This is a genomic window from Microvirga sp. GCM10011540, assembly GCF_042650665.1.
Lineage (GTDB): Bacteria > Pseudomonadota > Alphaproteobacteria > Rhizobiales > Beijerinckiaceae > Microvirga > Microvirga lenta.
In genome coordinates this window covers 1-41,761 of the sequence record NZ_JBHSBQ010000011.1, presented here as the reverse complement: position 1 = coordinate 41,761, position 41,761 = coordinate 1, and the positions used below count along the sequence as shown (strand labels likewise).

The 41,761-nt window shown below is 59.4% G+C and carries 38 protein-coding genes, 2 tRNA genes and 3 pseudogenes; 13 read left to right on the top strand and 30 right to left on the bottom strand.

Features of this window, described 5'->3' with window-relative positions:
• Positions 1-43 precede the first annotated feature (43 nt).
• Positions 44-120 (top strand) — tRNA-Met (locus tag ACFOYU_RS05040).
• On the opposite strand, the gene ACFOYU_RS05035 is transcribed toward ACFOYU_RS05040, so the two are convergent.
• Genes ACFOYU_RS05035 through ACFOYU_RS05020 form a run of 4 tightly spaced genes read right to left on the bottom strand, consistent with a single transcriptional unit; the run spans position 77 to position 3,795 of the window.
• A complete protein-coding gene (locus ACFOYU_RS05035) occupies positions 77-1,774 on the bottom strand; it encodes a recombinase family protein (protein ID WP_377032701.1) in 1,698 nt (565 codons plus the stop codon). The two genes, ACFOYU_RS05040 and ACFOYU_RS05035, sit on opposite strands and share 44 nt — an antisense overlap.
• The gene (locus tag ACFOYU_RS05030) at positions 1,771-2,832 is read right to left on the bottom strand and encodes a tyrosine-type recombinase/integrase (protein ID WP_377032695.1); all 1,062 of its coding nucleotides are present in this window, start codon (positions 2,830-2,832) and stop codon (positions 1,771-1,773) included. Before ACFOYU_RS05030 ends, ACFOYU_RS05035 begins: the two co-directional genes overlap by 4 nt.
• The gene (locus ACFOYU_RS05025; protein ID WP_377032700.1) at positions 2,832-3,329 is read right to left on the bottom strand and encodes a tyrosine-type recombinase/integrase; all 498 of its coding nucleotides are present in this window, start codon (positions 3,327-3,329) and stop codon (positions 2,832-2,834) included. Before ACFOYU_RS05025 ends, ACFOYU_RS05030 begins: the two co-directional genes overlap by 1 nt.
• Complete coding sequence (locus ACFOYU_RS05020) at positions 3,244-3,795, bottom strand: hypothetical protein (protein WP_377032702.1); 552 nt, start codon at positions 3,793-3,795, stop codon at positions 3,244-3,246. Before ACFOYU_RS05020 ends, ACFOYU_RS05025 begins: the two co-directional genes overlap by 86 nt.
• A 296-nt stretch (positions 3,796-4,091) precedes the next feature.
• Between ACFOYU_RS05020 and ACFOYU_RS05015 the strand changes: the two genes are divergently transcribed.
• The 7 genes from ACFOYU_RS05015 (at position 4,092) to ACFOYU_RS04985 (ending at position 10,339) form a co-directional block, all read left to right on the top strand.
• Positions 4,092-4,168, top strand: a tRNA-Trp gene (locus ACFOYU_RS05015).
• A 108-nt stretch (positions 4,169-4,276) separates the two neighbouring features.
• On the top strand, positions 4,277-4,495 hold the full coding sequence (locus ACFOYU_RS05010; protein WP_377032694.1) for a hypothetical protein: 219 nt from the start codon (positions 4,277-4,279) through the stop codon (positions 4,493-4,495).
• Between the two features lie 213 nt (positions 4,496-4,708).
• Positions 4,709-4,885: a hypothetical protein gene (locus ACFOYU_RS05005; protein WP_377032693.1), complete on the top strand. Its 177-nt coding sequence runs from the start codon at positions 4,709-4,711 to the stop codon at positions 4,883-4,885.
• Between the two features lie 231 nt (positions 4,886-5,116).
• Complete coding sequence (locus tag ACFOYU_RS05000) at positions 5,117-6,097, top strand: sugar-binding transcriptional regulator (protein WP_377032692.1); 981 nt, start codon at positions 5,117-5,119, stop codon at positions 6,095-6,097.
• 355 nt (positions 6,098-6,452) lie between these two features.
• The gene (locus tag ACFOYU_RS04995) at positions 6,453-7,457 is read left to right on the top strand and encodes a 2-hydroxyacid dehydrogenase (protein WP_377032699.1); all 1,005 of its coding nucleotides are present in this window, start codon (positions 6,453-6,455) and stop codon (positions 7,455-7,457) included.
• 27 nt (positions 7,458-7,484) lie between these two features.
• On the top strand, positions 7,485-9,065 hold the full coding sequence (gene lsrK, locus ACFOYU_RS04990) for an autoinducer-2 kinase (RefSeq protein WP_377032691.1): 1,581 nt from the start codon (positions 7,485-7,487) through the stop codon (positions 9,063-9,065).
• On the top strand, positions 9,062-10,339 hold the full coding sequence (locus tag ACFOYU_RS04985; RefSeq protein WP_377032690.1) for a class II aldolase/adducin family protein: 1,278 nt from the start codon (positions 9,062-9,064) through the stop codon (positions 10,337-10,339). The genes lsrK and ACFOYU_RS04985 overlap by 4 nt, the downstream gene beginning before the upstream one ends.
• 211 nt (positions 10,340-10,550) lie before the next feature.
• Here the strand turns inward: ACFOYU_RS04985 and ACFOYU_RS04980 are convergent, their stop codons facing one another.
• The 8 genes from ACFOYU_RS04980 to ACFOYU_RS04945 all read right to left on the bottom strand — a co-directional run bounded on the left by ACFOYU_RS04980 (position 10,551) and on the right by ACFOYU_RS04945 (position 19,802).
• A complete protein-coding gene (locus ACFOYU_RS04980) occupies positions 10,551-11,051 on the bottom strand; it encodes a VOC family protein (RefSeq protein WP_377032689.1) in 501 nt (166 codons plus the stop codon).
• A gap of 168 nt (positions 11,052-11,219) precedes the next feature.
• A complete protein-coding gene (locus ACFOYU_RS04975; RefSeq protein WP_377032688.1) occupies positions 11,220-12,224 on the bottom strand; it encodes an ABC transporter permease in 1,005 nt (334 codons plus the stop codon).
• Between the two features lie 41 nt (positions 12,225-12,265).
• Positions 12,266-13,759, bottom strand: coding sequence for a sugar ABC transporter ATP-binding protein (locus ACFOYU_RS04970; RefSeq protein WP_377032687.1), 1,494 nt, complete (start codon positions 13,757-13,759; stop codon positions 12,266-12,268).
• A gap of 121 nt (positions 13,760-13,880) precedes the next feature.
• Positions 13,881-14,855: a substrate-binding domain-containing protein gene (locus ACFOYU_RS04965; protein WP_377032686.1), complete on the bottom strand. Its 975-nt coding sequence runs from the start codon at positions 14,853-14,855 to the stop codon at positions 13,881-13,883.
• 708 nt (positions 14,856-15,563) lie between these two features.
• Positions 15,564-16,622, bottom strand: a complete 1,059-nt coding sequence (locus ACFOYU_RS04960) for an ABC transporter ATP-binding protein (protein WP_377032685.1) — start codon at positions 16,620-16,622, stop codon at positions 15,564-15,566.
• A 10-nt stretch (positions 16,623-16,632) separates the two neighbouring features.
• Positions 16,633-17,469 (bottom strand): carbohydrate ABC transporter permease, encoded by an 837-nt coding sequence (locus ACFOYU_RS04955; protein WP_377032684.1) that lies wholly within the window; start codon positions 17,467-17,469, stop codon positions 16,633-16,635.
• Positions 17,466-18,362 (bottom strand): carbohydrate ABC transporter permease, encoded by an 897-nt coding sequence (locus ACFOYU_RS04950; protein ID WP_377032683.1) that lies wholly within the window; start codon positions 18,360-18,362, stop codon positions 17,466-17,468. The genes ACFOYU_RS04955 and ACFOYU_RS04950 overlap by 4 nt, the downstream gene beginning before the upstream one ends.
• Positions 18,363-18,479: 117 nt before the next feature.
• A complete protein-coding gene (locus tag ACFOYU_RS04945; RefSeq protein WP_377032682.1) occupies positions 18,480-19,802 on the bottom strand; it encodes an ABC transporter substrate-binding protein in 1,323 nt (440 codons plus the stop codon).
• Between the two features lie 281 nt (positions 19,803-20,083).
• On the opposite strand from ACFOYU_RS04945, the gene ACFOYU_RS04940 reads away from it, so the two are divergent.
• A complete protein-coding gene (locus tag ACFOYU_RS04940; RefSeq protein WP_377032698.1) occupies positions 20,084-20,419 on the top strand; it encodes an iron-containing alcohol dehydrogenase in 336 nt (111 codons plus the stop codon).
• Positions 20,420-21,035: 616 nt separating this feature from the next.
• Here ACFOYU_RS04940 and ACFOYU_RS04935 read toward each other — a convergent pair.
• From ACFOYU_RS04935 to ACFOYU_RS04880, 12 genes are all read right to left on the bottom strand, one after another.
• Positions 21,036-22,481, bottom strand: a complete 1,446-nt coding sequence (locus ACFOYU_RS04935) for an aldehyde dehydrogenase family protein (protein WP_377032681.1) — start codon at positions 22,479-22,481, stop codon at positions 21,036-21,038.
• On the bottom strand, positions 22,478-24,088 hold the full coding sequence (locus tag ACFOYU_RS04930) for a GMC family oxidoreductase (RefSeq protein ID WP_377032680.1): 1,611 nt from the start codon (positions 24,086-24,088) through the stop codon (positions 22,478-22,480). Before ACFOYU_RS04930 ends, ACFOYU_RS04935 begins: the two co-directional genes overlap by 4 nt.
• 36 nt (positions 24,089-24,124) lie before the next feature.
• Positions 24,125-25,231, bottom strand: a complete 1,107-nt coding sequence (locus tag ACFOYU_RS04925) for a polyamine ABC transporter substrate-binding protein (protein WP_377032679.1) — start codon at positions 25,229-25,231, stop codon at positions 24,125-24,127.
• 78 nt (positions 25,232-25,309) lie between these two features.
• On the bottom strand, positions 25,310-25,693 hold the full coding sequence (locus ACFOYU_RS04920) for a Rid family hydrolase (RefSeq protein WP_377032678.1): 384 nt from the start codon (positions 25,691-25,693) through the stop codon (positions 25,310-25,312).
• Between the two features lie 21 nt (positions 25,694-25,714).
• The gene (locus ACFOYU_RS04915) at positions 25,715-26,776 is read right to left on the bottom strand and encodes an ABC transporter ATP-binding protein (protein ID WP_377032677.1); all 1,062 of its coding nucleotides are present in this window, start codon (positions 26,774-26,776) and stop codon (positions 25,715-25,717) included.
• A 38-nt stretch (positions 26,777-26,814) separates the two neighbouring features.
• Positions 26,815-27,600 carry an ABC transporter permease gene (locus tag ACFOYU_RS04910; protein ID WP_377032676.1) on the bottom strand — a complete coding sequence of 262 codons (786 nt, stop codon included), beginning with the start codon at positions 27,598-27,600 and terminating at the stop codon, positions 26,815-26,817.
• Position 27,601: 1 nt separating this feature from the next.
• Positions 27,602-28,450, bottom strand: coding sequence for an ABC transporter permease (locus tag ACFOYU_RS04905; protein WP_377032675.1), 849 nt, complete (start codon positions 28,448-28,450; stop codon positions 27,602-27,604).
• Positions 28,451-28,553: 103 nt separating this feature from the next.
• Positions 28,554-29,612 carry an ABC transporter substrate-binding protein gene (locus tag ACFOYU_RS04900; protein WP_377032674.1) on the bottom strand — a complete coding sequence of 353 codons (1,059 nt, stop codon included), beginning with the start codon at positions 29,610-29,612 and terminating at the stop codon, positions 28,554-28,556.
• Positions 29,609-30,598 (bottom strand): dipeptidase, encoded by a 990-nt coding sequence (locus tag ACFOYU_RS04895; RefSeq protein ID WP_377032673.1) that lies wholly within the window; start codon positions 30,596-30,598, stop codon positions 29,609-29,611. The genes ACFOYU_RS04900 and ACFOYU_RS04895 overlap by 4 nt, the downstream gene beginning before the upstream one ends.
• Positions 30,595-31,329 carry a hypothetical protein gene (locus tag ACFOYU_RS04890; RefSeq protein ID WP_377032672.1) on the bottom strand — a complete coding sequence of 245 codons (735 nt, stop codon included), beginning with the start codon at positions 31,327-31,329 and terminating at the stop codon, positions 30,595-30,597. Before ACFOYU_RS04890 ends, ACFOYU_RS04895 begins: the two co-directional genes overlap by 4 nt.
• A complete protein-coding gene (locus ACFOYU_RS04885) occupies positions 31,329-32,978 on the bottom strand; it encodes a hypothetical protein (protein ID WP_377032671.1) in 1,650 nt (549 codons plus the stop codon). Before ACFOYU_RS04885 ends, ACFOYU_RS04890 begins: the two co-directional genes overlap by 1 nt.
• 71 nt (positions 32,979-33,049) lie before the next feature.
• Complete coding sequence (locus ACFOYU_RS04880) at positions 33,050-33,745, bottom strand: IclR family transcriptional regulator (protein ID WP_377032670.1); 696 nt, start codon at positions 33,743-33,745, stop codon at positions 33,050-33,052.
• Positions 33,746-34,025: 280 nt separating this feature from the next.
• Between ACFOYU_RS04880 and ACFOYU_RS04875 the strand changes: the two genes are divergently transcribed.
• Together ACFOYU_RS04875 and ACFOYU_RS04870 are read left to right on the top strand one after the other, a co-directional pair.
• Positions 34,026-34,484, top strand: a complete 459-nt coding sequence (locus ACFOYU_RS04875; RefSeq protein WP_377032669.1) for a helix-turn-helix domain-containing protein — start codon at positions 34,026-34,028, stop codon at positions 34,482-34,484.
• Positions 34,378-34,881, top strand: coding sequence for an Ldh family oxidoreductase (locus ACFOYU_RS04870; protein WP_377032668.1), 504 nt, complete (start codon positions 34,378-34,380; stop codon positions 34,879-34,881). The genes ACFOYU_RS04875 and ACFOYU_RS04870 overlap by 107 nt, the downstream gene beginning before the upstream one ends.
• Positions 34,882-35,290: 409 nt before the next feature.
• On the opposite strand, the pseudogene ACFOYU_RS04865 reads toward ACFOYU_RS04870, so the two are convergent.
• Positions 35,291-35,778 (bottom strand): annotated as a pseudogene (locus ACFOYU_RS04865) (transposase); the annotation flags it as partial.
• Between ACFOYU_RS04865 and ACFOYU_RS04860 the strand changes: the two are divergent.
• Positions 35,755-36,048, top strand: a pseudogene (locus tag ACFOYU_RS04860) (ATP-binding protein); the annotation flags it as partial. The pseudogenes ACFOYU_RS04865 and ACFOYU_RS04860 sit on opposite strands and share 24 nt — an antisense overlap.
• A 57-nt stretch (positions 36,049-36,105) precedes the next feature.
• On the opposite strand, the pseudogene ACFOYU_RS04855 reads toward ACFOYU_RS04860, so the two are convergent.
• A pseudogene (locus ACFOYU_RS04855) lies at positions 36,106-36,421 on the bottom strand (transposase); the annotation flags it as partial.
• Positions 36,422-37,559: 1,138 nt separating this feature from the next.
• On the opposite strand from ACFOYU_RS04855, the gene ACFOYU_RS04850 reads away from it, so the two are divergent.
• Positions 37,560-37,769, top strand: a complete 210-nt coding sequence (locus ACFOYU_RS04850) for a hypothetical protein (RefSeq protein ID WP_377032667.1) — start codon at positions 37,560-37,562, stop codon at positions 37,767-37,769.
• Between the two features lie 459 nt (positions 37,770-38,228).
• Here the strand turns inward: ACFOYU_RS04850 and ACFOYU_RS04845 are convergent, their stop codons facing one another.
• The 4 genes from ACFOYU_RS04845 to ACFOYU_RS04830 form a co-directional block, all read right to left on the bottom strand.
• Positions 38,229-38,675 (bottom strand): hypothetical protein, encoded by a 447-nt coding sequence (locus ACFOYU_RS04845; RefSeq protein ID WP_377032666.1) that lies wholly within the window; start codon positions 38,673-38,675, stop codon positions 38,229-38,231.
• The gene (locus tag ACFOYU_RS04840) at positions 38,668-39,435 is read right to left on the bottom strand and encodes a LuxR C-terminal-related transcriptional regulator (RefSeq protein ID WP_377032665.1); all 768 of its coding nucleotides are present in this window, start codon (positions 39,433-39,435) and stop codon (positions 38,668-38,670) included. The genes ACFOYU_RS04845 and ACFOYU_RS04840 overlap by 8 nt, the downstream gene beginning before the upstream one ends.
• A gap of 574 nt (positions 39,436-40,009) precedes the next feature.
• A complete protein-coding gene (locus tag ACFOYU_RS04835) occupies positions 40,010-40,213 on the bottom strand; it encodes a ParB N-terminal domain-containing protein (protein WP_377032697.1) in 204 nt (67 codons plus the stop codon).
• A 1,451-nt stretch (positions 40,214-41,664) separates the two neighbouring features.
• Positions 41,665-41,761 (bottom strand): IS3 family transposase (locus tag ACFOYU_RS04830; RefSeq protein WP_377032696.1); only part of this gene is annotated, 97 nt, incomplete at its 5' end.

The following is a 41,761-nucleotide window of genomic DNA, read 5'->3' as shown; positions in this document are numbered from 1 at the left end:
GCGCGCCTTCGCCTTCGAAGCCTGCTTCGAAGGCCCTCCCTGGCGCGGGGTGGAGCAGCCCGGTAGCTCGTCAGGCTCATAACCTGAAGGTCACAGGTTCAAATCCTGTCCCCGCAACCACCGACACTGAAAACCCTCGAATGGCTTGTCCTTCGAGGGTTTTTGCTTGTCCGGAGCCCGCCACAGCGACTGCATGGACAGGCGTCGTCTCCTTAGCCACATCTGCGCCGGTTGAGCAAAGCGTGAGGATCCGCGCGAGATCGCCGTGGAGGACCGCATCGAGACCTCCCTCCTCGCGCGGGCTGAGTTCGATCTTCTCGATCAGCGAGCGAATGAGCTCCATCGCTTTGTCCTTGTGTGCGGCATCCTCAAGCAAGCTCTCCAGCTCGTCGACCTTCCTACGGTACACGGCTGCGAGGTTCGGGTGCACCAAGATGTTGGGTATCGTCGGACCAGTGTCACGAGAGGAAATGAGGGCTGCCTTCTCTGTCTCGAGTTCCTCAAGACGAGCCTTCATCGAAGGCTGATACAAGCCATCTTCGATCGCCCGCATGATGCCGTCGATCTTGCGCTGAACGGCTGCGAGCTTCGTCTCGACCTCAGCCGCCCTGCCGCTCACCTCCTTCGTGAGGCGGTTCACCTCCTCCTGATAGGCGCGGGTGAACTCGGCGACCAGCTCTGGCGTGAGCAGGTTTTGCTTCAGGGCTTTGAGGATGCGCGCCTCGATCTCCTTCCGGCTGATCGTGCGCTCGTTGCTGCAGGTGCCCTTCGAGCGCCGACCGGCGCAACCGTAGCGGTCTTTGGCCATGATCGTGTAACCGGCCCCGCAGCAGCCGCAGGTCAGAAGACCGGACAAGAGAAAGCGGCGGCGGCGAGCGCGGTTGAGCGCATTGCCCTGCTCATCCCTCGCCATCTCAAAGGCCGTCCTCTCCTGGCGTCTCTTGACCTCGTGCCAGAGCGCATCGTCGATGATGCGCAGGTGCGGCACCGCCGTGCGCTCCCAGCGCTCAGGCGGGTTTGGCCGCGCCACGCGCTTGCCGGTGCGCGGATCCTTCACATACGAGCAGCGGTTCCAGACCAGCTGGCCGATATAGAGCTCGTTGTTGAGAATGCCGGTGCCGCGCTCCTTCTGTCCACGGATGGTCGTGTCCTGCCAGAGGCGGTTGTCAGGCCGCGGTACATGCTCCTCATTCAACCGCCGTGCGATTGCGCGCGGACTGACCCCATGCGCGAACAACGTGAAGATGCGCTCGACCACAGCCGCCTCGGCCGGGTTGATGACGCGCCCTCCTCGCTCACTATCCGCGACCACGTCGTAGCCGAAGGCCTTGCCGGCAGCGGCTTTCCCCTGGAGGACGCGCCCCAGCTGCCCGCGCTTGGTCTTCTCTCTTAGGTCGGAGAGGAACATCTGTGCCATGGTGCCGAGCATGCCGACATGCATGGTGGTGACTGCGCCGACATTGACCGCATGCAGGCTCATGCCGTGGAACTGCAACTCGTCGTGCAGGCTCGCCACATCCGAGAGCTTGCGGGCGAGACGATCGAGGGCTTCCACGATCACGACGTCAAAGGAGCCCCGGCGCGATTGTGCCAACAGGTCTCGGTAGCCCGGCCGGTTGCTGCTGGCGCCCGAGAGCGCGCGGTCCTGGAACGTGGCGATAACCTCGAACCCGTGTTGCACCGCGTAGCGGCGGCAGACCTCGATCTGGTCCTCAATCGAGGCGTCGCGCTGGTTCTCGCTCGAGTAGCGGGCGTAGATCGCGGCGCGCTTCATGCCTGGCTCTCCGCGGCGGCTTTGAGTTGGTCAAGAATCATGCCGAGGCGCCGGCTCGCCGCCAGGTTATCGGCCTGGATGTAGTAGCGCTCGGTGGTGGAAAAGTGCCGGTGGCCCAGCAGCGGCGCGGCGGCGCGGGCCATGTCGGCTGAGACGGCCGCGAGGCTCAAAGCAGCGCAATCGCGTAGCAAGTGGGGATTGATGGCCACCCCGAACAGGCGCCGGGTCAGCTTGATGATCCGGTGATAGATCGAATGGGGGTCGCGCATGACACCCTCCTTGCCGAGCCATACCCTCGCCGATTCGCCAGCCTGCGGAAACGGCGGCCGCACCTCAGCAAGGTAGCGCGCGAACCAGGGCCGCAGCGCCTCGGGCAGTTCGAAGCTGACCGGCTGGTGCGTCTTGGTCTCGGCGGCCGGAATGATGATGAGCCAGGTGCCTTCGGTTGGGACCAGGTGTCGCCCGAGTTCGAGGCTCGCAAAGTTCTTCAACCGCAGCGGTCGGAGCGCCAGAAGGGCGAGCATCAGGGCATCGCGGTAGGCCAAGGCCTGCCTGAGGGTCAGGCCGCTGGGAGGCAGCTGCTCCATCTCGGTGAGCGCCGCTGCGAAGATCTCCGCGGTCGGTCGCATCCGGGCCCGCTTGTCGCGGCTGGGCTTGGCGTTGATCTGGACCCGGTTGCAGGCATCCTGTAGCCAGCGCCAGCAACGGTCAGGTGCCATCGCTTGCATCATCACCTTGAGGCCGACTAGCATCGACAGGCGGGTGCGCGGGGCGACGATCGTCTCAAGATGACGGTTATAGGCACGCACCGTCTCGCGCGTGACGCGGTCCGCCGGTGCAGCGGCCTCATCGAGGATGCCGACCCAGCGCAGATAACCGAGCCAGCGGCCATAATGCTGTTCGTTGGTCTGTCGCGTTCGCGCGGCCCAGTGAGCCGCGCGTCCCTCCTCGTCGAAGACATCGCCTGTCATCTGGGCCGTCATCCAGGCCTGCCGGTCGCCCAGCGGCCATTCGGCAACCGGCAAGGCCCAGCGCATCGGATCAACCGGTCTGGCCATCAGCGGCCTCCCTTCGAGGCTTGGGCCATTGTCTCCGATAGCAGGCCGTCCAGATAGCGTCCCGACGCCTTGGTTCCGGCGCCGAGATAGTGAGCCATGTTGGTATCGAGCGTGGTGTGGCCGAGAACGCGGGAGACCGGGAGATAGGCACCGGGATCCGCATCAGTCACAATCTTGGCGATCACATGCCGAAACAGGTGCGGGTTCATCTCGAGCCCGGCCCGGCGCATGCCGCGGCGGATCGCATCGGACAGTGCCGTCTTCGAGCGTGCTCCACCCTGGGGGCCCGGAAACAGATACGGGCCGCTGGCCCCCGGCAGGCGCGAGCGGAAGTCCGCGATGTGGCGCTTCAGGCGTGCGGTGACCTCGGCATTGAGCTCGAACTCCAATGGCTGGCCTGTCTTGGTGCGTTCACCGGGGACGACCAGAGTGGCGCGTCCAGAGCTCAGCCAAGTGAAGTCGGCAAGCTCCAGCGTCCGCAGGGAGCTGATGCGCAACCCGCAGCGGATGAGCAAGTGAGAGTGCGCGTGGCAACGCTGTTTGTGATGAAATCAGATCCGGCAGGATTCTCTTGTAGGGCCTGAGGAACTCGCCGTTTTCAACGTCCCGTGTTTTTCGAAAGTGTTCTTCGACACCGAAAAGCAGCGGGTGACGTGCCGGACGATGGGGTTTCGCGACGGGCCTTGTCTTGCGCGCGGAGCCTTCTTCCGGCGTTCGCTTTTTTCGCGGCTTTGCGACTGACGGCATGACCTCGATGGTTTCATCGGGCGCATCTGGCAATATTGGCAGCTCTGCCGAAAGCCCGAGGGATTTGCGGGTCCAGTACCCCGATCCTGGGTAGGGAATCTGATATCGTTTGCAGAGGGCTGCAAGCTGCGTGCCTGAAATTCCAAGCCCCGGCGCGACTTTGCTGAGCGGTCTGTCGCAGACCCGTTCATAAAGCTCGAAGCGCGTTATCTGCATAGAGAGAGCTCACAGACTCAATCACAACCGATATCACACTACCAGTGCGTTTCCATTTTGGGCAGGCATTGCGACCATCATAGATGGGCTGCTATGGGTCAAAAAGCGACCAAGATTAAGCGAAACGAACGTCCACTTACCCCGGCAGTGCCGACCCTCGGCCAGTGTGCAGGACGTAGATCTCGGCAGTCACTGTGTTCGCTCAGCGAAGCCGGGTGAGTAGCTGCACTAGCTTGACAGTGAAGCTTCATACAGGGGATAGGGCCCGCCCTTGCTAGCCTCCGAGCGGGACCTGAAAGAGTGTAGCTCAATCGGCTAGAGCACCGGTCTCCAAAACCGGGGGCTGGGGATTCGAGTCCCTCCACTCCTGCCACCAATGAGCAATCTTACCTTTCCCGAGTCGCTGCCATTGCAGTACCTATGGTAGTCGAGGCTTCATCCAAGCAAGCACTGAGTCATACAAGGCTCGCAGTTGAGGTGAATGTCCTCGCCTGAACGCCTGAAGATTGATAAGGCGTCGCCGGAACAGGCGGAAGCGATCAGATCGATGCTGACGCGGCAGATGGCCGAAGACCTTGCGGCGGAATGCTTCGACCTGATCGACAATGCCGCGGTGATCCGCATCCTTGCCGACGCTTTCGGATTGGCAACGGCGGCCGAACTATTCGAGCCCACGCGGGAATTGGCCAAAACGCAATAGCGGTCCTATGCGTTCAACTGACGGACAACAAAAACCCCGGCATACTGCCAAGGCAACCTGCTGATCAATTGATCGACATAGTCACACAGATCAACTGGGGGCCAGACGCTCAACCCGTCACGCTCCGGCTCAGGTTCACGCAGGATGCGGGCTTTCAGTGCCGCCTGCTAACCAAGTGTGAGCTGCTCCAGGCGACGTGAATCGGGGGCGGCCATGCGGACCATTAGGTCCCTCGGTATTGAAGCGCTGGATGGCACCGCTCAAAGCCTACCGCCTCATGCCGGCGAGCCGGGCGGTTTCGATCCGAGTCATGCCCTCCAGGGCATTGGCAATCGCCAGGAGCTGCAGGACAGCCCTGAGCCTCCTCTCGCGGTCGGCTCGCTGGCGTAAGGCGCAGGGGGTATAGTCCTGGCGGATTGGGAGCCCGGCCGCAGACTTCCATCAACAGCGCCCCCGCTCCGCAACGAATCACGCAAAGTGTGCCGACGCAAATGCTAGTCATCAATTCACTAGGAGAGTATCAGACCAGCCCAACCGGTCGAACAGCCCTACAACTCTTTGTTGTTGATGATGCTGAGCCTCTCCTTTAAACATGGGCAACTTCACAGCAATAAGCTACGCATGAGCAGTTCGGACGACATTGAGGTAGAGGCCGCTTGGTTGCATTTCGTCGTCGGATTGACGCAAGCGGAGATCGCTGACCGCCGCGGCCTATCGCGGATGCGTGTACATCGTCTCATTCAGGCCGCGCAGGACAAAGGCTATGTACGGGTCTTCGTGGATCATGTGCCGAGCCATTGTATCGATATAGAGGACAAGCTCATCGAGCGCTTCGCTCTGAAGAGTTGTAAGATTGTGCCGGTCGAAAGGGACGGCTCGATGCACGAGAGCCTCGGGCTAGTCGGGTCCGCAGCTGCGCTTTTCCTGCACGGCATGCTGGAGCCAACCGATGAACGCATCATTGGCATCGGGTCTGGCCGGACCATTGCCGCTATGGCACGCTGCCTCCCGACAATTCGCCGCCCGAAAACATCATTTGTTTCAGTAACGGGTGACTTTGCGGCGCTGAATGAAGCAAATCCCTTCGAGGTGCTAAACAGTCTGGTTCAAAAGACGGGTGGAACGGGCTTTGCCTTGACTGCTCCACTGGTTGTTGAAGCGCGTGAAGATCGTGATTTATTTCTCAAGCAAGCAGCTGTTCGCCGCACCTTACAGAAGGCAGAGGACGCAAGCTTCTTCATCATCGGCATCGGCCATGTCGGTCCGAACTCTTTTTTAGAGAGCTATGATCTGGTGGTCGGCGCCGAAGTGGCAGCCCTCAAGAAACAGGGAGTGGTAGGTGACCTTGCAGGTCATCTGTTCGATGAGGAGGGCCGTCCGGTTGAGGGTGGATTGGCTGACAGGATGCTCTCCGTAAGACGAGAGGTCCTGCTCGCGAAGCCCGTATATGCGGTCTGCTCAGGTGTCGAGAAATCCGCGGCCCTGTTGGCTGCTCTGAGGTCTGGTTTCCTCAATGGCCTGGTGGCTACAGCTGATGTGGCAAATGCTGCACTGAAGCTTGATGGCCGGGGGTCCAGGCGCGCAAGATCTTCCAAGCCATAGGCGTTCCGCGACCAACGTTAAGTGGCCTGCTCTGGTGGGTGGCAAATGTTTTGCCAGCATTTCGACGGCGCTCCCCCATTAAAGAACCTTTCCTCGCATCGGTGACGTACGGGGGGACCTGCCCAAATCAGTTGGAGGGGTAGTATTCCCTGTGAAGGCGCATCAGCTCGACGGATCACGTGGAGCCTGGGGCCTGTACCTCGCAATGCAGATTACATCTGTGTGCGTTGTGGAGCCTCAAGTACGCCCTTTATAACGAGCCTTGCGCTTGATAAAAAAATCCTCATAGTTATTTATAACGATAACGACAGGGGAGGATCAGGTGCTCAGGATTGCAATCGTCGCCGATCAATTCATGAAGGTGGCCTTTTTTGAAAAAGCCATAAGGGAGCAAATCGAGGACGAGCTTTCTTTCCGGCACATAGAAACGAAATGGCCGGACGAGCCCTTTGCCGGGCGCGACGGCGTGGCAGGTCCCTCGATCAGTGAGTATTCCGGTGACCTGGACACCGTTAAGGCTTTAGTGGCGGATGCGGATATCGCAATCACACATTTGGGCCCGTTTCCTCGGGATGTGATCGAAGCAGCGCCGAACCTGCGCTTTATCGGTGTGTCGCGCGGTGGACCGGTGAACATTGACATGGAGGCGGCGCGAGAGCGCGGCATAGCGGTAGCCAATGTGCCTGGCCGTAATGCTTCTGCGGTTGCCGAGTTTACCATTGGTGCAATCCTCTCTCAAACGCGCCTGATCACACCCGGTCATGTGGCGCTGGCACGTGGCGAATGGAGGGGCGATCTCTATCGTGCTGATAGGACTGGCGAGGAGCTCTCCCAAATGACCGTTGGAATCCTGGGCTATAGCCATGTGGGCCAGCGCGTCATTCGCCTTCTGAAGCCATTCGGATGCCGCCTACTGGTGTGTGATCCTTACGTCAAACTGACGGTTCAGGATCAGATCGACGGCGTCGAGCAGGTTGATCTCGATACGCTGCTCGCGCGAAGTGATGTCGTGTCCCTGCATGTTCGAGTGACGAAGGAAACGATCGGCATGATCTCGGAGGCGCGCATCGCACGCATGAAGGACGGGGCCTATCTAATCAATACCGCTCGTGGCTCGCTCATCGATCAGAAGGCCATGGTTGCTGCCCTCAGATCGGGTAAGCTCCGTGGAGCTGCGGTTGACACGTTCGATCTCGAGCCGCCACCCGAGGGGGACGAAATCCTGTCGCTGCCGAACATCACCCTTACCCCGCATATCGCCGGTGCCTCCCGGTACGTCTGTACCTTCGCGGCCAATACCCTTGCCGATGACTTGGCCCGTTTCCTGACTGGCCAGCCGCTCGTCAATCCCTGCAACTGACAAAAAAAGCTCAAGCGGGAGGAGTCTATGACCAACGCACTCGTCATGGCGATCGATGCCGGAACGGGTAGCTGCCGAGCTATCATTTTTGACACCAAGGGAGATGAGATAGGGGCTGCACAGCGTGAATGGACGCATCACAGCGACCCAGCGGTTCCCAGTTCATTCGACTTCGACACTGAAGCCAACGGCAAGCTGATCGACGCCGTTATCAGCGAGGCGCTATCAAGGGCTGCTGTGCGGCCTGACCAGATCAGGGCCGTCTCCACCACGTCCATGCGCGAAGGCATCGTCATCTACGATAGACAGGGAAAAGAGATCTGGGCCTGTCCAAACATCGACTCGCGAGCCTCCGCTGAAGCAGAGGCTCTCGTCGAGAGCGGAGTCGCCGCGAAGGTCTTCCAGATCGCCGGTGACTGGGTCTCGATCACCACGCCCGCGCGACTGAAGTGGATCGCAGCGCATCGTCCGGACATTCTATCCCGCGCACGTCACATTGGCCTGATCAGCGATTGGGCGGCTACCCGCCTGACGGGCGAGTTCTGGACTGAGCCGAGCGCAGGGTCCTCAACCGCACTCTTCGATATCGGGCAGCGCACCTGGTCGGGAGAGCTCTTTGACGTGCTTGATATAGATCTGTCCATCTGTCCTCCGGTTGTGGAGTCAGGCTCTCAAATCGGCAAAGTCACCGCGGAGGCGGCAGCACGGACGGGCCTTGCGCAAGGCACTCCGGTCATCGCAGGAGGCGGCGACACCCAGCTTGGTCTTCTTGGACTTGGGCGCAGAGTGGGAGATGGCACGCTGATCGGCGGCAGCTTCTGGCAAATGACGGTGCTGCTCGATCATCCTTTCATCGATCCGGCGCGGGGACCGCGCACTTTGTGCCATGCGCGGCCCGGTCAATGGATGGTGGAAGGCATAGGATTCCTCACCGGTCTTTCCCTGCGTTGGTTTCGGGATGCGTTCTGCGATCTGGAGAAGCGCATCGCGGATGAGAAGGGCGTGCCTGTTTTCGATCTGCTGATGGATACTGCAGCGTCCGTGCCTCCGGGTGCAAACGGCGTCACGGCCGTCATGGCCAATGTGATGCAGTCCGACAGCTGGGTGCAGGCATCCCCGACGCTTCTGGGCTTCGATTTTAACGATCCGGAGGGGCACGGCAAGGCGGCTGCGTTGCGCGCGATCATGGAGAGCGCGGCTTACGTATCATACAGTCACCGGCTAGAACTGGAGCGGGTGACAGGCACGCGCTTCGACGCAATCCAGTTCACCGGGGGCGGAGCGCGGGGATCATTGTGGCCGCAAATCATCGCTGACGTGATGGGACTGCCGGTCAGCATTCCGCAAAACCGCGAGACGACGGCCCTAGGTTGCGCCATGCTCGCGGCTGTAGGCGGCGGTCTATTCGCCAATCTCGACGAAGCCCGCGCAATGCTTTCTCCCATCGAGCGTGTTGTCGAGCCGGATGCGGCGCGTCACGAGGCCTATAAAAACTTCCATGCTCGCTGGCATGCGATCAACGACGCCATGGTCATGCTAGCCGACGCTGGCGTCACGCAGCCCATGTGGAAACCGGCGGGCGCAATCAGGCGAGGAGGTGCGAAGTGAAGAGTCTATGGAGTGACCAAGAGGCGCAAAGGCTGACGCATAACCTGGAGGGAGCGGAGCGGGATCTGGCACTCCGTGTCTATACATCCAGGCTGATCGGCTCAGATCCAGATCTGGTTTTGCACGGTGGAGGCAACACCTCAGCAAAATCCGCCCTGCAGGATGGGGACCAGGACATCCCGGTCATGTTCATCAAGGGGAGCGGCTGGGATCTTGGAACGATCCAGGCGCCTGGCTTACCTGCCGTGCGACTCGAGCCACTGCTCGAGAAGCGCCATGTTGACCGCATGGACGATCGGGAGATGGTGCGTTTCCTGCGCGCCAACCTTCTTGATCAGAGCGCACCGACCCCGTCCGTCGAGGCCCTTCTTCACGCCTTCCTGCCGGCGAAATTCGTTGACCATACCCATGCCACCGCTTCGCTTGTGCTCGCAAACCAGCCCAACGCCGCAGAAATTGCGCGATCCATATTCGAGGGCCGGCTGGCCATTGTGCCTTATGTAATGCCGGGATTCGATCTCTCGATCGCCGGAGACAAGGTGTTTGCCGCCGCGCCGCCGCAAACCGAGGGTCTGTTCCTGGTCAACCATGGAATATTCACCGTAGGGGAGGATGCCCGCACCGCCTATGAGCGAATGATCGAGTTCACAACACTGTGTGAGCGGCATCTGGCAGATCATAGGATCGTTGTTCCAGGCCCGGAAACATCGAGGCCGCCGGAGAGCGCGGCCATCAGGTTCAAAGATGCTCTGCGGGGAGCACTTGCCGATATAGGCGGGCTGTTCGCAGAAAAGGTTGCTCTAGATTACCGCTCGACACCTTCGATCCTGACTTATTCCATGTTGGAGAACCTTGAGGAAATAACCAGCCGCGGTACGGTGACTCCGGACCACGTCATCCGCATCAAGCCGTTCCCGCTGATTGCTCCGGCAGATGCAAGCCGAACGGAGCTGGTGCGTGCCTTGGAAGAGTATGCGCAGCGTTATACGGGTTATTTCGAGCGGAACGCGAAGAATGCCACCGAGCCCAAGGTTATACTCGATCCTCTTCCGCGTGTTGTGATCGTTCCCGGTGTCGGCCTGTTCGGATTGGGAAGCAACAGTAAGGCGGCTGCGATTGCGGGTGATCTTGCCGAGCAGACGGCGCGGATCGTTCTAGCGGCTGAAGCCTACGGACGTTTCACACCAATCAGTGAGCAGGATCTATTTGATATGGAGTACTGGTCGCTGGAGCAGGCCAAGCTGCAAAAGGACAAGAGTGTGAAAGCCGCATAGCCCCCACGGAGGCCAGGGCGTTAATGGCTCTGGCGCCGATTGGTACATAACAGTGGTGCATGAGAACGATGGGAGCGCTGCCGATCAAGGGTAGCGCTCTCATCCTTTTTGGTTCCGCTCCCTGTCCCTCGAAGCGGATTCTATGACTTCGGAGCCGAGCGATCGGCTCCGAAGTCATTAGTATCCATTGGATGCTGCCGTGAGGTTGAAGTCATCCTGCCGCGGGTTCAGGATATACCCGAGTCGGCTTCAGATCGATTGCATGCCCAGTGCCGGATTCGATGATGATCTTCAGCATCGGCTGGGTGTCGATGTAGTAGAATTCGATCGTTTCCCCGATACGCCCGCCCATGATGATGTCGGCCTTATTGTCGACCATCATTTTCTTGAAGGCGTCAGATTCCTCCACAGAATGCTTCATGACTGCAAGATGGTGAAAGCCCTCGCCGTGCTCTTCCAGCCATTCGCTGTAAATGTTCGGACCATCCAGAGGCTGGATCAATTCGAAGCAAACTCCGTCGACCATCGTCTCGGCGCACAGCATCGAGTACTTTGCAGGCTCTCCGCGCAGGTGAGTGTCATGCAGTCTCGGTGAGACATGCTCGTACACGTTCCACGGTCCCCATCCGAGGAGTTCGTGGTACATCTTCATCGTCTTCTCGAGGTCTCTCACGACGAGACCGACTTGCGATATCTTGGCTGGACCGGACATCCGTTTCTCCCTTTTTTCCGATGTTGGTGAGTTGGTTGGCTTTTCTTACGCGCGGGGTTGACTGACAGAGCGCGGGCTATACCAGTGACCACTGTCTGCCATCCGTTGCCTCTTTGGCAGGAGCCTGAGATCCCGTGATGCGCGGGTCCCAATCTCCGGCTTTGTCCCTCATCTTTGTCCTAAACGGCGCATTGCTGCGTCCATGGCGACCGCTGCCACGACGATCAGGCCTGTAACGATCTGCTGCAAATAGACGTTGACGCCACCTAGAACGATGATGTTGCCAATGACCACCATGATGGCGGATCCGACGAGCGCGCCCCAGATGCTGCCGATGCCTCCGGTGGTCGCAATTCCACCAATTACAGGGGCGGCGATTGACGGCAGGAGCCATGACTGGCCAATTGCGGTCTGGGCTGACAGAAGCCTGAAGCACATCAGCATCCCAGCCAATCCTGCCAGGGTGCCGGCCGCCGCGTAGGCGGTCACGCGGATCTTCTGCTCCTTAATGCCGATGATCTTCGCCGCCTCGCGGCTGTTGCCGACGGCATAAAGCTGCCGGCCGTAAACTGTTTTCGTCGTCAGGAATAGGATGACGGCGAAAATCCCGAGCATAATGTATACGGGAATGGGGACCTCAAACAGCGTTCCGGTGCCAAGGAAAGTGACGCTCTCGGGCAGTCCGACGATGGTTCGGCCCTTGGTGATCAGCAGGTTTAGGCCAGAGAATACGCTGAGTGTTCCGATGGTCACCACCAGTGAATTCAAGTTAAAAGACGTGATGATCAGGCCGTTGAGAGCGCCGGCGGCCGCACCGGCTGCTAGGCCCGCCCATATGGCGACAGCCGGATTGAACCCAAAGTCCACAATGAGCTTGGCGCATATGATGCCGGCAAGTCCTGCTATCGCTCCGATGGAGACATCGATGTCTCCCAGCAGCAGAAGAAGCCCCTGCGCGGTCGCGACAATGCCGATAAAGGCGAGCTCTCGCGACATGATGGTGAGGTTGTATGCGGTGAGGAAGTTCGGGGAGATGAGCGCAGCTGCACCGACGATCAGAAGCAGGGCGCCGACGACGCCCGAGAGCTGGCTCCGTCCCCTGATCCTTAGCCCTCCGAATTTTGCCCCTGCCTTCGGGCCTACGAAGCTCTTGCGAATCGAGGTGTCGGTCACGGTGGCTATTCCTCCTCTGGGTAGAAACTTCTAGTTGCTCTTCAAGCTGCCGATGTCTGTGTGGCGCCAATCACCGAACTCAGGATAGCTTCCATTGAAAGCTCGCCCTCATTGAGCTCGCTTCGAACCCTACCGTTGTAGATCGTGATGACCCGGTTGCTGCACTTCAGCAGCTCTTCCAGCTCGGATGAGATGAGCACGATTCCCATGCGCTTCTCTTCGGCAATTGCGCGCATCAGGGCATAGATCTCATCCTTTGCGTTGACATCGATGCCTCGGGTCGGCTCATCGAGAAACAGCACACGAGGGGCGGCTTCCAAGCTTCGCCCGATGAGAACCTTTTGCTGATTTCCTCCGCTGAGGTTAACGATCTTGGTCTCGCTCGAAGGCGCTTTCACATTGTAGCTTCTGATGACACGCTGCGTCGTCTCTCGCTCGCTCGATTCATCGAGCATTCCCGCTTTAGACAGCTTCTTCAGGAGGCCGACACCGACATTCTGACGGATACTCAGGTTAGGGAAAATCCCATGGGTCTTGCGCTCCTCGGAAAGGTAGATCACGCCTTTTCCAATCGAATAGCTGGGATCTCCGAACCTCCAGGGCTGCCCCTGGTAGAGCACTTGACCGCCTCGCCTTGGGAGATAGCCGAAAATGGTCTGCATGATTTCAGACCGCCCTGCGCCCACTAGACCCGCAACGCCCAGGATCTCGCCCTCCCTTAGCGAGAAGGAGACCTTCTCGAATCGCTCGCCGGTGAGATCCTGGACGCTGAGGATCTCGTTTCCAGCCGGCCTCCTCGGCCTGTACACGGTGCTGAGATCGATGTCCTTGCCGGACATCTGCTTGACGATCCAATCCTCACTGACGTCTGCGTTCTCCGAATTGCCGACTACCATGCCGTTGCGTAGCACCGTGACGGCATCCTGGAGGTGCATCACCTCGTCGAGACGGTGTGTGATGAAGATGATGGACTTCCCTTGAGCTTTCAGGGCCGCGATCACCCCGAACAGCCGGTCAATCTCCCGTTTGGTGAGCGAAGCTGTTGGCTCGTCGAGGATGAGTACCTTGAATGACTTGTTGGCTAGCGCCCTCGCGACTTGGAGAAGCTGGCGCTCGGCAACCGATATGTTCTTGACGAGATCTCCCGGTGAGACCTCCATCTGGAGTTCATCTATATGTGCGCGGGCGTTCTTCTCGCACTCCTTGCGGTTGAACAGCAGCGATTTGGAATCCGCATGATCGAAGGGGAGAAATATGTTCTCCGCAACGGTCAGGTTGTCAAACAGGTTTAGTTCCTGGGGCACGAGAGCAATGGCCTTGCTAGCGTGACCGTTCGTTTCCTTGCCTTCAATGAGAAGCCTGCCCTCGTCGGCGCGGTAGATGCCCGTTAAAACCTTGACTAGGGTGCTTTTTCCCGCACCGTTCTCTCCGACGATGCAGTGAACCTCTCCGCTCCGAACGGTGAGACTGACCTTGTCTAGAGCAACAACGCCAGGGAAGCGCTTGGTGATCCCTTCTGCTTGCAACAGATTCATGCAGGGAGGTCCTTGTTCTGATCGGGCATAAGCGTAAGGGCATTGCCCGTGGAGGCCATGCAACCACACGAGCACGGAGCGAAGGAGGGAGGCGATGGTCGCGCCTCCCTCAATGGCGACATCAGAAGCCGTCGATGTTTCCGTTCTTCACCATGTCCGGAGTCAGGTACCCGATGCCGGTGTTGAGCCAAGAAGGCGTTTGGATGCCCATGTTCTGCATCATGAGAGCAACGGTGGACCATTGGCCGATCATGCGCGGACGGGTGGCAATCGAGAGATCGAGCACGCCGGCGCGCATCAATTCCTGCAGCTGGGGAACGTCGTCAATGCCGACGAACTTCACCTTTCCAACCCTGTTCGCCTCCCTGAGAGCAAGTCCCACGCCCACCGGACCAGCAGCATCCACGACCGCGAAGCCATCGAGGTCAGGATGCGCGGCGAGGATCCGGGATGCTTCCGTCTGTGCCTTCTGGACGTCGTCATAGTCGAAGGCGGTCTCGACGACCTTCACATCCGGATAGTTCTTGAGCAGATCATTGAGCGCCCTGTAACGGTCAGCGTGTGCGGAGTTAGTGGGAACGCCATGCAAAATAGCGATCTTGCCCTTGTTGTTGATCCTCTTCAGCAGCTCCTCGCCGACGATGCGGCCCTGGTCATAGAAATCGTTGGAGATGTAGGTGATCTGTGAACCCTCAGGAGCCGTCGAAACGAAAAGAACGAGAGGAATGCCACGCTTTTGAGCCTCCTTCAGGATCGGCATGCTGGCTTGCACATCGATGGCGTCGATAGCGATGCCGTCCGGGTTCGTGGCGATTGCCCTCTCGAGAAGGCTATTCTGCTCAACAAGATCCGCCTGAGCCGGGGCCTGATAGTCGATGGTAATTTTCGTTCCAATCTGTGCACCAAGATCCTCGGCCGTCTTGGCGGCAGCGTTATGAACGATGTCGAACCAGGCCTGCGCCAAGATCGGGATCATAACAAAACGATATTCTTTTTTGAGTTCCTTTGACTTTGCCTGCGCGGAAGCAGGCGAGGTCATTGTAGTGGCCGTGATGCAGAGCATCAGCATTGCTGCCAGATTGACTAGCTTCTTCATAATTTTCCTCCCAAAATTCTTTTGTACTGGTCTGTGATGGCCAAGTTCTATGGTGCCATCACACCGCGAGATTTGATCTGTACGCTTTGGATCAGTTCTCCTTTTCTCAGAGTTGGCCGTAAGGCTGCACTGCAGGCATTTACTGCCGCATTCTTGCTGGAGCCGCTTAAGCCTTGGAGAACTCTTGTGCGACTTCCTGATAGTTATCTCAACTGTGATATTAATAACGAGACTTCCATAAGGTCAACCGTAAATTCTGCGCCCAGGTTGATCGGCATGCAGCGTCGCTCGCTGAAATGCTGCCGTGGACAACCAGTATGGAAAAAGCGCAGCCGTCTCGTCGCAAATCGGGATGGTCGCGTCTCGGTATTGCGCAACTCGGGTCCGTCATATCACCGACTGAGACACGAAGATTACTCACGATTGCAGAGGGGTACGGATCGCGCCAATATTGCGATCAATCTATTAATCAGCACCAATGGATTTGAACCGGACTCATCCAGGCGACTTCAAGTTCGTGCTCGCATGTGCGTCAGTCCCTGCCTGCTTGGCAGAGGCGCGGTTCGTCGAAGGGATTTGAGGACCGCCAACAGCATACCCACAGAGGCTGTGGCCGCAGGCGAAGGCGACCTGACACTCCGCCTCCTCATTGCTTTTGATCCGCGCTTCAGATGTGGCGTAGTCTTTTCGACCTGAGCGGGTCTTTACTCATCTGCCGACCCGACACCCCTCACGGTCGAATACATGAAGATGCTGGTGCGACAGAGCGACTGGCATTCTTGACTCACCGCGTCCATAGTTTCCGTTGCGCAGAACCTGGATGGGTGTCCCTGCCAACTCCGAGAATATTTCCGTCTGAGCTCCCAACTCAAAGCGCCGTATAATCGGCACCTCGAAAACCGCAGCGCCTTCTCCCGCTTCCTCTATCGTCTGCAGATGCTCAGGTCTGATGCCTAGGGTCACAGGTCCCTCCACAGGCGTAGGAAGCGTTACGACTGTTCCGTCAGCAAGTCTCGCCTTGGAGCCTCTTGCGTCAGCGTTAAGGAAGTTCATCGACGGTGAGCCAATGAAACTTGCGACAAAGCGGTTGGCTGGTCTCTCGTAGAGCTCTGCAGGGGTACCGACCTGCTCGATCCTACCCTTGTTCATGACGACGATGCGATCACCCATGGTCATGGCCTCAATTTGATCATGCGTCACGTAGATTGCGGTCGCAGCAAGCGCCTGCTGCAGGCGCCTGATCTCAACGCGCATCTGAACACGAAGCTGCGCATCAAGGTTCGACAGGGGCTCGTCGAATAGGAAGGCATTGGCCTTACGGACCATCGCCCGCCCCATAGCAACACGCTGGCGCTGCCCGCCGGAAAGCTCGCGCGGGCGCCGGGACAGATAAGGCTCCAATGAGAGCATCCTCGCGGCCTCTTGGATACGCGTCGCGATTTCCGCTTTCGGCAGCTTCTTGAGCTTGAGGCCGAAGGCCAGATTGTCATAAACGGTAAGATGGGGGTAGAGCGCGTAATTCTGGAATACCATGGCGATGTTCCGCTCCTGCGGGGGCAGGCGGTTGACCGGCTTTCCATTGAAGGAGATCGTTCCCGATGTGATCGTTTCCAGTCCCGCGATCGTGCGCAGCAACGTGGACTTTCCGCATCCGGATGGGCCAACGAGAACCACGAACTCACCGTCGCTGATCGACAAGGAGATGTCGTGTACAATTGGAACGTGGCCGTAGGATTTGCCAAGCTGCGAAATTTCTATGCGAGCCATGAAAGGATCCCTACTTGACGCTGCCGTGCATGAGGCCGCCGATCAGCCATCGCTGGAAAAGGAAAGCGATGAAATACACCGGGACCATGCCGACCAGGGAGGCGGCGGCCATCTGGCCGAAATTGACGAGCCGCTCGCCCTGAAACAGCGAGATGCCGACAGTCACCGTGCGGCTGTCGTTTCCGAACGTCATCGCCGACGCAAAAAGAAATTCGTTGTAGGCCAAGATGATGCAGACCAGGCTCGTGGCCACGATCCCGGGCATCAGCAGTGGCAGGACGATCCGCAGCAGCGTCCACCAGTACCCCGCACCATCGACCCAGGCCGCCTCATCGATGTCATTGGGAATCTCCCGGACGAAGTTTCGAAGCAGCCAGAAGGCGACCGGTGTGTTCATCAAGCCGTAGACCACCGCAAGGCCAAACACGTTGTCCATCAGCCCGACGTTTTGGAGCAGGAAGAACAAAGGGATTAGGGCGACGACGGGCGGCGCAAGGTAGGTCGAGAGCGTGAAGTTCGGCAGCACGCTCGTGGCGACCCGCAGCTTGACCATCGCGTAGGTTGCCGGAACGGTGATGAGCATGGTGATCAAGCCGCTGCCGAACGACGCGATGACGGAATTTCGCATGAACGCCAGCAGGGGAGATCTGTCCAGGACAGCAGGCAGATTCTCGAGAGTGGGCTCCATTGGCAGGAGGCGCCCCTGCAGGACGTCGCCGGGCGACTTGAATACGGTTGCGGAAAGATACACGACGGGGAGGATGAAGAAAATGATGGCCACCAAAAGCAGAGCCCAGCCGACGAGCGTCCCCCACCGAAAGCCGTTGGGCATATCCTGGTTCTTCATGTACGCCGCTCAACCCAATTGAAAATTATGACCACCGGAAGCGTCACAATGGAAACGGTGATCGCCAGGAGCAGCGTCTGAGCGGCCGCAAGTCCCACGTCGAACTCCCGCAGCGCGGTCTTCCAGATCTCGAATGACGCGATGCTCGTCGCGTTGCCGGGCCCCCCGAAGGTGAGGATGTAAACGAGGTCGAAGGTCTTGAACGCCATGACCAGGCGCATGAGGAAGATCGCTACCAAAGATGGAGCAATCATCGGGAGAGTAAGCCGCCAAAAGATCGCACCATCATAGGCGCCGTCGATGGCCGCGGCCTCGAAGACATCCTTCGGGAGCGATTGCAGCGCCGCAAAACACAGGATCACCACGAGCGGTGTCCACTGCCATGTGTCGGCCAGCATGATGGACGGGAACGCCAGTTGAGCGTCCCCCAGAAAAGAGACCGGCCGCTCAATTAGACCCGAGCGCAGCAGGACTCCGTTGAGCCATCCGCCGCTGGGATTGAGAATAAGTTTCCAGGCGACGCCTACCATCACGGGTGGGGTCATCATGGGAAGCAGGATGAGTGTACGAATGATGCGGCCCGTTCGGGCGTAGCGATAGAGCAGATACGCGATCGCGAGCCCAAGAACGAGCTGAGCGCCTGACACTACGAAGGCGAAGATGACGGTATTCCATAGGGATGTCGGAAAGATCGTTCCGGTGAGGGCCCAGTCGAAGTTCTCCCACCCCACATATTCCTGAAACTGCCGTCCGAGTTCCGAACGGGTGAAGGCTAAGCCAATCAGATAGACTAAAGGATAGACAGCAAATACGGTCAGACCAAGCACAAGCGGCGCCAACATCACCGTTGCGGCAAGCTGCCTGCGCTGGCCGATTATAAGAGCAGAGGTCATCAGTTGCGGTTTTCCTGAACATCCGCATGCAGGAGATCCGCCCTATGACACAATCACCTGCATGGCCTCATAAGCAGAGAGCGGCTCGCTCCAAATTGCAAGCCGCTCTCTCACGTGTCAGCGCAGCAATCTCGTCCAAGCACGTTGCGCCTGCTCCATGGCGTCGGCTGGAGATTTGTTTCCCGCCATCATGGCGGCAAGCTGATCCGACAGAGCTTCGAGGAGACGTGGAGTCTGCGGGACGGTGGGCCAAGCGACCGCGCCGTTGAGCGATGAGGCTGCAGCCCGCTGCGCCTTGGGGTTGAAGCTCTTGTAGTTCTCGCTGTTCATATTGGAGATTCGGAATGGATCGACGCCTGTTCCCGTGGTGGTAATGTACTTTTCACCCATCTGCGCCGTGCTGCCGAACTTGATGAGTTCCCAGGCCAGTTCCTTTTTGGTGGAATAATCGGCGACGCCGAGCGCCCAGCCCGCGTTGAGTGGCGCGCGGCTTTTCGTGACTCCACCTCCCACCGGCAGCGGCACTACATCCCACTTTCCAGCGATGCGCGACTTCGACTTGTCCTCGGCATAAACACCGAGGTCTATCCATCCCTCGGTCATGGCGGCGCGGCCGCCGACGAATGCCGTCAGGGCCTCCTCAAAGCCGGTTTCGACAGGCGTAGGAACGGCGCCTGGAATGGTTGCAACGAGGTTCTTGGCGGCAGCAATCGCGGCCTCGCTATTCAGCGCCGGCTTGCCGTCTTTGTCCAGGAATTCGCCGCCGTAGTTCGCCAGACGGTTGGCGAACACGGAAATGTTCATCAAGGGCACCCGCACGCCCATGAGGGCGATGCCATAGATGCCTTTGGAATTCTCCGCCTCAGTGATTTTGATTGCCGCCTGAACAACCTCGTCCCACGTTGTAGGTGGTTTGACGCCGTTTCGCTCAAGAATTTCGGTGTTGTAGAAGAGCGCATGCGTATCACCGTCGAAAGGAAGGCTGTAGCGGCGACCATTGTAGAGGCTATAGGGATCGTAGATCGCCGGAATGAAATCATCCGGCTGAATCACTTTCTGGTCGCGGGCGATGTGGTCGGTCAGATCCATCAAGATCTTGTCTTCAACCAGCGCGCCCTTGGAGATGTACCAGAAATCAAATGCATCGAAGCGATGCGCTCCAGACTGCTTATCGAGAGTGAGCTGCTGCTGGACCTGGTCGAGGGGAACGGGAACGATCTGCAGGTTGACGCCGGTCGCCTCCTTGAACGCCTTTGCCATCAGCTCGGCGGCGCCGACCTGAGGCTGTGAGATCAAAACCGTCAGCGTCTCGTTGGCATAAGCCTTGGACAGCATCTTCGGTGACAGAACACTCGCGGCGAAAGCTAACCCGGCAAGCTTCACTCCGCCTCCAAGAAGCTGACGGCGCGAGTATGGGCTGTTCATCGGCTTATCGTTCATTTCTTCCTCCACGTCCTCATTCTCATCCGTCCTTGAGCCCAGGTCAGGGCTCAGGCGAATATTTAAAAGCACCTCTGGCGTTCAGAGGCATTGGGACCCATGTCCAAACTTTCTCTCTGATATTTATTTCAGTCAACTAATTTCTAACACTCAATTAGGTCTCTGAATGTGGGCCTGACCTCTATGTTCATGGGCCGTGGGCACCTCTAAGGGTGGCTCCAAGGGGCGGACAGTGGATGCAGCCCGCGACTGTCAGGCAGACGGCACTGTAAAATAACTAGCTGGCGGCAGCTCCCGATACCGCCAAGCTCGTAGCCCTGCTGGCCTGCCTCATTCAGGCCATTGAGGAGCTGTCTGGGAACGCAATTGCGCGCGGCCGCCGTCTTCCGCCGATCCAGGCTCTGACGACGGCGGACACCGGATCCAAGGTAACTTCGGCTTCCGTCGTCACCGACGAGGCCAACGAGAAGAAGGCGATCTATTCCCCACAGCTCCTGCTCGATAGCGCGCGGCTCGATGCGGGGCTGACATTGGGCATACCGTCGCGTGTGACGGCTGCTGCGCGCCTTGACACCATGGACTATGCTGGTGAGGCCAATACAAGCCGCATCCGCTAGAACGTCGTTGCGATTGCATTTGCGCTAAAGACATTGCAGCTTTTATGCGGCAACACCCGCCGAGTGGTTGCCGACACTTCGGTCGCCGCCGTTCATGCCCTATCTAACCTTTGGAGGCACGTTTCCACGTGTCTCATGAGCACAGCAATGCGTCGGTAATAGCCCAATTTCCGCTTCAACCTGCTGGATACCAAGAGGCTTATGCGGAGCTCACCGCCCACCTGCTCCCTGGCCGCAGCTTCGACAATGACCACGACGCTACTGAGGATACTGTAGCAGAGTTCGACCACTGGTTGCTTCGGTGGAATTGGAGACCCGTTTGAGCCAAATGGGAGCGTCAGAAGCGGACATTCCGGCATGGGCTAGGGAGATCACTGTCGGCATTCAAAGGCTCCTGGCCAACAATCCCCGTGATATGAGTAACGAGGACGTCGTGCGGATTTATCAATCCATATTCTGACCTCGTGAAATGTAACCGGCTGCAAACCTGTGGCCTGTCCAACAGCTCGCCCAAGCATTAAGCGTCGGTGGTTTCAGGTCCCCGACTTGCCCGGGTGCGCTGCGAGCGTCAATCAGCGTGAGATCTGGCGGGCGCCAGGGAGCATCGAGAATGTAGTCACTTGGTTCCGACGATCGTCTTCAGCTCTAGGAACGCCTCGAACGCCCATTCGCCATATTCCCGGCCATTACCCGATTGCTTGTATCCACCAAAAGGTGCTGAGTAGTCCGGCGGACTATGATTTGTGTAAATATACCCAGCACGCAGCTTTCTCGCGATCCCTTCCGCGCGTGCCGGATCTCCCGATTGCACATAGCCTGCCAGGCCATAAACCGTATCGTTGGCGATGCGAATCGCCTCCTCCTCGGTGTTATAGCGAATCAGCGAGATGACTGGCCCGAAAATCTCCTCGCGGGCAATGGTGAATCGTGGGGACACCTCAGCGAACACTGTCGGGCGAACGAAGTAACCGCGAGTACAGGAAGAAGGCCGTCCAAGGCCTCCTGCAACCAGCCGGGCGCCTTCCTCAATGCCCTGCTGGATCAGCCGCTGCACCTTGTCGAACTGCGCCTGATTGATCAGCGGTCCGAGATTTGTATCAGGGTCTAACGGATCTCCAACTACGATATTGTCGGCGGTCCGCGCAGCGATTTCCACAGCACGATCATAGTGGCGGGCCGAAATCAGCATGCGATCCGGCGCAATGCAGGACTGGCCGCTGTTGCCGTAGCAGTTCAACACTCCCTTGTTGACCGCCTCTTCCAGGTCGACGTCGTCGAGAAGGATATTGGCAGACTTTCCACCCAGTTCCTGATGAACGCGCTTGACCGTATCGGCGGCTGCGCGGGCTACTTCGATGCCAGCGCGGGTGGAGCCGGTGAACGAGACCATGTCTACCTGCGGATGGCGCGACATGGCTCCCCCCACGGTGGGGCCTCGGCCTTGGACGAGGTTGAACACGCCCGGCGGCACGCCTGCCTCGTGTAGCACCTCCGCGAAGAGAACGGCGCTCAGGGGCGACTCTTCGCTGGGCTTCAGGACCATGCTGCAGCCGGTCGCCAGAGCGGGCGCGACCTTGGCGACGATTTGCATAATGGGCGCATTCCAAGGCGTGATGAGTGCGCAGACGCCGATCGGCTCGCGAAGGATCAGCGTTCTCCCGCGCCTACTCTCGAACTGGTAGTTATCCAGAACCCGAATGGCTTCCTCGACATGCGCGAGTGCAGTACCCGTCTGATAGTTGAGCGCTCGCCACAAGGGCGCTCCCATTTCCATGGACAGGACGTGGGCTAGTTCTTCGCGCCGCGCGCGCAGTGCTTTGAGAACGCGTCCGAGGAGTTCCTGCCGCTCCTGGGGTGTCGAAGTCGAAAAGCTATCGAAAGCAGCGCGCGCGGCGGACACGGCGCGGCCCACATCCGCTGGCGTGCCCAGCGCCAGCGTGGCAATGGCCTCTTCCGTTGCGGGATTGAATACCGGACAGCTTTCACTGCCCTCCGAGTCGACCCACGAGCCACCGATATAGAACTTGCGGGCGTTTTCAACGAGAGAAGGTGACAGCTTCATTTGCTCAGGCTCTTACCCAGGATCAGATCCGCACCCTTTTCACCGATCATGATGGCGGCTGCGTTCGTGTTGCCGGAAACGATCGTCGGCATGATGGATGCGTCGACCACCCTCAATCCGTGGAGGCCGCGAACCCGCAGCTCCGAATCCACAACGGACATGGGATCCTGTCCCATCCTGCAGGTCGATACCGGGTGCGCTCCGGTACCTGAGTTGTCAGCGATATAGTCGAGCCATTCCTCACGCGTCTGCGGCAGCGTCTGCGGCAAGACCCGCTCCTGTAACATGGACTTCAAGGGCGCGGCGTTGAAGAGCCGCTCGGCAAGCTTCAGGCCTTCCACCATGCAGTCACGATCGGATTCGGTAGCAAGATAGTTAGGCTGGATAGACGGGGGCACGTGCGGGTCGGGTGAGGTGATTCTCAGCCAGCCGCGGCTTTCCGGGCGGCATGGCACGCAGCTTATCGTGCATCCTGGGAAGGAGTGCATGGGGCCACCCGGGCGGTCGAGGCTCCATGCGAGGAAGTGGTACTGCACGTCAGGAGCGGCAAGGCCCGGGCGCGTGCGCGCAAAAAGGCCAACGGGGCCACCCGCCATCATGAGGAGCCCACGTCTTTGGAAGGTGTAGCGGATGCCTTCCATGAGGCGGCGCGGCCAGCTGTGGTAAATCTCATTGACTGTTATCGTGCCCGGGGGGCAGCGATAGACCACGCGGGAACTCAGATGATCCTGTAGATTTTGGCCGACGCCAGGCAGGTCTTGAACGATCGGGATGTCGAACTTCTTGAGAAGCTCGGCGGGCCCTACGCCCGAAAGCTGGAGCAAGTGCGGCGTGTTGATCGAGCCGCCGGAAAGAACAACTTCCTTGCGTGCCGTCGCGGTGACGATTTGGCCGGTCCTCTCATATTCGACGCCTACGGCTTCCCGCCCCCGGAATAGGACGCGGCGGGCGAGGGATCCCGTCTCGATCTTCAGATTGCCGCGTTTGCGAGCCGGGTGCAGGTAGGCAATGGCGGAGCTCGAGCGGCGCCAGCGTCCCACCGTCATCTGATAGGCGCCTGCGCCTTCCTGATCGGCCCCGTTGAAGTCGTCATTGCGGGGATAGCCGGCCCCAACGGCGGTCGCAATGAAGGCATCGTAGAGCGGATGCTTCATGCGGATGTCGGCGACTTCGAGCGGGCCGCCGACACCGTGATACTCGCTTTCCCCACGCTCCTGGTTTTCTGCCCGGCGGAAGTAAGGCAGCACGTCATCATAGCTCCAGCCACGATTGCCAAGCTGCGCCCATTCGTCGAAATCCCGGCGGTGTCCGCGGATATAGATGAGGCCATTGATGGCGCTGGAGCCGCCCAAGACCTTGCCGCGCGGCCAGGGAAGTCGGCGATCATGCAGTGCTGCGACCGGCTCCGTCTGGTAGCTCCAGTTGTATCGTGGGTTATAGGCGTTGCGGTAATAGCCGGCCGGAATGTGGAGCCAAGGATCAAAATCCCTGCCTCCGGCTTCCAGCAGCAGCACGCGGGTTACCCCGTCTGCACTGAGCCTGTTCGCCAGGACACAGCCTGCCGAGCCCGCCCCAACGATGATGAAATCGTACTCGGTGGCCTGCATCAGTTCATCGCCCCGCTATTGCAACGCCTATCTCGATCAAGCTGTGAGCCAATCTTCGAAGCGACGGGTGGTCTCCTCGATGTCGGCGCCGAAATTGCCGATGTCCTGCTCGAATGTCTTCGAGTAGTTCTGCGGCGCCGTCGGCATGTACTGGGCGGCTTCCGGCTCGATGAAGTCGAACGCCTTAGGATTGAGGGGGCTCGACAGAGCCGCTTTTGCAAAGCCCGCCTGCCTCTCAGGTAAGGAGGCGCTTTGAATGAACTGCCAAGCAAGTTCGGCGCGCGGCGTTCCCTTGGCGACCACCCAGTAGCCCTTGTCGATCTCTGCCTGATTCCAGGTCATCGCAACCGGCACGTTCTGCTGGATGAGCTCGAAGCAGCGCCCCTGCCAAATGCCGATCAGGTCGACCTCCCGGTCGCGTAGAATCTGCTGCGACTGGGCGCCTGCCGTCCACCAGACCCGGATATGTGGCTTGATTCGGTCGAGCGACTTGAACGCGCGATCAATGTCGAGAGGATAGAGCTGATCAACCGGAACGCCGTCCGCGAGCAGCGCAATCGGAAGGACGCGGGCGGCGTAGCGCTGCAGGCTGCGGCTGCCGGGGAACTTCTCAACGTCCCAGAATTCCGCCCAGTTCTGTGGACCGCCATTTGGGAACTTGTCCTTGCGGTAGGCGATCACGGTCGAGAAGCAGTCGAAGCCAACGCCGTTCATGAATACTGCACCGTCCCATAGCCTCGTGGGGTCGAGCGGCGAGCCTTCGGCGGGAGCGACCAAGTTGGCATTGTTGGCACGAATCAACTCGCCGGCGCCAAGCGTGGTGACATCGAACTCATAGGTGCCTGTGCGGACCTGCGCTGCAAGTTTGGCGAACGAAACGGGAGAAACAGTGCGAATCTGAACGCCCGTTTCCGCCGTGAACGGATCAAAGATGTACTTGCGGACGGCTTGCTCCCAAACTCCGCCCCAAGTGTTCACGTACAGAAATTTATCCTGGGCGTATCCTCTATTCACATAGGGCGTGCCGAGCGCCAGGGCGCCCACGGCGCTGCCGCCTAGGAAGAGGCGTCTTGAAATGCGGCTGCGCAACTTGTCGGTGCTCATTTCGGGTTCCTTTCTCTGGAAATGTTCTTCGTTCAGCATCGTCGTTCTTGTTGGGCGGGCGCAGGAGGCGTCCACCTGGGCGTTCGGCATCCACAGATGCCGAAGAAGGGCTGCGATCTACGGCACCGCAGAAACCATGATCATCTCGACTTTGAGGTCCGGACTAGCGAGCCGGGCCTCAAGGCAGACCCGGGCAGGAGGCACGATATCCTTCACCCACTCGTCCCAGACTGCGTTCACCGCCTGGTAATCCTTCATGTCGACCAGGATGATCGCAACGAAGGCAAGCCGGTCTTTCCCACTGCCGATTCGTGCAAGGCGGGCTTCGGCCTTGCACAGCAGCTGCCGAGTCTGGTCGGCTGTTGAAAGGCGACTGTCATAGGGCGCTTCCGGCGTGACGGCGAAGTAGCCCGTCCCGTTGAGAACCGTTGCTATGCTCGCGCGCGACCCGATCCCAAAATGTTTGATGAGATCCGCCGCGTGCTCAGCTTCGATCGTCATTGTCGCCCCCTTGCTTCGTTCTCAGCGGCCAATTACGAAGACCGCGTCCGGCAGCCAGCTGATGCAGCATTCCTCGCCTTCCTTGATGATGACGACATCAGCGCCCAGCACGCGGACGCGCATCGGAAGGTTCCCGACCCGGCCGATCACCAGTGCATTGTCGCCATAGTTGACGATCGTCTCCACATGCATCGTGACGTTCTTGCGGCCCTCGATGGGCTTGCGGGAAAGCCGGATGTGCTCGGGACGGATGAGCAGCGTCACGTCCTGCCCCTCCGACACCGGCTCACCCGGCGTGAACTCACAGGCGCCGAGGGCTTCGTTGTCCGCTTTTCCGGCGGGATTGACCACCTTTGCGGGAATAAGGTTGCTTTCGCCGATGAAGCCCGCGACGAACTTGGTGCGGGGTTTGTGATAGATTTCCAGCGGGCTTGCCACCTGCTGGATTTCGCCCTTCTCGAACACGACGATCCGATCGGACATGGACATGGCTTCTGTCTGATCGTGGGTGACGAAGATGGTCGTCACGCCCAGCGCGCGCTGGATGCGCTTGATCTCGATCTGCATCTGCTCGCGCAGGTTCTTGTCGAGCGCGCCGAGCGGCTCGTCGAGGAGAAGCAGCGAGGGCTCGAAGACGAGTGCTCGGGCCAGCGCCACGCGCTGCTGCTGCCCACCCGAGAGTTCCTTGGGATAGCGTTTGGCGAAACCCTCGAGGCCGACGAGCTCCAGCATTCGCATCGCCCGCTTCAGGCCTTCGGGACGATTGATGCCGCGCATCTGCAGCGGGAAGTAGACGTTCTCCACCGCAGTCTTGTGCGGAAAGAGCGCATAGTTCTGGAAGACAATGCCGATATTGCGCTCGTACGGCGCGAGGCCGGAAAGGGACTCGCCCTCGACCAGCAAATCGCCTGTGGAAGCCTTCTCGAACCCGGCGATGATCATCAGCGTCGTCGTCTTGCCGGAGCCGCTAGGACCCAGAAAGGTGATGAACTCTCCCTTGTCGACCGACAGGTTCACGCCTTGGAGCGCCCTGAAGTCTCCATAGAACTTGGTAATTCCGTTAAGTTGTAGATACTGGTTCATTGAAAATCCTACCTTGAGCGGTCAGCGGCGAGGGGACGCTATGACGCCCGTCCAAAGCGGCTGCGGATGCCACGCCGGGCCAAGGGCACGACGACGGCCAAAAGCACGGCGAAGAAGAGTAGAGTGGAGATGACCGCGATCACCGGGTCAGCCTCCTGCCTGATGCTGTCGAACATCTTCCGGGGTAGCGTCTCGGCATCCCTTCCTGAGATGAAGATCGCTACTACCGTCTCGTCGAATGACTGGATAAAGGCAAAGAGAGCGCTGATCAGGAGACCGGGCTTCAGGATCGGAAGCGTCACGTGAACGAAGGTCTGTGCCGGGTTTGCTCCAAGGCTGAGCGCCGCCCGCTCTAGATTGCGGTCGAAACCTTTCAGGTTGGCGGAGAGAACCAGGAAGGCGATCGGCACCGAAAGGCAGGTGTGTGCGAGTACCACACCGAAATGGGTGTGCACGAGGCCGAGATCGCCAAGGAAGGAGTAGTAGCCAATGGCCATTACGATATGGGGCACCGCAAGTGGCATCAACATCATCAGATCGGCGATCCCCTTGCCCGTGAAGCGATATCGTACAAGGGCGAAGCAGGCCGGGACGACCAGCACCATGGTGAGGATCATGGTGGCGAACGCTATCAGAATACTGTTCCAGGTCGGCCGAAGCCAGCTTATATCGGCGAAGTAGGCCTGATAATAGCCGAGCCAATATCCAGGCGGCGGGAACTGGAGCGACCGCGCGGTGGAGAAGGACATCGGCACCACGACGACGAGCGGCGCCGCGATGAAGATGACGATGAGAATGCCGGCGAGGCGCATCAGGCGGTCCATATCAGCCCCACAGTTTGTCGAGTCCAAAACGGCGGTGATAGATGGCGAGGATGACAAGCGTGATGGAGAGAAGCACGATGGCCATCGCGGATCCCATCCCAAAAGCCAAAAACTCCTCGATTTGATGGCCGATGAGGCCGGCGATCATTTGCTCGCGTGGGCTCCCGAGCAGCACGGGAGTGACGTAAAATCCCAGGCAGAGGACGAAGACCAGCACGCAACCATTGGCTATACCCGGCGCGGTCAGCGGCAGGTAGACGTGGCGGAATAGTGAAAAGCTTCGCGCGCCTAGACTCTCTGCCGAGCGGAGGAGGACCGGATCGATCTTCCGCATGACCGAGTAGATGTTCATGATCATGTAGGGCGCCAGGATGTGCACCATGGCGAGCGTAGAGGAGAAGCGAGTGAAGAGGAGTTGCGGCGGATCTTCGACACCGAGGCTGGTGAGAAAAGCGACAACGGGACCATTGTTGCCCAGAAGAACCATCCACGCATAGGTACGGACGAGAAAGCTCGTCCAGAAGCTCATGGTCACGAGCAGGAGGATGAGCATCGCGGTGCGTGGCTTGGAATGGTTCATCAGATAGGCGAGAGGGTAGCCCATGCAAAGGCACACGAGCGTGACCAGGGCGGCCGTCAGGAACGTATTCAGAAAGACGCGCTGGTAAAGCGCCCCCGTCAGGATCTTCTCATAGTTGGAGAGCGAAAGTCGGGGATCGGTTACGCTCATGATGGCCACGTCGGCGAGCGGGACGACAAAGAAGATCGCCAGATATGCTGCAAGAGGCGCAAGTAGCAGCCACGGCCACAAGTTGGGCCACTCGGCCAGTTTCGAAATTCTTGCTCCCATTGCCGTTCCTCTTCTTCTTGTTGTGAGCCCCATACCAGCGGCCGCGAAAACCTTTTTCCTGACGCGGCGTTTGTGCTCTGGGCCACCTCCTGACGAATCGCACTCAGCCCGCCACCCATTCTTCGAAGCGCTGCGATATCTCTCTGATATCGCCTCCGAAATTCTCGATGTCTTGCTCGAAGGTATGCGCGTAATTCTCCGGAGAGGTCGGCATGCGTTTCGCATCGTCCGTCGAAGTGAACTCATTGGCCGCGGGATTGAGCGGTCCGTAGTCCGCTTCGGTCACGAAGCCGGCAAGCGGTTTTGCGCTTACGGCAAATTCGACGAATTTCTTGGCGTTCTCCACGTTTGGCGTGCCCTTGGCCACCACCCAATATGCACGCTCGATCTGACCCTGGTTCCAGGTCATGCCAACAGGCGCACCGGCGTCCTCGGCCTCATAGTAGCGGCCGTGCCAGATGCCGATGAGATCCACTTCGCCATCGCGCAGGATTTGGGTGGATTGAGCGCCGGCGGTCCACCAGACCCGGATATGCTCCTTGATCTTGTCCAGTGAGGCGAAAGCCCTGTCGATGTCGAGGGGGTAGAGTTCCTTGACCGGAACGCCGTCGGCGAGAAGCGCCAGCGGCAACACGCGCGCAGGGTAGCGTTGCAGCGAGCGCGCTCCTGGGAAGCGCTCCACGTCCCAGAATTCGGCCCAGTTACGCGGACCACCATTGGGGAACTTGTCCTTGCGATAGCCGATGACCGTCGCGAATGCGTGCGACGCTACCCCATTGTGGAACAGCGCACCCTCGTAAGGAGCCTTTGTCAGTTCCTCGATGATGGCGGCCTCCTCAGCACGGAGGAGTTCGCCAGCACCGAGGGTGGTGACATCGAACTCATATGTGCCGGTCCTTACCTGCTGTGCAAGTTTGGCGAATGAAACCGGAGATACGGTTCTGATCTCAACCCCCGTCGCGGCTTTGAAGGGAGCGAAAATGTGCTTCTTCGCAGCCTCCTCCCAGGGGCCGCCCCAGGTGTTAATGTAAAGAACGTTTCCCTGAGCGCGCGCGACATAGGGTGCGGCGAGCGTGGACGCGAAGACCGCGCCGCCAGCCTTGAGTAGGGTGCGGCGAGTAAGAGCCGGGAGCGTTCGAGATCCAGGATTCCGTCCGTTCATGTCAGCTTCTCCTCTCCCGTGTTCCTAAAAGTGGCTTCGTAGAGGCGAAGCCAGTTGAGGTGGGTGATTTTCGCGACCTCTTCTTCCGAGAAGCCCACTGCGCGCAGGCCGGTCGGAATGACCTGTATGTCTTCGACGGTCTGGAACCAATCTGGCGGTGGTGCCTTGTCCGGGCGCGCCGCAGAGCCTGCACCATAATCGATATTGCGTGTCCAGCGTCCCTGACGCATCCAGGCGTAGTCCGGTGGGGTGAAGTTGTGGCTGCGATCGGTGCCGATAGCGACGGAATCGATGCCGGCGATATCGACCGTACGGGCGACCATACCGCACCAGGCTTCAATCGATTTGCAGAACTCGTCGCCGGTGATATTGCGGTAGGCGGCGCAGCCGATGACGCCGCCGGTCTGGCGCAGCGCCTTCAGCACCTCGTTGGACTTGTTGCGCTTGTGGTCGAACAGGGAGCGAGCGTTGGCGTGAGTGACTGCAATCGGCTTCTCCGAGACCTCGATCGCATCAAGGGTTGTGCGGTCGCCTACATGACTGCAATCGACCAGGATTCCGGCCCGGTTCATCTCGCGCACGACTTCCTTGCCGAAGCGGGCGAGACCGGAATCCTCTGCCTCGTAGCAGCTGCCGCCGAGTTCGTTCTGGTTGTTGTAGGTGAGCTGCACAACCCGCACGCCTAGCTCGGCAAAGAGCTCGACGAAGCGAATTCGCCCTTCAAAGAGATTCGCGTTCTGGAAGCCCAGAATGACGGCTATCTTACCTACGCCACCGATGCTCTTGACCGCTGCGGCTGTCGTGGCGATCTCCGCAATGTCAGCGTTCTCCCGCACGAGGTCCCGCCATTTAGTGAGGGATTCGAGCGATTCCACCGCGCCTTCCCAGAAGCCGCAGGTGACGACCACACCGCCCACGCCAGCTCGTTTGAGAGATGTGAAAGCCTGGCGATCGAAATGTCCGCACTGCAGTCCGTCGATAATCATGATGGAGCCCCTTCTTCTTCAACACGGCCGATCTTGGGCGAGGTGAGGAAACTGATATCCGTTTCGTCGTCATTATCCCGGCGGCCGATGACCGAGCCGTCGTCATTCACGATGAGCGGGCCGGCATGGCGCCGCGAGACGACGCTGTCGGGCGTCAATGCCTTCTGAGCCAGGTGGTAGATCCGCCACCAGAGTTCTGCGTCTATCTGCGCACCGCTCTGCAGGAGCTCCCAAAGTAGTGGCTCGTCGCGCCTCAGTTCGCCGAAAAGCGGGTGCAATGAAGCCACGAGCAGCGGTTCTTCGTCTGCTGTGAGGCTCGCGCGTAGGCCGCATCGCGCAGCAAGTGGCACCGCGACCTGCAGCTCGTCCGGATCGAGGACATTACGCACGATGATGTGCACGGTGTCCAAGCGCTGGGCAAGCTCACCGAGAAGATCGACGAGGCTGTACGCGACGAACCAGGCGTGCTGCCCTCCGGCATCTAGCTCTAGCCGGCTGTTCTGCTCCGAGAGAATTTCGATGCGTGCGGGGTCGGCTTGCTTCAGTTGCTCGAAGCGCTCGTCCAGCAGGGCGAAGCCACCGAGGCCGAGCTTCTGCGAATACATCACTATGTCCTGCATAGCGAGGAAGAAGGCCTTCGGCAGGCCGGTGAGTGAAAAGATGCGTTCCGTCATCATCCGCATCTCGCGTGGCATGACACGCAGCATCCGTTGCGTCTGCTCCGTCTGCATCAGTGCGGCTCCGCTGGATAGGCCCAATAATCCGCCTTGCCGGCTCGGATCTCGTCCGGCGTCGGCGCTCCGTGGTAGAGTACGCCGCGCAAGTTGCGGCGCAGGAAATCGCGCGTCTTATCAATGCCATGGATGCCGACATTCATGAGGCGCACGAGGTCGATCGGGGTGAATTCTTCTGCGTTTATGTTTGCCATAGGCGTGTGATAGGGGAGATCTCTAAGGGTCTGAAGGCGGGCGACGAGATAGCGGTGACCCGGATGCTTCAATAGGAATCGGGCAACGGAGAGATCCTGAGCCTCGCGACCGAGGTCGGCCAACAGGGCCTGGACGCCCCCGCAAATGTCGAGCCCGAGGTCAAACGCTTCCGGGACTTCCTCCCGTGCGCCGCGGCGCGGCTCCTCGGCAGTCTCGGACTTGTACCAGACGTATTTATAGGCCTCGGGCGTGGACATATCGATGTCGAGCGCCCATTGGTACTTGTCACGGATGAGCGCCATTAAGCCTGCAACCCTTTCGCCCGGCGCGACATTCACCTCGTCTGGGCCGCCGATGGAGGGCAGGAGCGCGTCCGTTTCGTCCGGCACGAGCTCCATCAGGAGCGAGAGATAGGTCTCGACGGATTCGGGTCTCAGCGATTTTTCAAAATGCTGGGCTAGAGCGTCGAGCGGATAGGTGCAGATCTGCCCATTCACTCGTCCGGTTTCCCGGAGTTCGACAAGGGCGCCTGCTACTTTCTCGAGATCATCGGCCACGTCGGCGCTCGAGGTGAACGTCTCGTAGACCATGCGGTCCTGCCGGCGGAAGATGATGGCGCGCCGGATCATGGAGTTTAGCTTATCGATGCGGGCATCTTCTTTCGCCAGCTGCAGGCCGCGCGCTGTGGCGATTGCCTCCTCGCGGGCGGCGATGAAGCTGCTGATGAGCTGAGGGTGCTTGTGGATGAAGAAGATGAGACCGAGCGCTGATCCGTTGCCGACACCGAGATAGCGGCGGATCGCCGGATCGAGCGGCACTGCCTTGGGCGAGGCAAGGCGAGCGAGATGTTCGACCAGATCGCAGGAATATTCCCGCATCAGATAGGCGGTGAGCAGCTGGGCCTCCAGCGGCCGTCCCAGCGCGTGGTCGGGGCCGAGCGAAGGGAATGAACGCGTGCCGAAGGTGCCGTTGCCGTCAAGACCCGTATTGCGCATCAGGTAGCAGACCTGCGCCAACTCATTGATAGAAGGCTGCCTTCCTTCGGCAAGGGCTGCGTATGTCTGATCGAAGACGCGCATCGAGCGATTCGAGCGGCACCAGACGAGAGCATTGGGCGTGGCACGGCCGCGATAGAGCTTCGGCAGCTCCTCGCGAGCCGATTGGATGTCGGCTTCAGTTGCTGGACCTTCATTGAGGGTGCCCATCATATCCCAGGCCTGACCGATGATGCGGCCGGTGCGCGCCTTGCGGCTGGGCGGGCGCGAAAAGGCGATGAAGCTGAACTCCTGGTGCGGTGCCTTGATGGAATAGACCACGGTGCCTGTCGCGGTCTCGTCCACATCAAAGCGTTCAATGGAAATCTCCCACCGCTCGCGCACCATCTTATTCATGAGAGCACGAGTGATGCTGATCCGGCTCGGCTGGAACGCCGCCAGCTTCTCAGGACGCATCAGCTCGTCCCCGGGCCGGGGCCTCGGCCGCGCCTCTTCAATTTGTATTTGGTGCAAGACGGACATGCCTGCTATCGCTCTCCCTGCTGCAGTTTGGTTACCTTCTCCGCTGCCCGGATCAGCGCATCGCGCACCCCTTCCAGATTGAAGCGGGTTTCCGGCATCACCAGCGAAAGCGTCGCATTGCACTTACCGTGGACGTCGAAGACAGGGGCGGCGATCGCGCGCACGCCAACCTGGGTATAGCCACTGGAAAGCGCGTAGCCTGCTGCGCGCGCAGCAGCGAGAATCTCCTCCGAGGCGAGCGTTTCGCCGCTTTCCTTGAGCCGCCTCAGGGTGATCTCGTCAGCAAAGGCGGTCAGGACACGGCCGGAGGCGGATCCTTCAAGCGACATGGTCGTGCCGATCTTCTGTTCCGCGCGCAGCACACTCTCGGACTCAACGCGCGAAATAATGCAGGGGAGGCCGCGTTCGAGCACCGCGAGCGAGGCAGTCTCCTTCACCTCATGCACCAGTTCCTGCAGCACCGGCTGTACGCGGGAGCCGAGATTGGCCTGCTCGAGTGCCGCGGCCGCGAGCCGGCAGACATGCATAGAAAGCCGGTAGCGGCCCTGCTCGTCCTGCTCGATCCAGCCTGCCTCAATTAGCGTGAGAAGGCGCTGGTAAGCGGTCGGCCGGGAAATATCCATAGCCTTGGCGATCTCCGGCAACCGCATGCTGTGGGAGCTGTCGGCAAATAGATCGAGCACGGCGAGTGTCTTCAGCACCGTGCTCAGCGGGCGAACACCGCCTTCTTCCTGTATTCTATTTGAATATGATGTATGCATTTCAGATACATGCTTTGCGGTTTTGTTGGACGTGTCAATGGCGTCCGCTTAAAATTTTCAACGGACAGTCGCAGTCAAAGCCTAGTCAGGTGGGAAAGGCTGGATTTGCTCTCGCTTGCGCTGGGGAGCGGGCGGTCGAACTTCAGACGCATGGATGGCTGTATATCTATGTGCCATCGTGCTGCCCCTGGCGAAGTGATCACATATATACAGGCAGTAAATGTCCAAGGCAGGCGATTCACCCGCGTTGGTATCGGATGATCTTCATGCCGGTTTCAACATCGGTGCACGCATGCGCGCGATGCGATCCGCTGCAGGCTTGTCGCAGCGGGCGGGTGTGCGCCATGCGCAGATTTCGAACGTGGAGAAGAACAAGATCAGCCCTTCCATGGCCACGCTGCGGAGGGTCCTCAGCGGACTTGGCGTAGGCCTGGCGGACTTCTTCGAGCCAGAGCGCCAGTTCCCGGCCGGCCCCTTCTTCTGTGCAGACGAACTGATTGATCTAACGTCGAAGGTGGCAATGAGCGCGATTGGTGACGGCAGCGCCAGGTGGGGACCCGATAATTCTGGATATGGCCCTCAGCGTCGTGGCGCGCGCCAAGATCCGCAATGCCGCCAAGAAGGGCGCGGCCATTCCGCCAACCTGGGCCACGGACAAAGAAGGCAAGCCGACCACTGATCCCAACGCCGCGCTCGATGGTTTTCTGCTGCCGATTGGTGGGCATAAAGGTTATGGCCTCGCCCTGATCGTCGATTTGTTCGCTGGCCTTCTATCCGGTGCGGCGTACCTCACTCACGTGAAGTCTTGGGTCGATGCGCCCGATGAGCCGCAGAACCTCGGGCACTTCTTCATTCTAATCACCACCCGTGCGTTGGGCCCGCAGAACTGGCTTGCGGAGCGTATGAACGACTTCGCAGACATTCTGCACTCCACCCCGGCGGCCGATCCCGCAGCCCCAGTTTTCGCCCCCGGCGAGATCGAGATGCGAAACCTCGCACGCCAGCAGCGTGATGGAACTGCAATCGATCCCGATATGCTCTCGAAACTAGAGGCCTATGCAGCTCGCACCGTGTGAAATTGATGCTAACAGCGTTGCTATCCTGCTTCTGCAGGATGTATCGCTAATAAATGAAGTATTGTGCTAGCGAAGACATTCAGTAGGTACTGGTTTGTTGCGCTCATAACGGGATCGTTTGGACGGGCCTCGTGTCGAGCGTCCGCACTTCGAGCACGAGCAATGGGTTTAGCTATCGCAGGTCAAGTGTCGGTGGTTTCAGGTCCCCGCAACCAACCACACAAAAAAGCCCCTGAACGCCACAAACGTCAGGGGCTTTTTGCTGTTCGCAGCAGGGACAAAGGCCGCAAACGGCCCGGCTCACGCTAAAGGCTTCCGATCACGCCGACAGCTTGCGGTACCAGCCCAGGTCGACCCGAACCGCCCCGGCATCGACCGGCCGCGACCACGCCGACGCCGCACACAGAAGATTGAGCCGCTCGAGCGGATTGGTCGAATGCAGCTTGGTCCGGTGCGGAGCCGGAAAGCTCATATAGGCCAGCACATCTGTCTCGGCCTCATCCATCAGGGCTGACAGCTTCGGCAGCTTGGGACGCAGTTGATCGGCCACTTGCCGCCACTGCTGTCGAGCCGCCTCGGGCGTGTTCTGGGCAAAAGCCGTGGCCATGTAGGCCGATACCACCCGCCGGCCGTTCTTGCCCGCATGCGCCAGGGCACTCCTCATGAAGTGCACCGGCACCTCTGCCAGGTGGCACAGAGCACTTTGGACACGGCGGTCTTGATCCCCTCATGAGCATCCGAGATCACTAGTTTCACGCCGCGCAGGCCGCGCCGGGTGAGGTTGCGCAGAAACGCGGTCCAGAAGGGTTCCGCCTCCGAGGGGCCGATGTCCAGGCCCAGCATCTCGCGCCGGCCATCGCTGTTGACGCCCACCTCCACAATGCCCGCTACGAGCGCGGGGCGATGATCCTGACCTCGAACCGCGGATTTGCGGAATGGGGCGAGGTGTTCGGCGATCCTGTGGTGGCCACGGCCCTGCTGGATCGGCTTCTGCATCATGCGGTGGTGATCCAGATCGAGGGCTCAAGTTACCGTCTGCGGCAGCACGCCGAATTGATGCCCGAGCATGTACGCTCGAAGGCGCTGATTACGCCGCCCGATCCGGCGCCGGTGCTGCGCCGTCGAGGCCGACCTCCGAAAAATGGTCCGATGCCCCTGGGGACGTAGCCGGCACAAGTGGGGAAATTTACTTCGGCGCTTCTGGGGACGATTCAAACGGCATTGACACCTCCTGGATTACGGCGGCCAGCGCCTTCTCGGCCATGCGGCGCGGCTCGAGAAAGCCCGGAAAGTACGAGCCGGTGCGCAGCTTGGGGATGCGCAGTTCCACCGTGCCGGCACGGGTGTGCCAGTCGCGCTCGCGGTAGTCGTTGCGCTGGGCCAGGCGCTCGGGGCTCCTCTCGCCATAGCCAGCACCCGTGAGGGCGCCGACCTCCAGCTCCATCAGGCGTTCGGCCGCAAAGCTGATCATCTCGCGCAGCAGATCGGCGTCCGGGGTTTTCTCGATGAGGCCCTTGAGGTCCATCATGGGATTGGTCATCGGGGGTTCTCTCGGTTGCGGGTGGATGTCGCAACCCAACCCTACCCGGAAATCGCCGATGACCACCCGCCCAGCGCCCGGCCCGCTACGGCGCGACCGAGGGCGCGCGGGCCAACCGCTGGGCTCCCGTCGAGCTACACCACGTACCGGGACCTATCCCCGCCGTTGTTGCGCTCGACCCTAAAGTGGAGGCGGATGTTCGGTCGAGTCATTCTTGCCATCACTGCTCGTGACGGATGAAGGCGCAAATTGTGCTGGGGCGGGCTGCATTGGTGACGGAACCCGTTCATCTGCCGAGGATTGAAGCCGTTCGAGCGACACCCATCCAACGCACGTCCTCAAGATCGGAGCCAAGTAGGCGCGGTCACCCTGAATTTCGACAATCCGGCATGGATAAGCGCGTCGATCTCCTAAAGGTCGGTAGACCACTGTGACACCGGGGCGGATCTGATCCCCTCCGCTTCCAGATCCGATCTCTCGCGCTCCGTCACCTCCCAGATCCTGTGTGCAGGTAGATGACGAACCATTCCTGATCCGATCCAGGGTAGCAATGACTACACGGGCCTGCGCACGGTAACGGTCTGTCACCACCCGCATCAGCGGCCCCTGCTCCCGGCCTGGGTACCAGGAAACGCCTCCAATCTTGGCAAGCTCCTCGGCAACGATTTCGACTTCCTCATCGGTCATGATGGTAGGCTCTTTGAAGGCGACAACGGTCTACTGACATGCTTGCGGAAGAGGATTTCTTCGCGTGCCGATTTGCGGGATGCGACCCGCATTACGCATGGTGTTGCTGTTTGAGCTTCCCCTACGGTTTAGATCCATCGGTCCGCCGTTGAGCCGGTTCGCTCACGCTCAATTAAGTTCCTTATTGATCCTTACCAAACTCTGGCAAAATCTTGCCCCCACTTTGGAGTTAAGTGAAGGACCAGTGCCAGTTCTGCTTGGTATCAAAAGGATTACGTATTCTCCCGCAGTATTCCTCCGACATGACCTTCGCTGCTCAATGAGCCAGAAGGACGACGCATCAAAATAAAGATACACATTTGGAGGGAACGTGCCGCAAGAGAGCAATAGGTTCAGGGGGCGTAACGCACCAGTCGCTCAACCTCGAAAGTATTCCACTACCACATCGTCGATGATGAGAGAGGTTCTACACACCCTCGGCAACATCGACTTCCAGCAAGAATTCGAACTGAGCAGGCTGGAAGCAAGAAATACAGATCAGAACCTCAAGAAGGACATCAGGCGCAAGCTTGTTGCGCGGCATCGTGAGAGGCGGGAGCCCTATGTGGAGCTTCTGACCGTCTTGCGCCAGCAGCAGCACCGCCTCGCTCTCGCAGCTTGAGGCGGCGAGCTTACCCTCATCCAGATGGATGAGAGTTCACGTTCCCGGCCCTCCATTCTGCCCCACGGAGACCGGTCCTTGAAGCGCCCTACACGGGCGCTTCTTTTTTGAGCCCGCAGAGGGAAGGCAACCGACAAAAGCCCTCAATGCAGCCCTGGCTACGGTTGATCAAGCAGCCTGAACCAAGCATAGGTCGTGTCGGCCAGAGGACGTTGAACAATGCGCGATTTGAATGGAAAGCAGTTTGTGTCCGCGATGGTGCGGAACGGGTTCACCAAGGACGAGCGGCTCCTCAATGCCTTCAGGCACCCGGACGTGCCAGAGCCACTGTTCATGACCATGACAATCCAGGCTGAGGGCTATCGGGGAGCCCTCAAGTCTGCGCTTGAGAGCCTTCAGAAAGCTCGGGCCGCAAAGGTTCGTCCATAGCAGACATATGGGCCGACACCGTTGTTGCCGCTACGCTCGCCGCCCGAATACTGCACCCAGCATCCTTCCCAGCCCACGCGTCTCTTCGTCTCCCTTTTCTGGCTCTGGTGCCGTCTCTTGCTCAGGTTGCCGGCCGGTAGCGGGCTCCATCGCAAGCTGCGGGTCGGATGGTGGCCCAGCGACATGCTCTGGTTCTGCCTCAAATTCCTTCTCGACTTGAGGCATCACTTCAATACGACCGGAAAAGTCCCGTCGGGGCTCGTACAAGATGTAGTCTTTGTATCCCGGCCTGAAGGGCTGCTCTCTATCGTAAATGATATCAGAAGTAACAGCGACCACGAACATTCGCCCGACTTCAGTTGCCACTTCCACCCGTGTCACGACACCTTCAACGAAGCTCTTCGTCTGACCTGGAGGATGATAATGGACGCGAACTTGATCGCCGACAGCGATCTCGGTGGCAGATGAATCAGGCATTCACAAAGGCCCTTGAACTTGGCGACAGATGCTCGGTTGCCCACATGGCAGCTTGGGTGCGATTGGCGGCACCGATCTTGCGCAGTACCGCTTTGACGTGAACTTTCACAGTCGCCTCCGCAACATCGAGCTTGCGGGCGATGATCTTGTTAGGGTCTCCACCCATCAGGCACTTCAGAACTTCCGCCTCGCGGGCTGACAGCTTATGGGTCCTCAGATCGAGCGGTTTTGCTTCTGCCCTTGTGCCGTCTTGCGGCTCCAGCACCAGCCCCTTCGCCATTCTGCCGAGCAGGGTGCGCATCGTCTCCGAGGGCAGCACAGTCTCACCAAGCATAACCAATTCAAGTGATTTGATCAGAATCTCCCGGTCGGCTCCATTAAGGCAGACGCCATCCACGCCAGCCTCAAGCCCGAGGCGCACCAAGCTGGGATCCGCCTGATCGGTCAGAGCCACCACCCGAGCCTCTGGGAAGCTTTGCTTCGCCAGCAGCACGGCCTCAAACCATGTTTTCGTGACGTTCTGAGCCGCTTCAAAGATAACGAGGACAGGCCTCTTGTGCTCTTTGGGTAGGATCAGGCTTGGGCCTTGGTGTCCTTCAGCCACCCCAAAGGTCGTCCCTGCAAGGATTTGCCGAAGTCCTGTGCGCAGCAGCGGATTATCGCAGGCCAGAACAGTGAGCACTACCGATCTGGAGGCTTGGTCTGACGCCTCGGCTTGAGGCAAGCGTGTGGCGGCAAAGTCGATCTTCTCTGCGGTCATTCATGCCCCCTTGTTCTGTTAAAGGTTGGGAAAGCGCAAGCAGTCTTGGTAGGCACCGTCCGTCACAGAGCAGGCATTGGCAAGTAAGCCGATGGTCGTACTAGGCGCCCCACGACGTGCAACAGTCACAAGCTTGGCCTAACGCCAATGAAGGTGCAGTTCTGATCCAAATATTTGTTCAGGTGCTTGCCTTAGCCGTTCCTCGAATGCTCTGGTGACGAACGTCACCCGCACACTACGCTTCAGACAATGCATGAAATAGCCGCAGCACCCTCTTTCATCCTGGCACCCCAAATCAAATCTATCTCCTGCCTTATGGGCGGGTATTCCTTCCTCTTGCGGACGGGTGGGTGACTGCTTGAGATAGCAATGCAAGCATGCCTCGTCTGTCGGATATGCAAATCAACATGCGCCTTTAGGAGATTGTACATAGTTACGTGTCCACAGCACCGTCAAGCTTGACCATTATTGCCGAGCAGCACCGGCCTGTGATCAACCGCTCTTGTATGTATGGGGCAGGAGGTGCTCAAAGGTACGGCGGGTGGTTTCGGAGCACTCGCACGCTGCTTCCCGCCTAATTCTTCCTCGCCTGGACGAGGTAGATTGATACCGTTGTCTCACCCAAAGCCTTGCAAGCTTCCAGTCGGTGCAGGCCCTCAACAAGAACAAAGCGCTTGTCATCGGCTCGCACGAGGATGGGGGCCTCCTGACCCTTGATGAGGATACTCTCCGCGAGGGCTTCAACTTTCCCCGGATCCAGTGTCTGGCGCCGTTTCACCGGCACATAGACATCTTGGATAGCAACTGTCTGTCTCTTCAATATCGTCTGCTGCTCCCGTGATTAAACAGAGTGTCGGCCACAACGCGGCCGGGAGCAACTCAAGAACATTGGCCTAGACGCTACCATAGGCGCCCGCCCTGCCGGAAACCTGCGCTGATTTTTCCCATACGCAATGCTCCCTCTGGCCCGCCTCAATGGGTGTTAAAATATCGAAGGTTGGAGTAAGGTCCGCCCCTGGCCCCGCCCGGTGTTACCTCGCAACAATACCGCTCCCGGGGCCTCGGTGCTGGCCGAGTCGTCAATCCCCTCGAGGCGATGCGAGCGACCTTCGAAGGTGATCCGGTCGGCCAGCGCCACCTCTTCTTCATGAGATGAGCAAGCGCACCAGCCCAAGCCCTCTCGTTATATCCAGGCGAGGATCCCCACGTCTCGCAGCTGGTCGAGCTCAGTTACCGACTTTACCTTACCCCTTTACGTTACTTCAGGAATGCATGACCACGCTCCTGTTTCGAGAGTTTCGTAGGGGTTAGAAATGCGGAGGATTCAACGGGAGCAGCACCGCATGAACGAGACTGAATTCAATGGACACAGCAGCCCATTTCCGTCCTGGGGACCGCTCTTGACGGTGATTGTGATAGCTATCGTTGGCTACGCCATGTACCGCCTCGCGCGCGGCCTCTGATGCCGGCTCCAGGTTGCCTTTCGAGCAGAAACGCCTACCTAGCCTGCGGGCGCTTCGGCTTGCCGTAGGATAGGTCCGATAGCCCCCGCTTCAGCCTATCCCTCCGGCTTGCTGAAGGTGCTCCCACTTCAGAAATCCTGATATTCCTGCCGACGCTTAACCTGCGCGATGGCTCTGAGCGCCTCGGGCGCTCGCCTGAGGGCCGTCAGATCCNGTCGCAGCATGATCTGGGTTCAAACACCGGGAACGGATCAATCTACGGAGGAATGCATGCATCTCATCAGGATTGCAGCTATGGCCGGAGCAGTCGTGGCCGGAGCCTTCTTGTCTCAAGGCAGCGCAACGGCCTCGCCCCTCGTGGCAGGCACGATGGCGTCTGCGAAAACCGGCGATAGCCTTGTCAGCAAAGCCTGGCACTATGGCCGCCCTCACTACCGCCCCCGCCGTTACTACGGCAGGCGGCATCGGGGCTACCGTCCTCGGGTGGTCTGCCGGATCCAATATCGGACTGTGCGAACCGCCTACGGTCGCCTTGTCCGCCGTCCTGTTGAGGTTTGCCGCCGTCGCTACTGACGCGAACGGTTCATCACCAAGTGAGACCTTCCAAGCGCAATGCAAGAAAAGAGGGCCTGCAGGTGTGGCTTCAGGAAACCCGCAGGCCCTCCTCCGGCCGATGTCTTAGGAGAGCATAGCCGTATCTAACGCTGCGCTTCTTTCCAGTCGCTGTCGATTGGCTCTGATCTTCCCTCGATTAAGTGGACACCGGTTAGCTCGCTGTCCGCTCTGCTTGCTCGGGCGTGAGATACCCGAGCGCCGAGTGAATGCGCTGCCGATTGTAGTAGCCCTCGATGTAGACGAACAGA

Bases quoted from the DNA above. Each gene is read 5' to 3' on its own strand.
- ACFOYU_RS05035 (WP_377032701.1), bottom strand. From the start codon at position 1,774: ATGAAGCGCGCCGCGATCTACGCCCGCTACTCGAGCGAGAACCAGCGC.
- ACFOYU_RS05030 (WP_377032695.1), bottom strand. From the start codon at position 2,832: ATGGCCAGACCGGTTGATCCGATGCGCTGGGCCTTGCCGGTTGCCGAA.
- ACFOYU_RS05020 (WP_377032702.1), bottom strand. From the start codon at position 3,795: ATGCAGATAACGCGCTTCGAGCTTTATGAACGGGTCTGCGACAGACCG.
- ACFOYU_RS05010 (WP_377032694.1), top strand. From the start codon at position 4,277: ATGTCCTCGCCTGAACGCCTGAAGATTGATAAGGCGTCGCCGGAACAG.
- ACFOYU_RS05005 (WP_377032693.1), top strand. From the start codon at position 4,709: ATGCGGACCATTAGGTCCCTCGGTATTGAAGCGCTGGATGGCACCGCT.
- ACFOYU_RS05000 (WP_377032692.1), top strand. From the start codon at position 5,117: ATGAGCAGTTCGGACGACATTGAGGTAGAGGCCGCTTGGTTGCATTTC.
- ACFOYU_RS04995 (WP_377032699.1), top strand. From the start codon at position 6,453: ATGAAGGTGGCCTTTTTTGAAAAAGCCATAAGGGAGCAAATCGAGGAC.
- lsrK (WP_377032691.1), top strand. From the start codon at position 7,485: ATGACCAACGCACTCGTCATGGCGATCGATGCCGGAACGGGTAGCTGC.
- ACFOYU_RS04980 (WP_377032689.1), bottom strand. From the start codon at position 11,051: ATGTCCGGTCCAGCCAAGATATCGCAAGTCGGTCTCGTCGTGAGAGAC.
- ACFOYU_RS04970 (WP_377032687.1), bottom strand. From the start codon at position 13,759: ATGAATCTGTTGCAAGCAGAAGGGATCACCAAGCGCTTCCCTGGCGTT.
- ACFOYU_RS04965 (WP_377032686.1), bottom strand. From the start codon at position 14,855: ATGAAGAAGCTAGTCAATCTGGCAGCAATGCTGATGCTCTGCATCACG.
- ACFOYU_RS04960 (WP_377032685.1), bottom strand. From the start codon at position 16,622: ATGGCTCGCATAGAAATTTCGCAGCTTGGCAAATCCTACGGCCACGTT.
- ACFOYU_RS04955 (WP_377032684.1), bottom strand. From the start codon at position 17,469: ATGAAGAACCAGGATATGCCCAACGGCTTTCGGTGGGGGACGCTCGTC.
- ACFOYU_RS04950 (WP_377032683.1), bottom strand. From the start codon at position 18,362: ATGACCTCTGCTCTTATAATCGGCCAGCGCAGGCAGCTTGCCGCAACG.
- ACFOYU_RS04945 (WP_377032682.1), bottom strand. From the start codon at position 19,802: ATGAACGATAAGCCGATGAACAGCCCATACTCGCGCCGTCAGCTTCTT.
- ACFOYU_RS04935 (WP_377032681.1), bottom strand. From the start codon at position 22,481: ATGAAGCTGTCACCTTCTCTCGTTGAAAACGCCCGCAAGTTCTATATC.
- ACFOYU_RS04930 (WP_377032680.1), bottom strand. From the start codon at position 24,088: ATGCAGGCCACCGAGTACGATTTCATCATCGTTGGGGCGGGCTCGGCA.
- ACFOYU_RS04925 (WP_377032679.1), bottom strand. From the start codon at position 25,231: ATGCTGAACGAAGAACATTTCCAGAGAAAGGAACCCGAAATGAGCACC.
- ACFOYU_RS04920 (WP_377032678.1), bottom strand. From the start codon at position 25,693: ATGACGATCGAAGCTGAGCACGCGGCGGATCTCATCAAACATTTTGGG.
- ACFOYU_RS04915 (WP_377032677.1), bottom strand. From the start codon at position 26,776: ATGAACCAGTATCTACAACTTAACGGAATTACCAAGTTCTATGGAGAC.
- ACFOYU_RS04910 (WP_377032676.1), bottom strand. From the start codon at position 27,600: ATGGACCGCCTGATGCGCCTCGCCGGCATTCTCATCGTCATCTTCATC.
- ACFOYU_RS04905 (WP_377032675.1), bottom strand. From the start codon at position 28,450: ATGGGAGCAAGAATTTCGAAACTGGCCGAGTGGCCCAACTTGTGGCCG.
- ACFOYU_RS04900 (WP_377032674.1), bottom strand. From the start codon at position 29,612: ATGAACGGACGGAATCCTGGATCTCGAACGCTCCCGGCTCTTACTCGC.
- ACFOYU_RS04895 (WP_377032673.1), bottom strand. From the start codon at position 30,598: ATGATTATCGACGGACTGCAGTGCGGACATTTCGATCGCCAGGCTTTC.
- ACFOYU_RS04890 (WP_377032672.1), bottom strand. From the start codon at position 31,329: ATGCAGACGGAGCAGACGCAACGGATGCTGCGTGTCATGCCACGCGAG.
- ACFOYU_RS04885 (WP_377032671.1), bottom strand. From the start codon at position 32,978: ATGCGTCCTGAGAAGCTGGCGGCGTTCCAGCCGAGCCGGATCAGCATC.
- ACFOYU_RS04875 (WP_377032669.1), top strand. From the start codon at position 34,026: ATGTCCAAGGCAGGCGATTCACCCGCGTTGGTATCGGATGATCTTCAT.
- ACFOYU_RS04870 (WP_377032668.1), top strand. From the start codon at position 34,378: ATGGCCCTCAGCGTCGTGGCGCGCGCCAAGATCCGCAATGCCGCCAAG.
- ACFOYU_RS04850 (WP_377032667.1), top strand. From the start codon at position 37,560: ATGATGAGAGAGGTTCTACACACCCTCGGCAACATCGACTTCCAGCAA.
- ACFOYU_RS04845 (WP_377032666.1), bottom strand. From the start codon at position 38,675: ATGCCTGATTCATCTGCCACCGAGATCGCTGTCGGCGATCAAGTTCGC.
- ACFOYU_RS04840 (WP_377032665.1), bottom strand. From the start codon at position 39,435: ATGACCGCAGAGAAGATCGACTTTGCCGCCACACGCTTGCCTCAAGCC.